The sequence below is a fragment of the Paenibacillus vortex V453 genome (assembly GCF_000193415.1).
Classification (GTDB): Bacteria; Bacillota; Bacilli; order Paenibacillales; family Paenibacillaceae; genus Paenibacillus_AQ; species Paenibacillus_AQ glucanolyticus.
This window is the reverse complement of sequence record NZ_ADHJ01000055.1, coordinates 57,672-115,342: the sequence shown is the minus strand read 5'-3', so window position 1 is coordinate 115,342 and position 57,671 is coordinate 57,672. Positions and strand designations below refer to the sequence as shown.

Sequence of the window (57,671 nt, the reverse complement as noted above, 5' to 3'; positions counted from 1 at the left end):
TGGGGCGCTTTGTTCAAAGAGATACAGTTGTTGAATGGAGCTCGAATAAGGTCTCTGATGGAGATGGGAAGCACTGTTGAACATGGAGCTATGTTGATGCAGCAGGCAGAGCTGCTGATTCAGTGTATGGAAGGACGAGCCTTGCTTGCAGGCGAGGTCGAGGCTCTGTTGGCGGAGGTCGCCGGGGAGGACACCGGCGACTGGCGCTCCGCGGCCCAGCTCGGCGTCCTGCTGGGCCGCCTGCGCTTGGAAGCGGGACTGGCACAGCCCGCCCCGCGCCATTCGCCCGGCTGGCTCCGCCGCCGGGCCGTGGCCCCCCGCTGCCGGCGATGCGGCAGCGAGGCCCGTAGCCGCACGGCATGCGCCGCGTGCGGCTCGGCGGCTTGCGCCTATTGCGAGGCCTGCCTCGCCATGGGGCGCAGCCGCGCTTGTGCCCTGCTGCTGCATGGCGCAGCAGGGTCGGCCGTGCGGGGCACGGCCGGGGGTTCCCCCACCGCGGCCTTGGGCCGGTGGGGGCTTAGCGCAGCGCAGAGCGCCGCCGCTGGCGCTGCGCTGCGGTTTTTGGCGGAGCCGCCCGCAGGGGGCTCCGCGGGGCTCGCCCGGTTTCTCATCTGGGCGGTGACCGGGGCCGGAAAAACCGAAATGATCTTTCCGCTTTTGCAGTCTATTCTGGATGCAGGTGGCCGCGTGTTGGTCGCTGCCCCAAGAAGGGATGTGGTGCTGGAACTTGCGCCCCGTTTATCCAAGGCTTTTCCGGAGGAGACGGTAGTTACGCTATATGGAGGAAGTCCGGATCGGTGGAAGCGAGGGAGCATCACGCTGGCAACGACGCATCAGCTTCTGCGTTTTAGGGGAGCTTTTGACCTGGTGGTTATCGATGAAATCGATGCATTCCCTTATCATAATGATCCGATGCTGGATTATGCGGCCAAGGGGGCTTGTAAAGCAGGAGGGAAATATATCTACCTGTCAGCCACCCCGCCAGCGCCGTTGCAGCGGGAGGCGGCAGCAGGCCGTTTGCCTCATGCTAAAGTACCCGCGCGTTTTCATGGTCATCCGCTGCCTGTTCCACATAAGCTTAAAATTCCCACAGTGAACCGATGCTTGCAAGAAAAGAAGCTTCCCCCGGGTTTGGTCCGTAATTTAAGTGCATCTCTTTCTCGCGGCGCTCAGGTGTTCCTGTTTGCATCCCGCATTAAGCATATCGAGCCTTTTCTGGAGCTGCTCCGCAAGGCGATTCCCAATGCACCGATTGAAGGGACATCATCCATCGATCCGAATCGGACAAGCAAAGTGATGTCCTTCCGCAACCGCGAGATTCGCTTGCTGGTGACAACGACGATACTCGAGCGCGGAGTAACGGTTCCCAAGAGTGATGTGTTTATTTTGGATGCAGACAGCGAGCTTTTTGATGAGGCCGCTTTGATTCAAATGGCTGGTCGCGCGGGTCGATCCAAGGATGATCCGGCAGGGCGGGTGGTATTTGCAGCACCCCAGTGGACTCGATGCCAAAGCTCGGCCGTTCGGCAAATCAAGGCAATGAACCGAATCGCCGGTAAAGGCGGGTATTTACGATCATTCGAGCAATTGTCGAGTGAGTAAGGGAGTAAGAACAGGGGGAATTTTACCCATGGAGTTTTAGGAACTCTAAGCGTATAGGCTGGCGCTGTTTTTGTCGGGATATGGTGACGATGACTGTTGGATGTCTTAAACTGTGAGGGCTGTAGTTGGAATACACTTCATGATCTTCAGTTCAGGATTGCTATAGTGATTGTAGAAAGATTGTGCTCTCTGGAGTAACCATCGGATGTTATGCAGTACGGTTGACTAATCTATTGAAAATTCTTGTATCTGTAAATAAATCCAACTTACCATCCCAAAAAGGAGAGGGGCTGTCGTATTTGATGTCAGACGTCTTCGCCAAACTGCTTGGTCATATGCATCGTTTGCTCAAGCCGATGAACGAAACCTGTCTCGCTTGTGGTAAAAGCGCTTCTCTTGCTCGAGAGCTTCCAGGGATATGCTATGGCTGTTCCAGGCAAATCCCTTGGATCGTTAACCCCCGGTGCCTGCAATGCGGACGGGGGATTGGTTGTCCAGACTGCAATAGGTTTGGAATGAGCATGAGCAAAAGAAGTTTTATTTTGAACCGAAGTGCGGTGACCTACGATGCGCAGATGAGGGAGTGGTTAGCACAATATAAATATCGTGGGAACGAGCGTTACGCTCCGCTTCTAGCAGAAATGCTGCTGCGCGCATATGCCTTGCTTCATAGGGAAACGAATATTCATTTACATAAAAGGGGGTTAAAGAACCCTCGAGCCGAACCATGGAATGTGCATGCCGTCACCTCGGTTCCGGTAAGTGATGAAAGGCTTCGAGAGAGGGGATTCAACCAAGCCGAAGTACTTGCCCATGGGCTTGCGTTTCGAATAAAGCTTCCTTATTTCCGGCTGCTGGAGCGGAAGCGCCACACGGATAAGCAGAGTTTCAAGAGCCGGATGGATCGGCTCAAGGATATGGAAGGGGTGTTCGGTGCAGTGCAGCACGTACCCGATGTGCTAGGGGTCATAAACAGGCAGGCCGCCAATCGCATCCCTTCTCCAGCTGGAACCTCGCATTCCCGTATGAAAGGTCCCTTTCGTATACTTTTGGTAGACGATATCTACACAACAGGAAGTACGATTAATGCTTGCGCAGAGGTTTTACGGAGTTATGAAGCAAACCTGGAGATGCCGATAGAGATCTACAGTTTAACCTGGGCCCGCTCGTAAATACCGGAAATCAGAAAAATGTGTGGATTCTCTTTTTGAACGATAGACGTAAGGCCTAAGATAAGGTAATCTAGGGGTATCAAAGGTTCTATGTGGCATGGAGGTTGTTGAGCATGAATCTGGGGAATTGCCCTCGGTGCGGCAAGTTATATACCGTTAATATTCGGGAAATGTGTCAGGATTGCATGAAGGTTATTGAAAAAGAATACGAGAAATGCGCAACCTTCCTTCGTGAGCAAAGAGGTGCTACCATTCACGAGGTCTCTGAGGCTACGGAAGTATCCATGAGGCAGATTACGAAGTTTATCAAGGAAGGCCGGATCTCGATTGCGAACGCGCCCAACATGGCTTACCCTTGCGAAGTATGCGGGACGTTGATTCGCGAGAGCAACATGTGCGAGTCCTGCCGGACGCGATTAACGAGAGAACTTAGGCAGGCGGCTGCAGGAGACCAGGAACATCAGCCTGGGTCCGGAAAAGATAGAGAGACTTACCGCGCAGTAGATAAACTGCGCAAATACTAACTTTTGAACTATTAACAATGTTTCATATCCGACCGATAAACTTAGTAAAGCTTATCGGTCTTTTATTTTAAGTGAGGTGATTTGACGTGAAGATTAACGAATCGGGACGTGTGAACGGCATCAATTCGTATCAACGGAATATTGAATCTCGGGAGATGCAGCATATCGATAAGAAGAAGCGCCGCAAGGATGAAGTATCTATCTCACCGGAGGCGATGGAACTGAGTGCACAGAGTAAAGTACAGGATCCGGAGCGCGCGGAGAAAATTCAGCGTTTGAAGGAATCCGTAGCTAATGGTACTTATGAGGTGCCCGTCGACCGTTTGGCGGACAAATTGCTCCCGTATTTTCAATCCTACAATAAATCAGGTGAATCCAAGTGAGTGCTAGAACCATTATCGAATATATGAAGCGTCAGGATGAGCTGCATGAGCAGCTCATAGAGGCAGGGAAAGATAAAAGGCAAGCCATTTTGGATAATGATGTGGAACGTCTTACAGCGGTCATGACCAAGGAGAACCGCCTGCTGAAGCAGGTGGCGGAAACGGAAGCACTGCGTCAAGGCGCCGCAGATGATTTTTTACGTGAGAAGGGCATCCGCTCCCAGCTTCAGCTGACGGTTACCGAAATGACTCGTCTTGTATTTAATCCGGATGAAAAAACAGAGCTGCAGGATGTGCAGGAGCAATTAATGGACAGGCTCATGGAACTCAAGGAACTGAATGCCATCAACCGCGAGTTGATCGAACAGTCCCTGGCGTTCATTGACTACAGTTTGAACTTGTTAGTCAGCCGTCCTGAGGATGATTTGCTATATCAACATCCGAAGCATCAAAATCCGGCCGGCAAAGGCCGAAGCATGTTTGATACCAGGGCATAAGCAGAAAGGAAAATGTACGATGAGATCTACATTTCATTTGCTCGAAATCGGAAAGAGGGGCTTGATTGCCCAGCAAGCTGCGATTAACACAGCTGGTCATAACGTTACGAATGCTAATACGCCGGGTTACTCTCGTCAGACCACGCGCTTGGTTGCGGCCAATCCTATCGCTTTTCCAGGAATGCAGCGTTCCCAAGCGGCCGGTCAGCTCGGGATGGGTGTCGAGGCAGATAGTATCAGACGGGTGCGGGATTTCCTGCTGGATATCGAGTACCGCAACCAGAATACCAATCTGTCGACGTGGAGCGTACAGCAAGAGACGCTTTCGAATATTGAGGGGATTTTTAATGAGCCTTCCGACAGCAGCTTGAGCGCAAGCATTGCGGAGTTCTGGACCGCCTGGCAGACATTGAGCAAAAACCCGAGTGATACCGATTTGTCGGCCCGTATGGCAGTTCAGCAGAAAGCTATCGCATTGACCGAGACGTTTAACCATATATATTCCCAGCTGGACACGCTCAGCAATAATCTGACTTCTCGTATTGACACTAAGGTTGCTGAAGCCAACAATTATATCGACCAAGTTGCAGAATTAACCCAGAGTATTAAACGGATTGAGGGTCTTGGCGATAACGCGAACGATATGCGCGACAAGCGGGACCTGCTGATTGATCAGCTCTCCTTGCTTGGGAACGTGAATGTAACCGAGACCGGGGATGTCTATCAAGTGACGTTTGGTAATCAGGTAGTGGTGGACGATATGACCTCCACGCCGATTACGAATGCCATAGCGGGGACATTAACCGGTGGAGAAATTGCTGGATATGTAACCTCCCGAGATGTGCACGTTCAAGGGTATATCACCCAGTTGAATATTATGGCCAACACATTGGCTACCGGAAAAGTAGAAGTTACCCTGCCGGCTGGAACGATTCTCCCTCCAGGCGTGAACATTCCGAATGCGGTAATGGATGCGAATAATCCTCGTAAACTTGCGGTGGATACCAAGCATACTGTAGACGGACTTAACGGATTACATAAACTCGGTTACACCTTGAACGAACCTGCTACCACAGGAAGTGACTTCTTTGTATCTGCCAATGGAGGTCCAATTACAGCAGGGAATATGAGGCTCAGTCAGAATATCCAATCCGATTTGAAAAACATCGGCGCGTCTTTACGGACCGAAATGAAAACAAATCCGGATGGAACAACATCCGAGGTGGTCCTGAAAGGTAACGGCGGCATGGCGCTTCTGATTGCCGGCTTGTCTGAACGTACATTTAGTTTTAATCCAAACAACAGCAACGGTGCAGTAACGGATATTACGAATTTTGAAGGATATCTCCAGTCTGTTATCTCCAAATTAGGTACGGATAGCAGCAACGCCATTAAGATGGTGGAGAACGGTACACTGCTGGTGGAACATGCAGATACACTCCGTCTATCCATTAGCAGTGTGTCACTAGATGAGGAAATGTCCGATCTCATCCGCTTCCAGCATGCATACAGCGCATCTTCACGTGTAGTTACTACCATCGACGAGATGCTGGACAAATTAATTAACGGTACCGGCATCGTCGGCAGAGTAGGAGGAGTAAATTGTGCGCATAACCCAATCTATGATGACCAGCTCCATGATGAGTGGTCTCCAAGGCAACTATCGCAGACTGGATAAATACCAGGAACAAATGATGACCCAGCGCCGTATTAACCGTCCTTCCGACGATCCGGTCGGTGTAGCCGCTGCTCTCCAATACCGTGGCCAGATCACGGCAACAACGCAGTTTGAGCAAAATGCGGAGGATGCAGACTCGTGGCTTAAATATGGGGATACCGTCATGACGGAAGTCACACAGATCATCCAAAAGCTTTCAGAACTTGCGGTGCAGGGTGGAACAGACACGGTTCCCGCAGATGCTCGGGAGAATATTGCTGCAGAAGTAGAACAGTTATATCAACAGCTTGTTTCCCTTGGCAATTCGCAATTCAAGGGGAAATATATTTTCAACGGTGAGAGAACCGATGAGAAGCCATTTCCTGATGATCCAACACAAACTGCTTATGCCCTGGATAATGGTGAAGTGAGGTATCAAGTTGGTGCTGGAATCACGGTGTCTGTGAATACACCTGGAGAGCAAGTGTTTGGTGCATTTGGAGATGCGTCTGGGATATTTGTAGTTGTTGATAATTTTAAGAAGGCATTGTTGGCTAATGACACGACTGCTATACAGAATTCCATTACAAATCTCCAGAAGAATCTGGAGACAACCATTACTGCTCAAGCTGAAATGGGTGGAAAACAAAATCGACTTGAGTTCACGCTAAGTCGGTTGGGTGATTTAAATATTAATTATATGGACCTGCAATCGAAAATAGAGGATGCGGATATATCTAAGGTTATTATTGATTTAAAAACTTCGGAGAGTGTATATCAGGCATCATTGGATACGATGGCTCGCATCATTCGACCTAGTTTACTTGATTTTTTGAGATAGGGGTGGTTAGATGAATATCCCTCGAATTCAGATTCAACAGGGTTATTCCCAGGTTGGTCTGCAAACCTCAAAAGGACAGCAAAGCATTGAGCAGTCTCGCCCCGTGCTTAATATGTCACAAAAACAGGCGTCTTTAGAAATGAAACAATCCAATGGTAAGTTGGAGATTGATTCGCGTAAAGCTTGGTCTGCGCTTGGAAAGGCTAGATTTGAAGAGGTGACTGATAGGATTGCTCAAGTGTCGCTTCAGATCTCTATGGAGAATATTGCAGAGATGGCTCAAAACGGAGATCGGATGATGGCTTTTCATAAGGGGGGCAATGTATTTGCAGATATAGCTCGGCAAAATGCATTTAAAGAACGCCCTATAGAAATCGCGGGAGAACCTAACTATGACAACGTGGATGTGACGTATAATCCGGGTCAGGTACAAGTAGAGTATATCCCAGGTAATGTTAATATTAATCCTGAGGTTCATAAACCTGTAATTGATTATTATCCTGGTAAGGTGAATCCATATCTTATCAGACAAAACTTTATATTTATGTCGGCTACAGGCAGACAACTGGATGCAGTGGTCTAGTGTAGCAGCTACAATAGCTATAATGAGAATTCATTATAGCTATTATTGTTAGACGAGGAGGAATATTAATGTTTATACTCACCAAAAGATTTGGTCGAATTGAAATAGAAGAGAAGCAGGTCATATCATTTACAGGACCTATATTGGGGTTTACAGAATCAAAGTATGTAGTTTTGCATCAGAAGGATGATGAGAATCCCTTTGATTTTTTACAATCGACTGAAAATGAGAATTTGACTTTTATTGTAATAAATCCATTTCATTTTTTTGAGGATTATGAAGTTAATATTGATTCTCAATGGTTAGAGTCTTTGGACATCCAGAATGATAAGGATGTTGATATATTGGTTATTGTTACAGTTCGCAATGCTGAGGATATAACCTGTAATTTGAAGGCTCCAATTTTGTTGAACAATAAAAATCAACTTGCAGCACAGATTATCTTGGATCATAGTGAATATTCTACTCGACATCCATTGTTTGAAAAAGCGAAAGGGGAAGGTAGCAATGCTGATCCTATCGAGGAATAAAGGCCAGAAAATAATGCTAAACGATAACATTATACTTTCAGTTATCGAAATAAACGGCGATCAAGTAAGAATTGGGATTGAAGCGCCCCCAAACGTAACTATATACCGTGAAGAAATCTATGACGCGATACAGCGTCAAAATAAAGATGCGGTTGAATTTACTGAGGATATACATAATATCCTCCAGAAGGTCACGACACAAAAGAATAAATAATTTTTATTGAAATTAATAATTTGCTATAAACATAATCAGTTGAACGCCGATATATATAATATGGTTCGGTAGACATAGTAGTGACGGCCGCATGCTATGTTCCGATCACAATAGGGTGAAGCAAGGATGCAATCACCAACACATTCCAAGGAGGAATTTTCACATGCGTATTAACCACAATATCAGTTCTTACAACACACAGCGTCAACTGACTTTTAACAACACACAACAAGGCAAATCTTTAGAGAAGTTGTCTTCAGGTTACAGAATCAACCGTGCCGCTGATGATGCTGCAGGTCTTGCAATCTCTGAGAAAATGCGTAACCAAATCCGTGGTTTGGAACAAGCTAACAAGAATGCTCTGGATGGTATCTCTCTGATCCAAGTAGCAGAAGGTGCATTGAATGAAACTCATGCTATGCTGCAACGTATGGCTGAATTGTATGTTCAAGGTGGTAACGAGACCCTGACTACTTCTGATGCAGATAAGATTGACTCTGAAATTGCCCAATTGTCTGCTCAAATCGACAGCATTGCTACCCAAACTCAATTCAACGGTAAAAAACTAATTGCTGCTGACGTAACTGGTAACCTTACTTTCCAAGTAGGAGCGAACGCGGGGGAAACAATTACTGTTGCTTTGCAAAAAGCTGATGCTGCAACACTTGGTGTTGACTTTACTTCATTAGGTTCTTTGGCTACTACTCCTACCAATGCCACGGCTAACGCAGCATTGACTAAAGTTCAGGATGCCATTAACGATGTATCCAAAATCCGTTCTGATCTGGGTGCTGTTCAAAATCGTCTCGAGCATACAGTCAACAACCTGGGTACAACTGCAGAGAACTTGCAGGCTGCAGAATCCCGCATTCGTGACGTAGATATGGCTAAAGAAATGAGCACATTTACGAAGAATAATATCTTGCAACAAGCAGCTACAGCTATGTTGGCGCAAGCTAATCAACAACCTCAAGGTGTACTGCAATTGCTTCGCTAATCTCTTAATTAGGATGGGCCGGCCGGTTTTCCGGCTGGCTTTTTAATATTTTACTGGAGGGAATAGATATGAGAATATCAGGGGATTCAACCCAGCCTTCCTTTTCTTCTTATAGACGCTCGGAGAATAAAATTCCAAATCAGGTGGCAGAGCATCAACAATTGGATACTGTTAGTGTAGATGCTGGCCTATTTCAGGACAAGGAATTAAATCAGCTTGTGGAAAAGTACAACCAAACGCTGCAAGAGAATGGGACTGCGTTGAAGTTTAGTATACATGACAAAACTCGCTCAATTGTTGTTAAGGTCGTTGATATCAAGACAGAAGAAGTACTAAGGGAAATCCCTCCTGAGAAAATTATTGATTTGGTTTATAACCTGTGTGAGAATTTGGGGATTTTTATTGATAAAAAAGCATGAAAGGGGTTGAATTTAAAAGATGAGCAACATTTCCAGTCTTTACAACCCGATAAGGTATACAGGTTTAAGCTCTGGTATGGATATCGATAACATTGTCAAAAATCTAATGCAGGTTGAGCGTCTGCCTCTTCAAAAGTTAACACGTCAAAAAATCAGTTTAATCTGGCAACGCGAGGATTATCGTACTATGAATACGGCTTTAACCTCATTTCGAAAAGCGGCTGAAGGTTTGCGTTTTGGTAGTTCTTTCGAGACGAAGCAAGTCGTATCAAGTAATCCAAATGCTGTGGACGTTACTGGATCTAGCGGCGCCTCCGAGGGGTTTAATACAATTAAGGTGTTGAATCTAGCAACTTCTGCATCACTTACTGGCAAAGCATTAGCTGCAGACACTAAGACTGACGCGGTAGTGAATACAGGTGGAGATATCACCATTAAGGGACCAAAGGGTACTTCCACAACAATATCGATAACATCTGGAAGCTCATCCATAGATTCTATCATTAAAGACATTAATGCTCAAACAACGGTAACTGGTGTAAAAGCTAACTATGATACCAATACTAAGAGACTTTTTCTGACCACCGATGTTACAGGCGTTAAGTCGGAGATTACTGTCACTGATAATAGCAATGCCTTTAAATCGATATTTAATATGGATTCATTAACAAGTAATGGTATTAATGCGAAATTTGAATTTAACGATGCTGTAGGTGTTAATGCGCTTGAGAGTGAAACGAACAATTTCACATTAAACGGACTCACCATAAATTTAAAAGCTCCGACAACAGAACCTGTTTCTGTTACGGTATCGAAATCTAACACAGTTGTGTTCGATAAGATCAAAGAGTTCGTTAATCAATACAATACCATCGTAGATCAGTTTCAATCAGTGACCAGCACAAAGAAAGACCGTTCCTATCAGCCACTTCTGGATGAAGAAAAATCACAAATGACAGATAAGCAAATCGAACAATGGGAGGCAAAAGCTCGTCAAGGATCACTTTATAATGATTCGACATTAAAGGGAGCGCTGGATGAATTCCGTGTTGCATTCCGGGAACCGTTAGAAGGGTCTACTTATAAGTTCCTTAGTGAGATAGGAATAAAGGTAATGTCCGACCCCAGGCATAATGGTAAATTAGAAATTGATGAAGAAAAGTTAAAGAAGGCATTAACAACGAATCCAGATGCAGTTAAAGATTTATTTACTAAGCCTTCCAGTACTGTTGGTGATACGGCTGAAAATAAAAAACAACGATTATCAGAGCTTGGTTTTGCAGAAAGATTATACGAATCAATTAATAATCAAATAAACAAGATTAACAAAAGAATTGGGATGGGATCCGTAGAGTCAATTGATGATAGTATTCTAGGTAAGGATTTGAAAAGAATTAACGAGCGTGTGTCAGATTTGCAACGTCGATTAACAGACGTTGAGAACCGCCATTATAAGAAATTTACTATGATGGAACAAGCCTTGCAAAAATTAAATAATCAAGGTTCATGGCTATCTTCGCAGCTTTCATCATTGTAACAAAGAATAATAGTAAAGAATGGAATGATAGAACTTATGCAAACTAACATACAAGATAAGTATTTAAAGGTTCAGGTTGAGACAGCTTCACCAGGAGAACTCACTCATCTATTGTATCAAGAGCTGGTTCGTACTTTAATGAGAGCTCGACAAATGGTTATCCAAAAGGATTATCAAATAAGTAATGAGCTTCTCCATAAGGGTAGAAGCATTTTATTTGAACTCATGTCTACTCTGGATATGAAATACGATATTTCAAAAGACTTGTATGCGTTGTATGAGTTCTACGCCAAGTGTATAGCTGAAGTTATTATTAATCATGAAATCGATATGCTAGATGAAGTGATTGATTTTGCAAAGGGTATGTATGAAACATGGAAACAAGCGCTCCAGATTGTAAAAGGCGGGAGTGCAGAATGAGTGAGAATGTGCTGGAATTACTTCAGAGATTGAAAGAGCTCTATATGGATGTAATGAAGGGGGATTCTCTCGAAATTTATTCAACCCGCCAGAATGAAATGGATGCGTTATTTACTCTTATTCAAGACCATCAAATGGATGATAATGCGAAACCTCTTTTACAGGAATTGGAGCTGATTAATAGATTGTTGGTTCAGCAAATCACCTCTGAAAGAGAGATTTTAGCTCAGGAGCGAAGATCATTTGAAAGACAAAAAGCTGGTGTCGAACAATATTCCAGCTTCGCCGTAAAGCAGCATGAGTCTTATTTTATCGATAAGAGAAGTTGAAGAAAATTAAATATAGGAGGAACGCAAGTGAAGAAACAGGCAAGCAAATTAACTTCTTTGTTCTTAGTGCTTTTTATACTGATGGGTATATATCCGTTAGGAGCTCAAGCTGCTGAAAATTATGTATCCGTAACCAAATCGGTTAGTCCTACAACGATAACTACTGAAGAAGAAACATTAGTGACCCTAAATATTAAAGGTACACCCCCAGTAAATGTTATCAGGCCGAATGATGTGATTTTAATTATTGATAGATCGGGTAGTATGAATGACGAGAATAAAATGCAGAGTGCAATTAATTCTGCCAAAGGGTTCATAGATCTTATGGACTTAAGCAAACATAAAGTAGGTATAGTGGACTATAGCTCTGCTAACAATATTAGCTCATTTCCCCTTAGTACTGACAAAGAGGCCGTTAAGAACTATGTGAATGGTTTAAGAGCAAACGGAGGGACAGCAACAGGAGATGCTATTAAAAAGGCAAGGGAGTTGTTGGTTAATCACCGTCCGGATGCTCAGCCGGTTATTGTTTTGCTAACGGATGGCGATGCAACAGAGCCTAATGGAAATGCATATAACTATGCGCTTACGAATTCTAATGAGGCCAAACAAGAAGGCATAGTTTTTTATACGATTGCTCTTCTTAATACCAATGCCAACCCAGATACTAGTGGCCCTAACTTACTTCTGAAACAAATGGCCACCACCTCACATCATCACCATTTTGTACTTGGATCTGTAGGGTTAGGAGATATTTATGCAGCTATTGTCCAAGAAATTGGTTTAGCTAGTGCTTATGATGTTGTGGTTAATGATATCGTTTCTCCTCAATTTGAGATTGTTCCAGGGTCATATGATACCAATATTCCGAAGCCAATAGTGAATGGGAATACATTGAGATGGGACTTTTTAGAACTTAAAACGGACACGTTGACATTTACTTATAAAATTCGTCATAAATCAGACCAACCAGTAGGTACATTTAGAGTTTCGACTCCAGATTCTTCTATAATATATAAAGACTATACTGGAACAGAAAGAAAGATTAATGTACCAACTGAGAATGTTACCGTTACATACCCGAAACCAACTTTAAATAAGATTGAACCAGAGTCCGGACATGTTAACGGCGGTGAATCTGTCGTGATTACTGGAACAAATTTTAGACCGAATCCAATTGTGAAGTTTGGAGTGGCTAATGCTTTAAATATCCAATATATTAGTCCGACAGAAATTCGTGTTGAGGCACCGGCGGGTAATCAAGGCACAGTTGATCTTACCGTAATGAACGAAGATAGACAACAGGTACAAGCAAAGTATCTGTACTATGCTGATCCTATTGTAACAGCCATAACCCCTTCTAGTGGAGCGATGGGTGGAGGAGAGAAAGTAACAATTTCTGGTCAGTATTTCCTGAATGGTCTAAAAGTAAAAATCGGGGAAAATGAAGCCAAATCCGTGATATATAAAAGTAGCACGAGTTTGACAGTTACTGTGCCAAAATCTTCGTTAGCAGGATCAGTGGATGTCAAAATTGAAAATCCTGATGGTAGAAGTGTCACAGTTCAAAATGGTTATACTTATATTGCTCCTTTAAAGCCAACAATAGAAAGTCTATCACCAAATCAAGGCCAGCTTGTAGGTGGTGAAAATGTTGTTCTAAAAGGAACGAATATTGAGGCTGGTGCAAAACTTTATTTTAATGATGTATTGGTTAATTTGTCAATTGTAGATAACACTGAGGCTAGATTTCGTGCACCAGCCTGGTCTGTAGCAGAGAAAATCAATGTGCGATTAGTTAACCTAAGTGGAGAAGAGGCATTGCTTCCGGAAGGGTATACCTACTTGAAGCCACCTGCACCTCCAGCACCAACAATTGAAAAAGTGACTCCAAATAGTGGTCAACTGAAAGGCAACGAACTGGTAACCTTGACAGGTACTAATATTAAGACAGGTGCTAAATTGTTTTTTAATGATGTTGAGGTAGGAGCTACAGTTGTTTCAGAAACTGAAATGCGTTTCCGTACTCCAGCATGGGCTGTTGTTGAAGCAGTAGATATTAAAGTTATTAACCCTGATCTTCAAGAGGCATCATTGGTCAAAGGATATAACTATCTGTCACCTCCAGGACCAGAATTGACCAGCCTAACACCTAATGAAGGTTTAATCGAGGGTGGCTTGAATGTATCGATTAAAGGGTCCAATTTTGTTAATGGAGCAAGAGTATACTTCAATACTAAAGAGATCTCGACTACATTTGTTTCAGATACTGAGCTCAAGATTAAGACTCCAGCATGGAGCACTGATGAGATAGTGAGTGTGAGTATCGTGAATCCAGATGGGCAAGAGGTTTTACTGAGTGATGGATTTACTTATATTAAACCAGTTTTACCAGAGGGACCGGCTATAACAGCAATCACACCTAATCAAGGGGAAATCAAAGGAAGTGACTTAATTACTGTAACAGGTACAAATTTTGTCGCTGGCTCAAAAGTTTTTCTGAATGATATCGAAATCTCGACATCTTATACCTCTAGTACAGAACTAAGATTTCGTACACCAGCCTGGCCGATTGCTGAAACAGTAGATGTTAAGGTTGTGAGTCCTAATAAACAGGAGGCAATAGTTGTTAAGGGTTTCACTTATACAGAGCCAGCTAAAGCTCCAGCACCTACATTGACAAGCGTTAGCCCAAGTAAAGCCCTCACTACTGGAGGAGATTTAATTTCAGTAACCGGTAGTAATTTTGTCAATGGTGCTAAAATCTATCTAAATGATACTCTATTATCGGCTTCGTTTGTTTCGAATACAACATTGAGATTCAGAACTCCGGCATGGAACCTTGCTGAGATTGTAGATGTTAAGGTAGTGAATCCCGATGGAGGAGAAGCTATTTTAGTAGATGGATTTACTTTCGAAAAGCCTGTAATTAATCCTCCAAAAATAACGAGTGTGGATCCGAATACAAGCCTGCTGACTGGTGGTACATTGGTGTACATCAACGGAAGTGATTATAAGGCAGGTGTGAAACTGTATTTGAATAGTACAGAGGTGCCAGTTTCCTTACTGTCTGATAAAATGTTGCGTTTCCGTGCCCCTGTGTGGTCTGTTGCCGAAACAGTTGATTTGAAGGTTGTAAATCCAGATCTTCAGGAAGCTGTGGCAACACAAGCATTTTCATTCACGGAACCTCCGAAGCCGGCAGCACCTACTATAGCTAGTATTAGTCCAAATACCGGTCCATTAGATGGAAACAACTATGTATATATCAAGGGTGAACATTATCAGGCAGGTGTAAAAGTGACCTTTGGAAGTGTAGAAGCTAAAAATGTTACATTGCTTGATGCTGCTCAAATCCGTGTATTGGCTCCAGCTGTAAGTAATATCGGTTCTGTTGATGTTAAAGTAACAAATCCAGATGGACAGTTTGCGATTGTTTCGAGTGGTTACACTTATCAGGAAACACCGATTACGATAAGCAGCATTTCGCCAAATAAGGGACCATTAGCTGGAGGTCAACTAGTTTATATTTATGGCTCGAATTTTAAAACAGGGATGACGATGCAAGTGGATGGTAAGTCTCAAACATTTGAACTGTTAGGTGCTGGTTCGATTCGTTTCAGATCACCAGCAGGTACAAGTGCTGGCGATGTTCCAATTGTATTGACAAGTGCTGGCGGTGTAACAGTTTCTACTACTTACACTTATGAGGCCCCACCACAACTCCCAGCTCCTACAATAACGTCAATTAGTCCTGACCGTGGGCCGTTGTCAGGAGGAGCTCTTGTATATGTGTATGGAAGTAATTTCCGTGCAGGTATCACTGCAACCTGGGGGGGAACGAATTTGGCCGTTTCGTATCTTAGTACTGGATCCATTCGATTTAGAGTGCCGGCAGGGACCGTTCCTGGACCTGTCGAACTCAAGCTAACCAACACAGATCAACAGTCAGTATCTATTAATTACACTTATGAATAATCCATTAAGCTATATTTGTTAAATGAATATCTTCTGTTTTTGGTTTGACATTTGTTTGGTAGTAATGTCACTAAGTACTCAAATTTCATATTAAAGCAACTCTAAAATATCAGGGTGCCTTTTAGGCGCCCTGATTATCTTTAAAATAAAGGAGGTATCCTAATGAAGCTTCCTGTATCATTATGCATGATTGTAAATAATGAACAGAAATTTATTAAAGATTGTCTAGACTCCGTAAAGGAATTTGTTTCAGAAATAGTGATTGGAGATACTGGATCCACTGACATGACGGAAAGTATAGCTAGGGAACATGGCGCCACAGTATTCAGAATGGATTGGAAGAATGATTTTGGAGATGCGAGGAATTCTGTATTGGAGAGGGCGTCTATGCCCTACATCTTTGTTATGGATGCTGATGAGCGTTTAAATCAATCTAGTTCTGATCAACTCATGAAATTCTTTGAATACGAAACTATTAATCCTGGTAGAGTTGTTATAAAAAATATAGTACATGATAATGATATAACATTTGGACAAGCTACACGAATATTCCCCAACCTACCAGATTACCGTTATAATGGACGAATACACGAACAACTTCAATATCAAGGGAATACACCCAAAAGTTCTCAAACCAATATCATCATCGATCATTTAGGTTATAAAGACGAAATAATGATTGAAAGACAGAAAATTCAGCGAAATTTAACTATATTGACTGAAATGGAAAAATCATCACCACATGATCTCTATGTAATTTATCAGATTGGAAAAACTCAATTTGTTGCAAAAAACTATCCCGAAGCAGTTAGATATTTGGAGAAAGTATTAAAATCAATACCATTAAATTCTTTGACAAGCTCTACTTATGCTTCAAGTGCGTGGCTCACTTTATGTTATTCCTTGTATTATATGAAAAGTTTTAGTCTTCTGAATAAATATATTGAAGAAGGCATTGAAATTTTCAGTGATTATACCGATTTATACTTTATATATGGTTTATCGTTAACTTCCATGAACCATCCTGACGCTATTAAAATGGTGCCGTCAGTATTTAATTATTGTTTGCAACTGGGAGAAGCTGATTCGACTAAATATGAAACTACAATGGGAGTTGGCAGCTATAAAGCTCATTATAACCTTGGAGTCTATTGGGAAATCATTGGTGAGATTGATAAAGCTTATTCTCATTATTTATTTGCCGTCCAACAAGGGTATCAAATTGCGGGTGCCAGGCTGAAATTGTTGTCAAGATAGGAGAGAAGATATGAGTAAACCATCCATAAGCCTGTGTATGATAGTGAAGAATGAGGAGAGATTTCTTGCACGCTGTTTAAAGAGTGTACAGGGTTTAGTAGAAGAAATTATTATTGTAGATACTGGATCAACAGACAATACAAAAGAGATCGCTGAGTGTTTCGGCGCTAAAATATACACATTCGAATGGGTAAATGACTTTTCAAAGGCACGCAATGAGGCAATAAAGTATGCACAGAGTGATTATGTTTTAGTTCTAGATGCAGATGAATATTTAGAAAGTGCGGACCAGATACTATTACTTCTAGAGTCTCTTGAAAAAGATATTTATTTTTTAAGTATAAAAAGTTTCTTGAGAGGCGGTATTAGTACAATACATCCCGTAATACGTTTGTTTAGAAACGTACCAGAATTAAAATTTTTCGGAAGAATACATGAGCAAATCATAATTCCGGCAGACTCTCTTTTTACACAAGATCACTTAGAAGTAATGATCAATCACGATGGTTATATGAAAGATGTTATAACTGAGAAAAATAAAGAGCAACGGAATTTGAAAATATTGTTAGAGGATTTGGAAGAGCAAGAAACGGGATTTGGATTATTTAACTTAGGTATTCAGTACAAAATGATGGGGCAATATGAACAGGCTATTAAAACGTTTGAAAAGGCCTTTCCTCTAAGTATGGAATATAGCTATATCTGCAAGTTAATTACTAGTCTAATACAGTGTTACATGGAGTTAGAACAATTCGATAAAGCTCTAGTAATATGTCATGAATCGATTGAAGCTTATCCCAATTATACTGACCTATATTATTTGCAAGGACAAATTTATGAGTCTCTTCATTATATTAATGATGCAAGTGAGAGTTTTAACCATTGTCTTAAGATTGGAGTATGTAAGGAACCATGAGTTAATGACTTTTCATGGAGTGGGGAGTTATATGGCTTTAACTTCCTTGGCAGGAATCTCCTTAAGAAAAGGAGACATGACCCAAGCCATTCAGAAGGTAACGGATTCATTAGGAATTAATAAGCATTATATGCCGTCAATCAAGTTATTGTTGGATATTACAAAGAATACATCATTCAAGGATGCTTTCGAATTTATTTCTAAAACATGGGAGATATCTTCGCTAGATGATTTAAAAGAGATGATTGGTGTTCTATATAAATTACGTCATCCACTACTTTATGGATTTTGTGAGTTATACAATCACAATGTTGACAAATCTATATTAGCTGCAGGTTATTTATATAGCAAACGGTATAATGAAGCAGCAAGTATATGGTATGAAATTGAGCACATTGTGGATGTAGATGAATTAGAAGACGTGATGCTTTGTTCGATCCTGACGAAAGACAAAGTATTAATTCAAAAATATAAACATAAATTTTCTTTACGGGAGAAAGACTATAAACTTATTATTCGATGCCTTGAACGAGAAGAACTAAATAATAATCATTGGGCTAAAGATTTAGAACAGCTATTAGTAAGATTTTTTGAAAAACTAATACAGTTACATGAATTCGATACGATAGATTATTTTGTTAGTCAGATGACTTCGTATAATCTACAATTCAGTTTTGCTAAGATTTTGGCGAATTATGGTTTTAATGACATTGCTATTAATATAATGGACTTGCAGTTGCCGAATGTTGACAGGGACGCATTAGTATGGATAGCAGATCAGTTAGCTGCGGTGGGGAATTACAACGAGAGTATGCGTTTTTATGAATTTGCAAACGAACAAGAATCTACATTTAATGTACTTGAGAGCATGTACCAAATATGCATAAAAAATAATGACAGCTATAAGCTGTTTAATTTAATTCAAGCGATGAAAAATTCCACACCAAAATCAAAATGGGCAAACAAACTAGAACATTATAATTTTTTGAGTAGATGAGGAAGCATATGGGATGGAGGATTATCGATTGAAAACGAGCATAGTAATACTAACATATAACCAACTTAACTATACAATTCAATGTATAGAGAGTATTCGTCAATATACCAATTCAGGTACTTATGAAATTATTATTGTAGATAATAACTCCACAGATGAAACTAGACAATGGCTATCGCAACAGTCAGACATCATAACCATTCTTAATGATAGTAATTTAGGATTTCCTAAGGGTTGTAACCAAGGCATTGAAGTAGCTACTGGAGATTATATACTTCTATTAAACAATGATACAGTGGTCACAGAAAATTGGTTAAACAATATGCTGTATTGCATAAACAGTGATGAGCGATTCGGAGCGGTTAGTTGTATTACTAACAACTGTTCGTATGCACAAACAATTCCTGTATCTTATAACAATCTACATGAGATGCATGCATTTGCTGCGGGCCATAATGTCCCAGATCAAAGTAAGTGGGAACAACGCCTTAAACTAATCGGATTTTGTTACCTTATCAAAAGATCTGTCGTAGATGAAATTGGTTTATTAGATGAACGCTTCACACCTGGCAACTATGAAGATGACGACTATTCACTTAGAATCCGCAAAGCAGGCTATAAACTTGTGTTATGTAAGGATACCTTCATTCATCATTACGGGAGTGTATCTTTTCGAGAAGATTCTTCTTATAGCAAATTAATGAAAGTTAATGCCAAGAAGTTTGAAGAAAAGTGGGGGTTTAATCCTATTTATTCTCAGAATATACGATTTGAAATCATAAACATGATGAATAGCGATCCTGAAGCCCCATTAAATGTTTTAGAAGTAGGATGTGCTTGCGGGGGTACACTTATGAATATCAAGCATCGATATCCAAATAGCAATCTATACGGTATAGAGATAGATGAGGCTGCTTCATCGGTTGCATCTATGATAGCTGATGTTCGGAATTATGATGCTGAACGAGGATTAATGGAATATGATGATAACTTCTTTGACTATATCATTCTTGCGGATGTACTTGAACATCTTTATGATCCATAGGAAAGTATTGAGGAATCTGAAAAGATTTTTGAAAACAGATGGCAAGTTATTGGTTAGCATTCCGAACCTTATGCATTACACTGTAATTAATGGTCTTCTAGAAGGGTCCTTTACTTATACAGAAGCAGGTATACTTGATCGAACACACGTAAGATTCTTTACGCTTCATGAACTGAAGAAGATGATATTACAGTCTGGGTACTATAAACTCGATATTGCTGCTAAGACTTTGTCTAATCAAAGCAAAGGCATAACCGATAGATTGTCCGGGATAGTGAGCCCGGCAGTTATGGAGCAGTTTAATGTCTATCAATACTTAGTAAGTGCGAAAAAGCATGATCTAGACGAGACTTTTGAGTATATTATGGATCACACCGAGGAGACTCAAATCATTGTCAACAGGGTTAGTGCTTATACTGCAGATGAGGTAATCCAGTCCGTATTACTATCGGTAAATGAGAACCAAGCGGAGTTATTAAACACCATTGGAGTATCCCACTTTTCTGTAGGTTCATATGAAAAAGCACTGCCATTTTTTGAAAATGCATTTTATTTAGACAATAATAACGAAGAGGTACTTTACAATATTTCTTATTTTTTATGTTTCATAGGCGAATCATCAAATGCGAGCCAATTTATAGATCGTCTGAGGGAAGTTAACGAAAAATCGTATAATCAGCTTCTGGAGGTAATAAAGGATTTTGCTCAATAAAAATCTGTATTCATTACCTGTTTCACCCCCACCCTCCCCGGGTAAATAAACCTAAACCTAATTTTGTCCGCCTTTTTTACGCCTGCCAACTCAGTCGTGGAGCCAAGTCGACATTTTTCTGTTTTTTCTGCAGCAGAAAACCTTTTTCTTGGTAATTGACACTGGATTGGACGGGTGCTATAGTCGGAAATGTGGACAATTAGTGTCACACTTTATTTGACAATGAAGGGAATGTTAGTGCATGCAAGGTAAAGTTAAATGGTTCAACGCAGAGAAAGGTTATGGCTTCATCGAGACTGAGGACGGCGGCGACGTATTTGTACACTTCTCCGCGATTCAATCCGAAGGCTTCAAGACTCTTGAAGAAGGACAATCCGTAGAATTCGAGATTGTTGAAGGCGCTCGTGGCCCGCAAGCTGCTAACGTAATCAAAATCTAATCATCCCGGCATAGCCGACCTACATAAACGGTATTGATGGTTAACAATTGGAGATTCGCTAGCCCAAGACTCCGGAACTTCCGGGGTCTTTTTTTTGTATCCGACCTCCGAAAAATATTGTGCTAAAATTCACAATTCTGTCTTTTTACATGGGCTTTACAAAATGCTATAATGAAGGTGCAAAGGAGGAGTGCCCAATGCAATTCACTATCCGAGGTCAACAAATTGATGTGACCGATGCTTTGAAAGACTATGTTGACAAGAAACTCAGCAGGCTAGATAAGTATTTTGATGCACCCCCCACCTCCGAAGGATACGTTACACTCAGTGTCATTCGAGGATTGCACACGGTGGAAGTGACCATTCCGCTCACAGGCGTGGTACTGCGTGCGGAAGACCGAAGCGACGATATGTACGCTTCCATTGATGCCGTTGTGGACAAGTTGGAACGTCAGATTCGCAAGCACAAAACCAAGCTGAACCGCAAGATCAAGCAAGAAGGCGGACTGAAGACGCTCATTGCGGAGAACGGGGCAGCGGCAACCAGTCAAATGGATGCAGAGCAAGTGGAGTACGACGAGGACAACTACGAAGTAGTCCGTACGAAACGTTTTACCATGAAGCCCATGGACGTGGAAGAAGCGATCCTGCAGATGAACATGGTAGGCCATAATTTTTTCGTATTTTCCAACATTGACACACAAGAAGTAAATGTCGTCTACAAGCGTGATGACGGCAAGTACGGATTGATCGAGCGGGACTAAGTCTCAAGCGGCATTCCTCAAGGAATGCAGAGGCACCAGGTTCGGTTCGAATTTTAAAATGAAATCGAAATTGTAAGATGAGCCTTCATCCGTGTTAGCGGGTGGGGCTCTTTATTTGGATATATGGACGTCTATTCTGCGCCTCTTTAGATGTAGAGTTTTGCTACTAAAATGAATATAATCCCATTGTCAACGACTGGGTAAATGCTCCACGCAACTTTTCAGGACGTCTTCGCGTCTCATAGAGTAGGGCTTCACGTAACAGACATCTCTTGTGAAAGCACATATTGTTGCGGCATCCCTTACAAACTGTTACAATTTATGCAAACCCTCATTTTACGGGACAGGCTTTTTAGCCTGCATGAAATGGGACCATCATAAGGAATCAATGAATCGATTTCATCATTTAACCCTTTGGCATTTAATGAAGTTGATTCTATCACTTGTTTTGCACGAAAGGGGTTAACCATGCTAGGACTTGTCAAAAAGATTTTCGGCGACACCAACGAGCGTGATGTCAAACGTCTCATGAAGACGGTCGATGTAATCAACAAAATGGAACCGGATTTTGAGAAGCTCTCCGATGAGCAGCTGCAAGCGAAAACCGAGGAGTTCCGTGCGCGGATCGAGAAAGGTGAGACGCTGGAGGAACTGCTTCCCGAAGCGTTTGCGACAGTCCGTGAGGCTTCCAGACGAACACTCGGCAAGCGTCACTACGACGTACAGCTGGTCGGAGGAATGGCCCTCCACGAAGGCAGAATTGCAGAGATGAAGACCGGTGAAGGTAAGACCCTTGTGGGTACGCTGCCGGTTTACTTAAATGCCCTGCTTGGCAAAGGGGTTCACGTTGTAACCGTCAATGATTATTTGGCACAGCGTGACAGCCAGGAAATGGCGCAAATATATAACTTCCTGGGTCTAACCGTTGGGGTTAACCTGAGCGGTATGGAACACCCGGATAAACAGCATGCTTATGCATGCGATATTACGTACGGAACGAATAACGAGTTCGGCTTTGACTATCTGCGTGACAACATGGTCCTCTACAAAGAGCAGATGGTTCAGCGTCCACTCTATTTCTGTATCATTGATGAAGTGGACTCCATCCTGGTTGACGAAGCGCGTACGCCGCTTATCATCTCGGGACAAGCTCAGAAATCGACCGAGCTGTATTTTGCAGCGGATCGCTTCGTGAAGCGCCTGACGGCAGAAGAGGATTATACCGTAGATATTAAGGTCAAATCCGTAGCTCTGACAGAAAAGGGTGTTGCCCAGGCGGAGCGTTCCTTCGGTATCGAAAACCTGTATGACCAGAACCATGTAACACTGAACCACCACATTGTACAAGCGCTGAAAGCGAACGTGATTATGCGCCGCGACGTGGATTACGTTGTCACCGACGACGAAGTGGTTATCGTGGACGAATTCACGGGCCGCTTGATGGCAGGACGCCGCTATAGCGACGGTCTTCACCAGGCGATTGAAGCGAAGGAAGGCATCGAGGTTCAGAACGAGAGCATGACATTGGCGACGATTACTTTCCAGAACTACTTCCGTATGTATCGCAAGCTGGCAGGTATGACCGGTACAGCGAAGACAGAGGAAGAAGAGTTCAAGAAGATTTATGGTCTTGAAGTGCTCCAGATTCCTACAAACAAACCGAATCAGCGTAACGACATGCCGGATGTTGTCTATAAGAGCGAAGAAGGCAAGTTCAAGGCAGTTGTTACGGAGATCGTGGAACGTCATAAAAAGAATCAACCGATCCTGGTGGGTACGGTTTCGATTGAGAACTCCGAGCGTTTATCGGAAATGCTGAAACGCAAAGGCATTCAGCATAAAGTTCTGAATGCGAAGTACCATGCAGAGGAAGCGGAAATCATCTCACGCGCCGGTCAGCCGGGATCTGTAACGATCGCGACGAATATGGCGGGACGCGGTACGGATATTTTGCTGGGTGAAGGCGTGCAGAATATTGGCGGACTTCACATTATCGGTACGGAGCGTCACGAATCGCGCCGGATCGATAACCAGCTGCGTGGTCGTGCCGGTCGTCAAGGTGACCCAGGATCCACTCAGTTCTATTTGTCCCTGGGCGATGAACTGATGAAACGTTTTGGTACAGACAACGTTCTGAACATGATGGAGCGTCTTGGCTTTGAAGAAGATCAGCCGATCGAGAGCAAGATGATTACCCGTGCGGTTGAATCCGCGCAGAAGCGGGTTGAGGGCAATAACTTCGACATGCGTAAAGTCGTTCTTCAATATGATGACGTGATGAACCAGCAGCGTGAGATCATCTACAAACAACGCCGCGAGATTCTGGAGTCCCAAGACATTAAACAAATCGTTGTTGAGATGATGAAGCCAGTCATTGAACGGGTTGTTCAGGCTCACTGCAGCGATGATATTCCGGAGAACTGGGAACTGCAAGAAGTGGCAGACTTCGTTAACAGCAAGCTGCTGGACGAGGGTGCAATTACCCGCGAAGATCTGTGGGGCAAAGAATCGGAAGAAATCACGGAATTTATCTTTGAGCGCGTGATGAAGAAGTATGCAGAGCGTGAAGAGGCGATTGGTGAAGAGATGGTACGCGAGTTCGAGAAAGTTATCGTGCTGCGTGCGGTAGACAGCAAGTGGATGGATCACATCGATGCGATGGACCAACTGCGTCAAGGTATTCATCTCCGTGCATACGGCGGTACCGATCCGCTTCGCGAATACCAGTTCGAAGGCTTTGAGATGTTTAATGCCATGATCGCTACGATTCAAGAGGAAGTGGCAACGTACATCATGAAGGCGCAGATCGCAACGAACCAGGAGCGCCAGGCTGTCGTGGAGGAGAACAAGGTATCCACGAACAGCAGCAGCGAGCCAGCCGAGAAGCGTCCAGTGCAAGTAGCTGAACAGATCGGCCGGAACGATGCATGTCCTTGCGGCAGCGGCAAGAAGTATAAGCACTGCCACGGACAGAACGCTTAAGCTACATTTTCATAAAACGGCCTTGTGTATAGGCGCTGATTTTTCAACTCCCTTAAGAGCAGCAGATGAACCGGTCATTGTGGTCTTATCCACAGCGATCCGAAACCTCTGCTGCGCTTAAGGGAGTTTATCTGAATAAATAACGAATGATCTAGTAAAGTCGCATAAATTTCTCTTGAATATGGAACGTTTTCCATGCAGGAGAGGGTATACTGAAGTTATTACGATTACGTATAGATAAGAAAGGACGAGGGACTCATGATCGAACCAAGTGTGAAGCAGGACCTGCGTGAAATCAGCAAGAAACTAACCAATCTTAGGGGGTCTCTTTGACTTAGATCTCAAACAGGAAATGATTGAGAATTTTGAGGAGAAGATGGCTGCCCCGGATTTTTGGGACGATAATGAAAAAGCCCAAGCGCTCATTGCTGAGATGAATGCTGTGAAATCATCCGTGGATCAGTATCAAAAACTTCAGCAGGATTACGATGATGCTGTTGTTATGACTGAACTGGCGGATGAAGAGGGCGACGACTCTCTTGCAGGAGAAATTGGCGAGACAATTAAGGACTTGGTTAAGCGCGTGGAGGAATTTGAGCTTCAGCTGCTGTTGAACCAGCCTTACGATAAAATGAATGCCATCCTTGAGCTGCATCCCGGAGCGGGCGGAACCGAGTCGCAAGACTGGGGCCAAATGCTGCACCGAATGTATACCCGCTGGGCGGAGAAGCGCGGCTTCAAGGTGGAAACACTGGATTACTTGCCAGGCGACGAAGCGGGAATCAAGAGTGTAACGCTGCTGATCAAGGGCTACAATGCTTACGGATATTTGAAAGCGGAAAAAGGAGTTCATCGTCTGGTTCGCATATCACCATTCGACTCTTCCGGTCGCCGTCATACCTCCTTTGTATCCTGCGATGTGGTACCGGAAATCAATGATGAAATCGAGCTGGATATCCGCACCGAGGATCTAAAGATTGATACCTACCGTGCCAGTGGCGCAGGGGGTCAGCATATCAATACGACGGACTCGGCCGTACGGATCACTCACTTGCCAACCGGCGTGGTGGTGACGTGTCAGAATGAACGCTCTCAGATCAAGAACCGTGAGCGTGCGATGACAATGCTTCGTTCCAAGCTCTACGAGCGCAAAATCGAGGAGCAGAAGAAGGAATTGGCGGAAATTCGCGGCGAGCAGTCGGAAATCGCTTGGGGCAGCCAGATTCGTTCGTATGTATTCCATCCGTACAGTATGGCTAAGGACCACCGTACACAGGTGGAGACCGGTAATATTGGAGCCGTCATGGACGGAGATCTGGATGCTTTTATCGATGGCTATTTGCGCAGTCAGATCAAGCAGGAAGTCGAGTAGGACGTTGAGGAGAGATTTGAAGAACTATGGCGCAATCCGCTGGCAATCCATCGATTAACAAAAGAAAAAGAGAACCCCTGATTCCGATCAACGGTCCCCTTCGGCAGACGGTGGACGCAATTTTTATTATCATCGGCTCCTTTATCATGGCGCTGTCATTCAATTTATTTTTTCTCCCGAATCACATTGCCTCCGGCGGCGTGTCGGGTTTGTCCGTTCTTGCGCAATCATGGCTCGGCATTGAACCGGCCTTTACGCAGTGGGCACTGAACATCCCATTGTTTGTACTCGGCTTTTGGCTGCTTGGACGCGATTACGGCATTCGTTCCCTGCTGGGCAGCGTGATTCTGCCGTTGTTTGTTTTCCTGACCAAGGACTGGCCAATCCCAACCTCCAATCCACTTCTGGCCTCCATTTATGGAGGAATCGGGGTCGGTATCGGGATGGGGCTGGTCTATCGCGGCCGGGGGTCGACGGGCGGGCTGACCATCGTGGCACAGCTCTTGCAAAAATACAGCGGTCTGACGTTCTCCCTCTGTGTCGTACTGCTGGATGCGATTGTGATCTCATCGGCAGCACTGGTGCTGTCACTGGAGCAGGCGTTATACGCACTGATTGGACTGTATGTTACAGGCAAAGTGATTGATGCCATTGAGCTTGGCTTCAGCTTTACCAAGGTGGCCTACATTATATCCGATCATAACGAGCCGATAACGAAGGCTATTCTGGAGGATTTGGACCGGGGATTAACCAAGCTAACCGCTGAGGGAGGCTATACGGGTGAACATCGAACCGTCCTGATGGTGGTAGTCGGGCAGAGCGAGATTCCCCGTCTAAAGACAGTGGTCCAGTCGGTAGATCCGAATGCTTTTGTAATTATCAGCAATGCGCATGAGGTATTGGGTGAAGGATTCCGCAATATTAAGGCGTAAGCCAATAGAATACAGCGGCCGAGACATTCTCGGCGATAGGAAGAGACGGTGTATATCACTGTCTCTTTTTCTATTTTCAGACGAATCCGATTTCAGTGAAGCTGGAAGTTCGATCATCGCAAAAAATCTTCCCTAACGCAGTCTGCCCTCTGTGAAGATACAATGACAGATAGTTTTCTTATGGGGCCAACATCCACCCCCAGTAGCGGCAGGCTTGAATTCTCCTTTATTTTTCTAGTAAAGAGCATATAATGGAAACTAAACTTGTAGGGGGTAGGGGATGATGGAGATTGAACAGATCTATGGTAATTTGCCAGTGCTGGAGACAGAACGTCTGCGTCTTCGCAGAGTATCGATGCAGGATGCAAACGAGATGTATGTCTATGCCTCCGATGATGAGGTTACAAAACACGTAACTTGGGAAACCCACCGCTCCGTTAATGACAGTAAGCGATTCATTCAATTTATACTGGCCCAATATGCGAAGCATGATATCGCCCCGTGGGGGATTGAGCTGAAGGAAAGCGGACGTATGGTGGGGACGGTGGATTTTGTATGGTGGAAGCCCGGGCATCAGAGTGCCGAGATCGGTTATGTACTGGCACGCGATTGTTGGGGACAAGGACTTATGACAGAGGCGGCCACTGCATTGCTGAAGCTGGGCTTTGGCCAGATGGAGCTTGTACGCATCCAGGCCCGCTGCATTACAGAGAACATCGGCTCCCAGCGTGTGATGGAGAAGATCGGCATGTCCTATGAGGGCACGTTAAGAAAAGGGATCAAGATCAAGGGGCAGCATTGGGACCTTAAATTATTCTCCATACTAAAAGAAGATTATGAATCGGCTAATTAAAGGTTGAAGGATCATGGAGCATGCATGAAAATTGGACCAAATTTGAATAATCCATTGTATTTATATGAATACGGTCGTATAATAATACATATTTATGAGACGGATAGGTCAATGGGAAACTTGTTAGTAAGAGAGCCACAATTCAATGCGGGACACGGAAACATTCCGAACAAGGTAAAGGGCCGCCTGACAGCAGCAGCTTCATGAAGAAGAAGCATTTCAGGAGCATTCGCAGCGGCTCGACTTGTTTCTATACACCTAAGATATACAGATTTCGGGGAACAACGGGAATCGACCGGAAGCATGAACCGTATCCGTAAGATGTAGAGATGAAGGGACTGGCTGAATGGGACCTTGCCTAAGGTCCTATAGCTGTTCCTGGGGGAGAGGATGAGGATATGACGGACACAAACACATTAAGAGTTGCCATTGTTGGATCTACCGGTTACGGGGGAGTGGAACTGATCCGCTTGCTGCAATCACACCCGCGAGTTGAGATTACGTCGGTGATTTCTTCATCGAGTGCGGGGGCACCCATATCGGATGGTTTTCCGCATTTGACGAATATCGTCACCCGGAATTTGGATGGTGTAAATCCAGCGGAAATCGCAGAGGTGGCTGACCTGGTGTTTGCCGCGACACCTTCTGGCGTTAGCGCCAAGCTGGTGCCGGAGCTGCTGGAAGTTGGCCTTAAGGTTATTGACCTTTCAGGCGATTTTCGCTTGAAAGACGGAGGGATATATGAGCAGTGGTATAAGCACCCGGCACCGAGCGCGGAGCTTTTGGAAAAAGCGGTATACGGCCTATGCGAAGTGTTTGGCGAGGAGGTCCGCGATGTGGATTTCATCTCCAATCCGGGCTGTTATCCGACAGCGACCCTGCTCGGACTGATCCCGGCCATCAGCGCGGGATGGATCGATGCCTCTTCGCTGATTATCGACGCCAAATCCGGCGTGTCCGGCTCCGGAAGGGGAACGAGTTTGACGTCCCATTATGCCGAGATCAACGAGAACTTCAAAGCTTACAAGGTGAATAAGCACCAGCATATTCCTGAGGTTGAGCAGGTGTTGACTCAGGTGGCGGGTGAACCGATCACGGTTACCTTTACGACCCATCTCGTACCGATGACACGTGGCATTATGAGCACTATGTATGCAACGCTGAACGGTCCTTATACGGAAGAGGATTTCATTGAGCTGTACCGCCAGTATTTCAAAGACCGCCGGTTCGTGAGAATCCGTGAGCAAGGGGTATGGCCTGCAACAAAAGAAGTGAGCGGCTCGAACTATTGCGACATCGGATTTGCGGTGGATGCACGAACAAACAGAGTGACCATTATATCGGTTATTGATAATGTGGTGAAGGGTGCGGCCGGTCAGGCGATCCAGAACCTGAACTTGATGATGGGATGGGAGGAGAGCCTCGGACTTACGTTTACGCCGATTTATCCGTAAGCGGCTGGGGATACAGACATGGGAGAGAATACGTTTGCGATAATTGAAGGGGGTAGCATTGTAACGCCGCAAGGCTTCAAGGCGGCCGGCCTCCACTGTGGACTTAAGAAAACAGACCGTAACGATCTGGGTGTCATCGTATGTGATGTGCCTGCCGTGGCGGCTGCGGTATATACAACGAATCTTTTTCAGGCGGCACCGCTGAAGGTAACGCGTGAGAGTCTGCAGGATGGCAAGCTTCGCGCTATTGTTGTCAACAGCGGGAACGCCAATGCCTGCACGGGTAAGCAGGGTGAAGAGGATGCATATACGATGCGTTCCAACACGGCTTCGCAATTCAATCTGGATGCAGACGATGTGGCCGTAGCCTCGACAGGAGTCATCGGCGAACTGCTGAAGATGGATCGTGTATCTTCAGGCATTGCCAGCTTGCCGGCACATCTCAGTGGCGAGAGTGAAGGAGCGGAAAGCTTCAGCCAGGCGATTTTGACAACGGATCTCGTGAAAAAAGAAGCCTGCGTCACCGTCCAAGTCAACGGTACAAAGGTTACCATCGCGGGAACAGCGAAGGGATCGGGGATGATTCACCCGAACATGGCAACCATGCTCGGGTTTATGACGACAGATGCGGTCATTGATCAGGAAGCGCTGCAGCTGCTGCTGCGCCAAACGACCAACCTGACCTTTAATATGATAACCGTGGATGGGGATACGAGCACGAACGATATGCTGATTGCGATGGCCAGCGGCCTGGCGGAGCACGAGGCATTGACACCGGAGCATCCCGATTGGGATGCGTTCGCAGCGGGCTTCCACCATGTGTGCCAGCAGCTGGCGAAGGCCATCGCGCGTGATGGAGAGGGAGCGTCCCGCTTGATCGAGGTTCGCGTGAACGGTGCCGAGTGTGACGATGATGCCCAAGCGATTGCCAAGACGATCATTGGCTCCAGCCTGGTGAAATCCGCGGTGTTCGGGGCAGATGCCAACTGGGGGCGCATTATTGCGGCTGTAGGTCGTGCGGGTCGTCCGGTCAACCCGGAGACGGTTGATATTGCCATAGGTCCAATTTCGGTGCTGGAGCAGTCCAGACCGGTTGCTTTTGACGAGGATGCCGCACTGGTTTACCTTCAGGGCGATTCCGTGGACATTGATGTGAAGCTGCATATCGGGAATGGATCAGCCACGGCGTGGGGCTGTGACTTGACCTATGACTATGTCCGCATTAATGCGGCTTACCGTACGTAGATAAATCACCTATAGATCGGGAGGAGACGGATATGAAGAGCACGATCGATCAAGAGGATACGTTGCCGGTCCAAACATCGGGGGCAGATACCTTTGTCATGAAATGCGGCGGCAGCACGCTCGCTGCACTTCCGGACAGCTTCTTCGAGGATTTGAAGGAGCTGCAGCAGAAGGGAGTCCATCCTGTAATTGTTCATGGAGGCGGTCCTGCCATCTCCGGCAATCTGGAGAAACTCGGTATCGAGACCGAGTTCGTGAATGGACTGCGCAAGACGACGGAGGATGTGCTGGACGTTGTGGAGATGGTGCTCGCAGGCACTATCAATAAAGGGATTGTAAGACGGATACAAAGCGTGGGCGGCTCTGCTATCGGCTTGTCCGGCTCGGATGGAGGACTGATCGAGGCCAAACCGGTTACGAACCATGCGGAGGTTGGCTGGGTTGGCGATGTAACGAAGGTGAAGTCATCCATACTGAGCGGTGTACTGAAGATGGGATACATGCCTGTGGTTGCGCCGATTGGTGTGGATTCATCCGGTCAGCGCTACAATATCAATGCAGATACGGCTGCTGGCGCCGTTGCCTCCCATCTGGGGGTCAAGCGGATGATTGTTGTCACCGACGTGCCCGGGATCATGAAGGGGACGGGCGGCGAGAAGCGGGTGCTTCCGACCGTGACGGTGCAAGAGATTGAAGACATGATCGGCACGGGCGAGATCTACGGGGGGATGATTCCCAAGGTCAGAGCGGCCATCAGCTGCATCCATGGCAAAGTGAGCGAGGTTGTCATCGTGAACGGAAGCGAACCGAACGTGCTGAGCCGTGTCCTTGGTGGAGAAGTGCTGGGAACGCGTATTGTGCGGATGTCATAATAAATGAACAGATTGAGTTTTTACGAATAGAACGACCTCAACGGAGGAGGCGGAATTGTTCTGGAGAAGCAACGGGGTCGCCTTTGCCCCAGGATTTTAACAGTTGTAGCCATTTTAATAGAAAATCTGGGGGCAACAGCGATCGGAAGAACAATCCGCATGCGTAGTGATGAAAGGGCAGTCAGAGTTCATGATGATGAACCTGTTTTGTCCAAATGCAAAGGAGTGTGTGAAGGTCATGGGAAAAGAAACAGCGGTTAGCGGTATCGTAGCAGCGAATGAAAGCTCATTGTTCCAGACGTACGCCAGATATCCAATTGCCTTGGTAAAAGGAGAAGGCAGCTGGCTATGGGATGATCAAGGCAACAAATATCTTGATTTCATGGCAGGGCTGGCAGTAACGAATCTCGGTCATGCTCCTGTGAAAGTGAAAGAGAAGCTGAAGGCCCAACTGGATGAATTGTGGCATGTCTCGAACCTGTTTCACATTCCCGGCCAGGAAAAAGCGGCAGCGCTGCTGACAGCAAACACTTGTGCTGATGCCGTTTTCTTCTGCAACAGTGGAGCGGAAGCTAACGAAGCAGCCATCAAGCTCGCGCGCCGCTACCATCAGAAGGTGAAGGGTACGGGGCGCTACGAGGTGATTACGTTTACCCAGTCCTTCCATGGACGGACGCTGGCTACATTGACAGCTACCGGCCAGGATAAGGTGAAGGAAGGCTTCCTTCCGCTGCCGGGTGGTTTCAAGAGCGTCCCGCTGCATGACCTTCCGGCACTTGAAGCTGCCATTAACAACAATACCGCAGCCATCATGATCGAGATGGTGCAGGCGGAAGGCGGCGTGCATCCGGTGGAGCCGGAATTCCTGCAAGCCGTGACCGAGCTGTGCAAGAAGCACGGTCTGCTGCTGATTGTTGACGAGGTTCAGACGGGCATGGGCCGTACCGGCAAGCTGTTTGCGCATGAGCATTACGGCATTGAGCCGGATATTTTTACCGTAGCCAAAGGGCTTGGCTCCGGCTTCCCGGTCGGCGCGATGCTGGGCAAAGGCTATCTGCGCGAAGCCTTCACGGCAGGCAGCCATGCCACGACGTTTGGCGGCACACCCATTGCGAGCTCCGTCATCCAGGCTACCATCGAGACGATGATTGAGGATCATGTGCCGCAGCGCGCGGCGGACGCCGGAGAATATTTGATGGCGAAGCTGAACGAGAGCCTGGGCGGTCATCCCTTTGTGAAGGCCATTCGGGGCAAAGGCCTGCTGATCGGGATCGAATGCGCGGAGCCGGTTGGCGAGCTGGTACTGAAAGGACAGAGCCGCGGACTGCTGTTCGTGACAGCGGGACCGGAAGTGATTCGACTGCTGCCGAATCTGTACGTGACAAGACAAGAAATCGATCAGGCGGTATCCATTATTACAGAACTGATTCATGAGCATTCAGCGGTTCAGCAAGCATAACGAGAGCCGTTATCCTATATGTAGCTTTGACAATAACAGTATACGGCAAGGAGGATTTAAGTTTATGACCGCAAGCGGACAAGTGAAGGAATTAAGCCTGAAAGGGCGGGATATGATAGAGCTGGATGAATACTCCACGGAAGAAATTCAGTTCTTGCTGGATTCGGCTATCGAGATTAAGCGCAAGCAGAAGAACGGTGAAGTCTATCAGCCGCTGAAAGGCAAGACGATCGGCTTGATATTCGAGAAGTCGTCCACGCGGACACGGATTTCGTTCGAGACGGGAATGTTCCAACTGGGCGGACATGCACTCTTTTTAAGCAAAAATGATATTCAGCTTGGACGCGGGGAGCCGATCAGCGATATGGCCCAGGTAATGTCCCGCTATCTGGACGGCCTGATGATCCGTACCTTCGGACACGACAATGTGGTGAACCTGGCGAAATATGCCTCCATTCCGGTTATTAATGGTCTGAGTGATATGGCGCATCCATGTCAGGTGCTGGCGGACCTGCAGACGGTGCTGGAGCACAAGGGCAAGCTGAAAGGCCTCAAAATGGCCTTCATCGGCGATGGCAACAACATGGCGCATTCCCTTCTGATTGGCGGAGCCAAGATGGGCATGCATGTGGCCTTGGCCAGTCCGAAGGGCTACGAGGCGGATGCCGGCATTGTGAAGCTGAGCGAGGATATCGCAGCACAAACCGGCGGCAGCATTACGATTACGCAGGATCCAATCGAAGCCGCGAAGGATGCGAATGTGATCTATACGGATGTATGGGCCAGCATGGGCTTTGAAGAGGAGCAGGCACAGCGGGAAGTTGCGTTTGCAGACTATCAGGTGAACGAGGAACTTGTAAAGGCGGCGAAGCCGGATTATTTGTTCCTGCATTGCCTTCCGGCCCATCGTGGCGAAGAGGTCAGCGAAGGGGTGATCGACGGCGTCAACTCCGTCATATTCGATCAGGCCGAGAATCGTCTTCATGCCCAGAAGGCTTTGATGGTTGCTTTGATGGCATAACGCCGTTTATAGCAGAGGGTGCATTCTCTATGAAAATGTCTGCGGACGTTTTCTTTAGTATAATGAACGATAGGGTTGTTAGTAACAAAGAGAGGGAGTTTAACCATGGCAAAACAAAAAATCGTACTGGCGTATTCCGGTGGCCTGGATACGTCCGTAATTCTGAAGTGGCTGAAAGAAACTTATGATGCGGAGATCATTGCTTTCACGGCTGACATCGGCCAGAAGGAAGAGCTGGACGGACTTGAGGAAAAAGCGCTGGCAACCGGCGCATCCAAAGTATACATCGACGATCTGCGCGATGAATTCGCGAATGATTTCATCTACCCGATGTTCCAAGCCGGTGCTATGTATGAAGGGCAGTACCTGCTCGGTACCAGCATCGCACGCCCACTGATTGCGAAGCGCATGGTGGATATCGCACGCGCCGAAGGGGCAACAGCGATTGCGCACGGAGCTACCGGTAAAGGGAACGACCAGGTCCGTTTCGAGCTGGGCGTAGCTGGCTTGGCACCGGACATTGAAGTGATTGCGCCTTGGCGTATCGAGGAGTTCCGCAGCTCCTTCCCGGGACGCGCGGAGATGATTGCTTACGCGGAAGCGCATGGCATTCCGGTAACGGCATCGGCAGCCAAATCCTACTCCATGGACCGCAACCTTCTCCACATCAGTTATGAGAGCGGCGTGCTGGAGGACCCTTGGTTCGATGCAAGTGCAGAGGACAGCAAGGATATGTACCTGCTCAGCGTATCTCCCGAAGATGCACCGGATGAGGCAGAGTATCTGGAGCTTACTTTTGAACAAGGGAATGTCGTTGCCCTAAACGGAGAGTCTCTGAGTCCGCTGCAGGTGATGGAGAAGCTGAATGAGCTGGGCGGCAAGCACGGCATCGGTCGCGTGGATATGGTGGAGAACCGTTTCGTGGGTATGAAGAGCCGCGGTGTCTACGAGACTCCGGGGGGAACCATCCTGTTTACCGCTCATCGCAAAATGGAATCCATCACGATGGACCGTGAAGTGATGAACCTGCGTGACAGCCTCATTACCCGTTACAGCACTTTGGTCTACAACGGTTTCTGGTTTGCGCCTGAGCGTCTCGCACTGCAAGCGCTGGTAACCGAAAGCCAGAAGAACGTATCCGGTACGGTGCGCGTGAAGCTGTACAAAGGCAACATCATCGGAGCAGGCGTGAAGAGTCCGGTCAGCTTGTACAATCCGGATATCGCAACGATGGAAGCCGATCCAACGCAAGCGTATGATCAAGGCGATGCAACCGGCTTTATTCGCTTGAACGCGCTGCGTTTGAAAGTGGCAACTGGTGTGAACCAGAATCAATAAGACTCGCAAGCTAGGGCCCGTATAGACAGAATGCTTGCACTAAGCACGCGGGCTGAGACATGCGACTTTGAAGCATATAGCATGGTTTGTTCATGGATTTGGCAATAGACCAAGTACAGATGTATGGATTGAGAAGTAATGAACAGGCTGAAGGCCGTTTTCATGCTTGGGAGCTCCGATGTTTCTCGTGACTACCGGGAAACAGGGAGCTTTCTAGCGGGAAGCGGCCCTCTGCCTTAAACAGAGAGGGGCAAGTGTTGTGAGCAAGTTATGGGGCGGACGCTTTACGAAGCAGACCAACGCATTGGTGGAGGAGTATACGGCATCCATCGGTTTTGACAAACAGCTGGCTGAGGAGGACATTCAGGGAAGCCTTGCGCATGTGTCCATGCTGGGCAAATGCGGCATCGTGCCGGCAGAGGATGTGGAGACGATCAAGGCAGGCTTGAACAAGGTGCTGGAGCGCATTCGTGAAGGCAGCATTGCGTTCTCTGTATCGGATGAGGATATTCATATGAATATCGAGAAAAATCTGATCGACGAAGTCGGACCTGTCGGCGGCAAACTGCACACAGGCCGCAGCCGCAACGATCAGGTGGCTACAGACATGCATCTGTACCTGCGTAACCGTGTTGTGGCGTTGACTGGTATGCTGCATGAGCTGCAGACCGCCTTGATCGGACAAGCGAAGGATAACCTGGATACGATCATTCCAGGGTATACGCATCTGCAGCGTGCACAGCCGATTTTGTTCGCTCATCATTTGATGGCTTACGTGTCCATGTTCCAGCGGGATATCGACCGCTTGATCGACAGCTACAAGCGCATTAACGTGCTTCCGCTTGGAGCGGGTGCGCTTGCCGGCACAACGTTCCCGATTGACCGTCATTTCGTGGCGGAGCAGCTTGGATTTGACGGCGTTTACGAGAACAGTCTGGATGCGGTCAGCGACCGTGATTTTATTCTGGAATTCCTCTCGGATGCATCCATCATCATGATGCACTTGTCTCGCTTAAGCGAGGAGCTGGTGCTCTGGAGCAGCACGGAGTTCAATTTCATCGAGCTTGACGATGCGTTCTGCACAGGCAGCAGCATTATGCCGCAGAAGAAGAATCCGGATGTGCCTGAGCTTGTCCGCGGCAAAACCGGTCGGGTATACGGCAACCTGATGGGCCTGCTTACCGTCCTCAAGTCGCTTCCGCTTGCTTACAATAAGGATATGCAGGAAGACAAAGAGGGCATGTTTGACACGGTGGCCACGCTGGAAGGTGCACTGCAGCTGTTTGCTCCGATGATCGCAACGATGAAGGTCAACAAGGGCCGCATGCGGGAGGCGGTGAATACCGACTTCTCCAACGCAACGGATATTGCGGACTTCCTGGTCGGCAAGGGACTTCCATTCCGTCAGGCGCATGAAGTGATCGGCAAGACGGTATTGTACTGCATTCAGAACAGCAAGTACTTGCTGGACCTGACGCTGGAAGAATTCAAGCAGTTCTCGGAGCTGTTCGATGACTCCATCTACGATGTGCTTCAGCCCGAGACGGTGGTTAATGCGCGTAATGTGTACGGTGGTACGGCAACCAGTCAGGTGAAGGCTGCGATCGAGCGTTCCGTACAGACACAACAAGCGACGGAAGAGTGGCTGAACGTTCGTCAAGGAAACGTAGAGTAAGTAGAGTAACGTACACAGAGGGCATGGTTAAAATAAAAAAAGATGGATCAGCACAAACCATGTGCCGATCCATCTTTTTTTGTATCATAAGCATGAGAAGCAGGCAGCAGGTACAGGCTTTCGAATCCCGATTCGAAGCAGGCATAGCTCCATGGATACTTCGCTCAACCAATCAGCGCCTCGGTATTCTCATGTCATAGTTTCTGTTTCTCAGGCCTTCAGTGGAAGCCACTTCAGCACGTCCTGAATGTGGGTATCCCAATAGCCCCAATCATGGCCGCCCGGTCCCTCCTGATATGTGAAATCAAGGGACGTTCCTTCACAAGCTTTGCGGAAGGCCTGATTGTCCTGATACAGGAAGTCTTCCGTTCCGCAGCATTGATACAGGAGGGGTTTTGGCCCTTCCATGCGGTCCACTTCCTGAAGCAGCCACAGCAGGTCGTTGTCGGTGCCGGTAATGTCCCGTTCTCCGTAGACTAATTGGTGCTCAAACAAGGCTTCATTTCTTTCGATATGACCTGCCATGTCGAGTGCTCCAGACAAACTGGCCGCCGCGGCAAAAGATTCCGGACAGCGCAGCGCCAGCTTGAATGCACCGTACCCGCCCATGGATAAGCCTGCAACGAAGTTATCTTCTCTGGCATGCGACAGCGGGAAGAAAGAACGGGCTATGGCCGGAAGTTCTTTGCTGATGAAGGTCCAGTACTTACCTCCGTATTCCATGTCCGTATAGAAGCTGCGGTGTACTTGCGGCATAACAACAGCAATGCCCATCTCGGCGACATAGCGTTCGATGGAGGTTCTGCGCAGCCAAATGGAATCATCGTCAGATAAACCATGCAGCAGGAACAGCGTTGGATGAAGCCCGCTTTTGGCATGGTTGGTCATCCCGATCTGTGATGTGGTTTGCTGAGGAAGAATGACGGTCATGGACGTGCTGAGACCGAGAACCTCCGAAAAAAAGCGACAAGTCATAAGAGCCATGATATGTATCCCCTTTCATTTTTACATATGAGAGATCAACGACGTGCATATCAGAATCATATCATAATTATTTGCCCATTCTCCAAGAAATTCGTATGAAAATGCCTCGGTCTCAAGACCGAGACTAAGTTCCGTCATCGGGCTGTTTTATGAATAGCAACACTATGGTATCTTAGAGGGAGATTATGACTTTAAACGGTGCAAAGTAATGAAAAATACTTGAGAAATAAATAACGTTGCAGGCAGTAGCTGATATATATACGGTCATTACTTTTAAATCCAGAGGAGGATTAACATGATACCACATAACGAAAACTTGTCTGACCTGAAAATATCGGGAACGGGAACTTCAAGCGGCGGTCAGTATAACAAGGTGAGAATTGATGGTGCAGGGCAGGTGAACGGAAATCTGGATTGCGAGGAATTAATAGGTAACGGAACGATGAGTGTGAATGGAGCTGTAGCCGCACGTACAATTCGCGTTAACGGTTCGGGAAGCATCAAGGGAGCTGTAGACGCCGAAGAACTGAATGTTGCCGGCAGCTTGAGTCTGAAGGAAGGGTTGCGCTGCCGTTCTATTGTTATTGGCGGACATTGCAGCATTCACGGAGATTCGGAATCCGAGAGGCTTGAAGTGAACGGAAATTTGCGAAGCCGTGGGGATGTTCGGAGTGAGTCGGCCACGCTTAAGGGAGGCTTTAAGATTGATGGCCGTCTGCATGTAGGAACAGCGGATATTCGAGTGTTTGGTCGCTGTTCCGCTCAAGAAATCGTGGGAGACCGGATTACCATCCGCAAGAAGGGGAAGCGCCTCTGGGAAATGCTGTCCCTGCCATTAAAGGGAGCGCGGGTAGAGGCACGGATTATTGAAGGGGATATCTTGGATTTAGAATATATCGAGGCCGATATTGTCCGCGGTAACCGGGTGATTCTCGGCAAAGGATGCGAGGTAAGGCAAGTGGAATACAGAGACGAATTGACGCAGCATCCGGAGGCAGAAGTCAAAGCATCCCGGCGGTTTTAAGTTAGTTTAACCATGCCATAAGCATTCAGGTTAAGGCCGATTAGGTGGGAATCAAGGAGGCGGCGAAGAGTGGTTAATGATACGGCTGTGGAAAGACCCGGTATTTCTATTATGGGTGACGGAACCGTTGGCGGCGGTGTCGTGGGAAGGCTGCGAATTAACGGCGAAGGTGTCATTAACGGAGATACTGATTGCCATCTGCTGCGCTGTAATGGAAGCGCCATTGTCAATGGAAGCCTGCTCGGAAGGCTGGCACGGGTTAACGGTCATCTAAAGGTCTCTGACCATGTAGAAATGGAGCGTATCCGCATTAACGGGAGTCTTGATGCTGGGAGAAACGCAAGGATCAGCCACATTGGTATGAATGGAGATCTGAGTACAGGGATGGATCTGTTCTTCGTCAAGGGGGTCGTGAATGGCACGGTTACCGTTCAAGGCAATGTGGAAGCAGAACAGATGACGGTTCGGGGAACGCTAAGCGTGAATGGGCACGTACAGGCCAGGGAATTGAACTTAACGTTAATCAAGCAAATTTCAAGTGTCCCTGAAATTCGAAGCCGCATGATCACGGTAGCGCCGACGAAGCTGGCGAAGTTGTTTCATTCATCCCGCAGGGGGCATCTGAATGCCGAGCGGATCGTAGGCGAGGAGATTCGCTTGGAGAATACGAGAGCGTCTGTTGTCAGGGGCAGCCGAGTGCATATTGGTAAAGGCTGCACCATAGACCGGGTGGAATATACCGAGACTTTCAGTGCAGATGCCAAGGCCGTTGTCAAAGATTTTTATAAAATAGATTCCATATGATTTTTAAGGCTAAAAGCCCCGTATTCGCGTGAGTTCGCGTATACGGGCTTTTTTTCAGTTATGTCAATGTTTAAGGTGTACTGATTCCGTCTTCAACCACTTCCTCTTTTGGCGATTCTTTTGCTTCCGGCATCTGGACTTCGTTTTTTGGATTGATCGCAACGATGCTGTTTTGCGCGCGGTAAGTGTCTTTGGATATCTTCACGTTCTCCACGACCTTGCCGTTCACTTTCTTGGTTCGGTAGGTTTCGACCACATAGCCAGGTTTCCCGTTCTGGACTACCTGCTTGAGTCCTGGCGGCAGTGTGGTATTATGGATGACCTTCTCTGGGGAAGGCAGGGTTTCGATGGTGGTGGATACCAGTCCATACTCCGTATTCTCCGGGAAGGTACCGAACATCTTCAGGGTTAATTTTCCGTCTGACACGCTGGAAAGGATCAGCAGATGTTTGCCTGTGTTGTTCCGGAACCTGAAGTTAATGGCGCCCTCGGCAAAGGTGGCGTCCTGCCCCTTGGGCAGGTAGCTGACCGGAAGGGAATGATTGCGCCGTTCGGTTATATCCAGGCCCAGGAGCAGAGCAGCATGATAGACCGTGCTGGATACCTGGCAGATCCCGCCGCCTATGCCCGGGACAAGCTTGCCGTTAACGATAACGGGAGCTTCTTCAAATCCGTACTCCTTCTTCGCGGTATCTATAACATGAGCATAATTGAATTCATCGCCCGGCTTCAAAATCATCCCGTCCACGGCTTTGGCAGCCGCGGTTACGTTATGAACCCGTCCGGGTCCGCTGGAGCCAAGATCAGTGGAGAATTCGATGATTTTACGCTCCACCCCTTCATCCTGCAGCGATTTTACTGTAACCGGGGGCTTCTGACGGATCAAGGGCAGCTGTACCGTGATTTCTTCATCGCCTCTCGGCTCTGTAAACTGGCGTTCATCCGGAAGCGCAGCGCTGAACCCTTCATAGAAAGCCGCCCACTCGATGCGGTAGGCCGTCTTCTCCGGGGTATAGCGGACAACGTCATCACCGGAAATGCTTCGGACCGCATTGACCGGTTCGCCAAAGCGCTCCTTTTGCCAGTCTTCATTCAGCCGCTTCTTCAACGTATCGCGGTTCCAGTCGGTTGATATATGCCACTCCAATTGAAAATGGCGTCTGTACAGTACCTGATCCCACAGTGATCCTTCAGACATCTTGGCTATGGCATCCTGAAAATCGGCTGCGCTGAACTGAACACCGGCATCTTGCAGACTAAAACTTTCCGTGTGACCCTTCAAGGCCTCCGCCGCCAGCTTCACCTTCATCGTACTCATCGCTTGCAGCCGTTGATCCAGCTCGGCGAGCACCTCATCGGCGGGTTTGCCGCCTACCTGCCAGCCGGAGAGAACGACCCCCTTCGGGAGTTCCTTCTGATTCACATACATCGTCAACAGACCGAATCCGACGGAGAGGAGAAGAGCAAAACTGATGACAATGATGAGACCGAGATGAATTTTTTTCATTGGAAACCACCTTCTTAACTTCGTATTGGCCGCAGTTCGTGCACTTGTTCATGTATATGTCACGGTGGGCTTAAACTTTCGGGTACTCAAAAGGTAACAAATTTGTTACAATAGACGATGTCGTGAGGATTTTTCATGGATTTTAAAGGAATTCGATGGATACTGTCGAAAGTATAATGGCTAATTATGGATTGGGAAGTGATGAAGTGATTGAAATGCAGGACGTATGGAAGACCTATCCAAGCGGCGCCCATGCGCTTCAAGGAGTTTCCGTAAAGATCAATCGTAATGAATTCGTCTATGTTGTCGGACCTTCGGGTGCAGGCAAATCGACATTTATGAAACTTATCTATAGAGAAGAAGTGCCCACCAAGGGGCAAATTTCGGTTAACGGATTTAATATCGGGAAGCTGAAGCAGCGAAAAATCCCCTATGTTCGCCGAAATATTGGGGTTATTTTTCAGGATTATCGCCTGCTGCCCAAGCTGACTGCTTACGAAAATGTAGCTTTTGCCATGGAAGTTATCGAGGCGCCGCAGCGTCTCATCAAGAGACGGGTGATGGAGGTGCTGGAGCTTGTGGGCTTGAAAGCCAAGGCTGGCCGCGAGCCTTCCCAGCTCTCGGGCGGTGAGCAGCAGCGAATCGCGATTGCAAGAGCCATCGTGAATAACCCGTCCGTCATTATTGCGGACGAGCCTACCGGCAACCTGGACCCGGAAACCTCCTGGGGGATCATGCAGCTGCTGGATGAGATTAATTTCAGGGGAACCACCATTGTGATGGCAACCCACAACCGGGATATCGTCAACACCATGCGCAAACGCGTCCTTGCGATTGAGCATGGACAGATCGTCCGTGACCAGCAGAGAGGAGATTACGGGTATGAATTTTAGAACCTTCTTGCGGCACTTGCGGGAAGGGGCGAAGAGCGTTTTCCGGAACGGATGGATGTCGGTCGCATCGATTACTTCCATCGTGGTGTCTTTGTTTATACTGGGTGTTTTCATGCTGTTAGTCATGAATGTTAACGCATTAGCCGATAAAGCAGATAGCAATGTGCAGATCAATACTTACTTAAATCTCAACGTGGATGAAAAGCTGCGTGAAACCATCAAGGGTGAAATCGAGGCTATGCCGGAGGTTAGTGCCGTAAAGTTTGTGTCCAAGGAAGATGGAATGAAGGAGCTTGAGGAAAGCCTGGGCTCGGAATGGGTGGAAGGCTTCAGCGAGAAGGACCAGAATCCGCTGCCGGATGCATTTGAGGTTTCCGTCATTCAGCCAACAACGGTCGGCTTTGTAGCCGACAAGATTACAGCGCTGAACCAGAAGTATACGGAGGAGCCGATCCTGCGCGTCAAGTACGGCGAAGGAACGGTAGAGACCCTGTTTAAGATTACGAAGACGGTTCGGAATATCGGGTTTATTTTCGTAGCAGGACTCGGTCTGATGTCCATGTTCCTGATCTCGAACACTATTCGCGTTACGATTCTAGCACGCCGCCGGGAGATTGGGATTATGAAGCTTGTTGGCGCCACGAACAACTTTATCCGCTGGCCATTTTTCGTAGAAGGTGCCATGATCGGCCTGCTTGGGTCGATTGTAACGGTTGTTCTGCTGTTTGTAGGTTACGATCGTTTGTACGCTGCATCGCAAACCGATATCACGCTGGCACAGAGCCTAATCCCGCTGGGGGATTTGTGGCCGCTGATCGGCTCCATCATTGTTGGGCTGGGTATCGTGATTGGCGTCTGGGGAAGTACCATGTCGATTCGTAAATTTTTGAAAGTATAAAACAAGGTAAAGGATGGGGAGCGAAACTTGAAGAAAATCGCCGCAGGAGTAGCAGCCTTATTACTGGCCACTGTTATGATCCAACCGAATGTCGGACAAGCTGAGAAGAAGACCACTGCCGACGTAGATAAAGAGTTGAGAATGCTTCAGGAGCAGGTCAAGCAAGCACGGCAACAGAAGAACAAGGCTGCGGATGATAAACAAGAAGCCCAGCATTATAAGAATAAAACGAACCAGAACCTGAAATACGTCATGGAGCAAATCAGTATCGTCAGTAATGAATTAACCAAAATTTCCGTGAAGATCGACCAAACGGAAGATTCCTTGAAAAAAACAACAAAGGAGCTTGAAGCGGCGGAGGAGCGCATCGCATCCCGTGAAAAGCTGTTGGAATCCCGGATTCGTCTCATTTATATGGATGGTCAGGTATCCTATCTGGATGTGCTGCTCTCCTCGACCAGCTTCAGTGATTTCATTGAGCGCGCGGATTCGTTGAAATCCATCGTGGATCAGGACCAGGATCTGCTCGTACAGCATAAGCAGGACAAGCTGCTGGTCATTGATAAGAAGAAGGAACTTGAAGGCCAATATGCTACAGCCAAAGATCTGTATGGTCAGATGGAAGACCGCAAGAGCATTCTGAACGAGAAGGAACAGGAGAAGCGCGTTCTTCTGGCCCAGTACGATCAGGATATCGAGGATGCTGACATCTTGACTGAGGAGCAGGATAAAATGCTGGTTGCCCTGGCGAGCAAGCGTTCCGACCTGCAGAAGGAAAAGAACAAGCTGGCTGCTGAGGAAGCAGCCCGTAAAGCGGCGGCTGCCAAAGCGGCCGCAGCGAAGAGAGCGAAAGCGACAACCCTCGGCGGAAGCAAGGGCGGCGGTGGATACACAGGAAACGGTGGCCCATTCGCGATTCCGGTCTCCGGTGCCAGACTTTCTTCGGGTTATGGACCGCGCGTGCACCCGGTAACGGGTGAAGTCGGCAAGATGCATACAGGTCAGGATTTTGCTGTTCCGCAAGGGACCGAGATCCGTGCAGCCGAGAGCGGCACGGTGATCTTGGCCGAGTGGTGGAGCGGTTACGGAAACTGTGTTATTGTTGATCATGGGGGCGGTGTGTGGACTTTATATGGACATATCCGCAATGGCGGCATTAAGGTCAGCGAAGGCGACAAGGTGTCCAGAGGGCAGAAGATTGCCGAGGTGGGTTCCACTGGCCAGAGCACAGGACCGCATCTTCACTTTGAAGTTCGGGTCAACGGATCACCGGTTAATCCTTCGCCGTATCTGTAACTGATTCTTATGACCGATACTATATAACCTTCAGACCGCTGTATAAATATTCCCGGCAAGCCAATCATATACTAGGTGGACGGGATTCCCCGTGTGTTTAGCAGTTGAAACGTACAAAGGCGGTGAAGTACTTGCTGAAAAAACGAACGGCTGTCTTTCTGGTCATAGCTGCCCTGTTGTGCGGCGGACTGTTAACGATGGCTTTGACTCAGCTACCTGCTCCCAGTCAGACCGGAGACGGCGAGGGGTTGCTGGCCAGTATAGCGAACAAGAATGGACTGGAGCAGTCTGAAGCGAAGAAATTGGGGACAGCGATTGACCTCATCGAAAGCAATTATTACAAGGATATCGACCGGTCGAAGCTGATTGACGGCGCCATCAACGGTATGATGGAAGCCCTGGAGGATCCGTATTCCAACTATATGGGAAAAGAGACGGCAGCCCAGTTTGAAGAGAGCATTGAAGGCTCCTTCACGGGAATCGGTGCCGAGGTCTCCTCTGTAGACGGCAATGTGATCGTCGTATCACCGATCAAGGGATCTCCTGCCGATAAAGCAGGGATTCGGGCGAAAGATGCCATTCTTTCCGTTAATGGCGAGTCCTTGCAGGGGCTTGAGCTGAATGCGGCCGTAAACAAGATTCGCGGACCTAAGGGCTCCAAGGCCGTTCTTCAGATTAAGCGTGCAGGATCCGAACAGCCGATCGAGTATGTGATCGTTCGCGATGATGTCGATCTGGAAACCGTATCTGCCCGGATGGAGAAGGGCGGTATCGGCGTCATTGAGATTTCCCAATTCTCTCTGAATACAGGCAAACGCTTTGAAGAAGAACTCAAGAAGCTGGAAGGTCAGGGCATGAAGGGACTGCTGATTGATGTTCGGAACAATCCGGGCGGCGTATTGTCCGTGGTGATCGATATTGCAGAGCAGTTCGTGCCTAAAGGCGAACTGATTGTTCAGGTAGAGGATAAGGATAAGAAGCGGGAGAAGCATCCTTCGAACGGTGAAGCCAAATCCTATCCGATCACGGTGCTGATGAACAAGGGAAGCGCGAGCGCGTCCGAAATCCTGGCAGGCGCGCTGCAGCAATCTGCAGGAGCTACCCTGATGGGCGAGCATTCCTTCGGTAAAGGGACCGTTCAAACCAGCTTTGACAAGCAGCTTGGCGATGGAAGTTTACTGAAAGTGACAATTGCCAAGTGGTTGACGCCTAACGGAACCTGGATCCATGAGAAGGGGATTGAACCGGATATTAAGGTGTCGCAGCCGGAGTACTTCACGGTTGCACCAATCGATAAGAAGAAAACCTATGCGTACGATGCAAACAGCACCGATGTCAAGAACGCACAGATCATGCTGGAAGCGGTTGGTTATAAGACAGGGCGTTCGGATGGTTACTTCGATCGGAATACGGAGAAGGCGGTCAAGAGCTTCCAGAGCAAGAATAAGCTGAAAGCGGATGGTATTATTAATACCGCGACAGCCGAGGCATTGGAGGCCGCATTGATCGAGAAGATTCAGGATCCGAAAGAGGATAATCAAATGAATCGCGGAATTGCCGAGGTTCGGAAGGAAATCGCCACAAAGGCGTCGAACAAGTAAGAAGGCTGAATTTTAGCCTTCTTTTTTCTTTTAAGGTGCATGTTCAGTTGAAGTGTTTCTTGAATTTTGAACTACGTTTTAGAGCTGAAAGGAGCGTGGCAAGCTGTTGGAGACATTGAAACAACTGCTTATGTATGGGATAGAGGCAGGCATACAACTGCTGACGCAGCCCTTTTATTATATTTCGATTTTGTTTGTGATGCTGTTTTACCGAAGGCAGGTGCTGGTGGAGCGTAAGCTGTTCCATGTGAAGCTGCATTCTTGGGGAATTCAGACCTGGCGGACGTTTCTCGGTGGGGTGCTGGCAGGCATCGCCGTTTCCATCGTTGTGGCCTTCCTGGGTATATCGTTAAGTTTGGAAGCCATCCTATGCATTTGGGTGACTTCGCTGATTCTGATGCTGTTTCATATTCGGTATTTATGCTTTGCTTATTCCATCGGGCTGCTTGGCATCCTCCAGTTCGTCCTAGGCTGGTTTCCGAACTGGCAGCCAGACGGCTGGATCAGCCATGTAACGACGACAATCCTTAGTCTGGATATCCCGGCATTGCTGGCTTTATCCGCCGTATTGCACTTTGCAGAAGCCATGCTGGTCAGGCTCCAAGGCTCGGGCTTTGCAACCCCTCTGTTTCTGGAAGGAAAGCGCGGCAGACTTGTGGGCGGCTATCATATGCAGAGCTTCTGGCCGCTGCCCCTGTTCTTGCTTGTCCCCGCGGTTGGCGGAGGCAGTGTGCTGCCGTGGACCCCATTCTTCGGGGGCGATGCCTGGAGCGGCGGCTTTACGATGATGGCGCTCCCGGTCGTGATTGGCTTCGGGGAAATGACGCAGAGCATGCTGCCGCAGGAGAAGGCGGGAATTACGGCGAAACGGCTTGTATTCTATGCGGCGACCGTGCTGGCATTGAGCCTGCTGGCCGAGTGGTGGACGCCGCTTATGATCGTGGCTGCATTATCAGCGCTGCTGCTCCATGAAGGTTTGGTGTGGTACAGCCGTTATGAAGAGCAGCAGCGAAGCCCGATCTTTGTGCATCCGATTCGTGGACTGCGAGTACTCGCAGTCCTTCCGGATAGCCCGGCAAGCGAGCTTGGCATTCTTGCGGGAGAGACGATTCTGAAGGTGAATGGCAAACTGATTCACAGCAAGGAGCAGCTGCATGGAGCGCTGCGGCAGAATTCGGCCTTCTGTAAGCTGGAGGTTCAGAACCATCAAGGCGAGAGCAAGTTCCTGCAGCGTGCGATTTACGCGGGCGATCATCATCAGTTGGGAGCCATCGTTGCTCCGGATCCGAGGGATGGCATAGCGGTAGGTTTGAAGCCGGTAAGCTTGCTGACCCTGCTAGCGAATAAACTTCATCTTCGCAGCAAGCGAGGATCATCTGAGGGCAAGACGCCCGGTGGCTCCGAAGATGCAGGATTCCATTCGTGAATGAACAATTAACAGGCCCTTGTCCTATGGACAAGGGCCTGTTTTATTTGACTTTATAAGCTAACGCAGAATGCGAAAAGGTCTAGGCCTGCACTTTTTTTAGATAAAAAATAGCGATTTGCGTCCGGTCCCGAAGATTCAGCTTGCCTAATATTTCGGTTACGTAGTTCTTGATGGTACCTTCGCTTAAGTAGAGCTGGCCGGCAATTTCCTTGTTGGACAGGCCTTCTGCAATAAGGCCGACAATATTCTTCTCGGCCGGGGTAAGACCTAATGATCCAAGAACATCAGACTGGGAGACCGATTGGGGTGCAGGACGGAGCATGCCGGTCAGCTTGCGGGCAATATCCGGATGGATCAGCATGTTACCGTCGTATACCGTTTTGATACCCTGGATGATCCGGTCCGGCGGAATGTTTTTGAGCAGATATCCGCTGGCCCCGTTCCGCAGCGCTTCCACAATGTAATCATCATTATCGAATGTCGTCAGCATGAGTACCCGAATGCCCGGGTGCTGTTCGCGAATTCGCCGCGTGCCTTCAACGCCGTCGCATACCGGCATGCGGATGTCCATGAGGATCACGTCTGCCGTAAGCCCACCCTCCAATAAAGCCAGAGCTTCTTCGCCGTGTGCCGCGACACCGGAGATTTCAATATCCGGGTCCATCCCTACCAGCAACTTCAGACTTTCTCGAATAAACGGGTCATCATCTACAATCAGAACTGATATCATGGATGTCCACGACCTTTACTAAAATATAGATATCGAATTACACAATCTCACTCTTTCGATAGACAGGTAGCCGGGTGATGACGGTAAAAGGTGCCGTTCCCCGTATCTCTAACGTCCCACCAACAACTTGAGTTCGTTCAAGCATGCCGCTTAGACCGATGCCTTGACGTTCAGGGACAGCCGCATGGGCGACCGTCTCTTTGACCTCCCCGTTATTGGAAACCTCCATTCGAATTTCCTGTTCCCCGTAGTGAAGCAAGATTTCAACCCGTCCGGCTTCGCCATGGCGGATGGCGTTGGTTATGGCTTCTCGGGCATTTTTATACAGAACCACCTGCTGACTAGGATAGAGCGGATAGGGCATGCCGTGCAGGATAAGTTCGGTTTCGATTCCGGTCTCCCTCCCCGTTTCCTCAAGCAGCCGACTCAAGGAATAATCGTCAGCAATACGTCTGCCGGGGCTCATTTGTTTTACAGCCGTGCGCATTTGCTCCATGCTCTGTCCTAACTGGTCACGGATCTGATGCAGCATATCCATACCTCGGGCCGGATCATGAGGTACGACTTGGAGGGCGGCTTCCATCATCATTTTGACGCGAATCAGCCGGTGGCCGATGTCGTCATGGAGCTGGCGCGAGATGCGGTGGCGTTCCTCCACCTGTGCCGCGTTCTCTACCTGATGCGCGAATTGCAGCAATTGTCTACCTGCCTCATCCTGCTGGAAATGAAGTCTCTTGAGCTCGTCGTATAACTGAATATGGTCAACTTGTTTCTGATTCATCCGATGGATATGACTGAACGTTACGGCCAGAAACAGAAAGAGGAGATTGGCCGTTGTAATCAGCAGTGGATCATAATCGGTAATGGCGATGTTCAGCAGCACGAGATGGGCGGTTGCCATCCAGAATTTGCTTGACCGCTCCTGAAACAAGGGCAGATAGACACATAATGCAGACACGGACAGGAAGACCATCATGAAGCCGTATTGATGGCATAACCACAGGGACAGCGCCATCTCCAGCAGCACCGCTGCTCTTAGATAGGCTGGGGATCGTACAAAGCGGCTTAACACTGTAAGGGCCAGAAAGAGCAGAAAGTACACCATGTATTCTCCATAATAGTCGAGCTGCTGCAGAAAGATATCAGCCGCAGCGGGAAGGAGAATCAGGCCGTAGCGCAGATAGGTGAGTGGGGAGGTCACAATGCGATCAGCACCCTTTTCCATAATAAAATCAAACCGTACACACGATTGGCTTCATTATATCACAAGGATGTTTTACATAAGGAGATGACTTTCGTCACCCGTATAAGGTGACTTCCTCTACCTTCAAGAGCTGAGGGTCTTAGATAAAATGAACTTAACGGATAGATACGAAAGAAATGGAGTTGGTGATGATGGCGGTCTTTCTGCAGATGAAAGATGTCGTGAAACGATACGGTAGCAAGCTGTCGGTGGACCATATGAACCTGGAAGTGAATGAAGGCGAGATCTTCGGGCTTCTCGGACCGAACGGGGCCGGCAAGAGCACATCCATCAACATGATCTGCGGGCTTCTCACGAAGGACCAGGGCAGCATTAAAGTTGACGGTATCTCGATTGAAGAGCAGCCGCTGGAAGTGAAGCGGAGAATCGGATTGGTGCCGCAGGATCTGGCCCTATATGAAGAGATGTCCGCTTGGGACAATGTCACTTTTTTTGCGAAATTGTATGGACTGCGCGGCAATCTGCTGAAGGAACGGGTGGAGGAGGCACTGGAGTTTGTCGGGCTGCAGGACCAGGCTAAAGAACGGCCGTCAACCTTCTCCGGCGGGATGAAGAGAAGACTGAACATTGCCTGCTCGATCACGCACCGTCCGAAACTTATTATCATGGATGAGCCAACGGTGGGAATTGATCCGCAGTCGCGCAATCATATCTTGGAATCAGTGAAGACACTGAACCGTATGGGCTCTACCGTTATCTATACAAGTCATTACATGGAGGAAGTTGCCGCGATCAGTGACCGGGTGGCGATTATGGATCAAGGTCATGTCATCGCTTGCGGAACGCAGCAGGAGCTTCGGGCGCGTGTCGCCCATGAGGAGAAAATCCTCCTTACCGCAGACGGGATAACGCAGGACTTGATCGAGCAACTGACGATTCATCCGCGTGTAAGGCGCGTTACGCAGAATGACAGCGAGATTCAGGTCTATGTGCCTTCGGCCCAGAATGAGCTGCAGGATATCCTGTTCATCTGCAGTAAACATGATACCATTCTCCGAACCTTGCAGTGTGAGGAGCCGGACCTCGAAACGTTGTTTCTCAGTTTGACCGGGCGGACGCTCCGGGATTAATCACATGCGCACGTCTGGGAATCTATGAAGGAGGAATACCGGAGATGAATATGATGATTATCGCCTGGTTTGAGCTGAGGCGGATGGTTACCAGCCGCTCGGTGCTAATTAACCAATTTTTGCTGCCGCTGATCCTTATTTTTATATTAGGCAACGCACTTTCGGGCTGGTTCGGTAATGATCAGGAATTTAAACAACAACCGGTCAGGGTAGGAGTTGTCTTGAGTCCTACGGATGGGGGCCAACTGCCAAAAAGCATTCAGGCTCTGATGAATACACCGGCACTACAAGACATTCTGGTACAAGAGATCGTTGCGAGCCGTGAAGAGGCGGAAGGAAAGCTGCGCAGGGGCGAGGTGGATTATGCGGTAGTGACCCCAGCTTCTTTTGATGAACGAATGGGCCAGGGAGACGAAGTAAAACTTGAATTGCTGCCGGGAAGGGACCGTAATCTCAATCTGGTGGCTGACACCATCTTTAAAACCTTTATTGCAGATGCCAATCACAAACAGGCGGAGGCCGTTGTTCTGGGCCGAGATAAGGTTCTTGCGGCACAAGCCGCAGCGCCTGTTGAGGCCACACCCGGACCGAACATTACGATCGGGCAGCTGAGTGAGAAAGAATCCACGTATTCGGCGGCGCAATACTACGCAGCGGCCATGCTGATTATGTTTCTGCTATATTCGGGCCTGATGGCAAGCAGCAGTCTGCTGGGAGAGCGGGAAAGCAAGACTCTTTATCGTCTGCAAAGCGCACCGGTGACCCCCGGAACCATATTTGCAGGGAAAATTATCGGCTGCACTTTGATTACACTTGCACAGGCAGCGGCCATCGTGCTAGGGTCCATGTGGCTGTATGGCGTGAAATGGGGCCCTCACCCCTTTCTGCTCACGATGGTCTGTGTATTAATTGCATTATCGTCCATGACCATTGCCACGTTCATAACGCTAATTTCTTCGACAGCTGCAGGGGCCAGAGGGTTGATGCAGGCTATCATTATCGCCATGACGTTTGTCAGTGGAGGCTTCATGCCGCTGCCTATGGAGTTCTTCCAGAAGATCGGAGCCTTCACCGTTAATCATTGGGCTATGCAGAGCATGCTCCGGATGATGCTGGATAGCGAAGTGCATTTGATTATTACCTGTGTCGGCATGCTGGCGGCTATTACCGCAGCTTTGTCGACGCTGCAGCCATGTTTATGTATAGGAAGGTGGGATACCATGCATAGCTTGACCATTGCCTGGCATATGGTAAGGCGGACGCTTGGGCGAAAAAGGGGCTGGATCGTTTATCTGCTGGTCCCTTGCGTGGTCGTTACTTTGACGGTGTTTCTCATGGGGCAGACGACAGCCGCAAGCATTCTGGTCTCCTACGTGAATGAGGACGAGGGGCCCGCGGGTCAATACCTGATAAGCGAACTGGAGCGTAGTGGACAATATGTACTGAAGCAATCTGTGACCGAAAGTACGCTCAAGGAAGAGCTGATAGAGAATAAAAGCACGGTAGGTGTTTATATACCGGAGGGCTTCAGCGATGCATTGTTGGAAGGACAATGGTCAACGGTGAAGGTGTACGAAATATCAACCTCGGAAGCTTCGGTTATGATTCGAATGACGGCGGATTCAGCGGCAACGCGCCTGAGCGGCACTGCGGCCTTGATCCGGGAGACCTCAGGTCCAAGTGTGAATCCCATGATGGCATTGGAAGAGGTGATCGGGCAGTCTGTACAGAACCGGGTGGATACGCAGGTTACCGATTTAAATTTATATGCCAGACCGGGGCTCTCCAACGTTACGGGATTTACCCTGATGTTTATGATGACCCTGATCTCCAGCGTGGTATCCATGATTATGGATGACCGCAGGCAGAGAACATTATCGCGCATGTATACGGCACCTGTACGAGCTTATCAAATTGCTCTGGGCAATTTCCTGGGCAGCTTGGTAGTCGGCTCGCTGCAGGTGGTGATTGTGCTTGTTCTCAGCCGGTATGTACTCCGTTATGATTACGGTATCCCGTTATTGCTGCACTTCCTCATTCTGATGGCTTTCATGCTGGTCTCATTAGGGGTTGCCAGCACGGTAGCCGGGTTAATCCGGAACGGGCAAAATGCGGCGATGATCAATTCCATGATCGTCACACCGACCTGTATGCTGGGCGGATGCTTCTGGCCGCTTGCCATCATGCCGGACTTCATGCAGAAAATCGCCAATTTCATTCCTCAAAAATGGGCGATCGAGGCGGTGGAGACGGCAGCTACGGGGGGGACGCTGTCTGATATCGGTTTGCCGCTTGCGGTTCTTGGGCTGATGGCTGTCATTCTGCTGGCTGTAGGGTCTGTTGTCTTGCGGCCAAGCGAGAGCGGGGCAGGGCATGGCGCCTAGGCGCAAGGCTTTAAATCCTTGTTAACTGCAGAGATATCGTCGTTGCCGGCATAATTATTGGGTTTCGTGATTTTCATATAAAAAAGAGCGCCTGGCCAGATCTGAATGTACATGGATTCAGTCTGCCGGGCGCTTGTTACATGGAATATAAAGTGTGCTGCGACAACACGGTACCCAAGTCATCTTGAGTGTGTTGGACCTGTTTGAATATGTGAAGAATCAGCTGAATCCACCCTTCACTATGTAGAACGAGACTACTGCTTCAGCTGTCTCAACACCGTGATTTCAACCCGGCGGTTTTTCTGTTTGCCTTCGGGTGTGGCGTTGTCCGCTGCCGGACGGGTATCGGCATAACCAGCGTACTGGAATCCTGCCGGGTCCAGCTTGCTGTCCTCCAGGAAGAATCTCAGCACCGACATGGCACGGGCGCCGGATAGCTCCCAGTTATCCTTGTAGCTGGAGTGGCGACCAATCGGCACGTTGTCCGTATGCCCTTCGATGCTTACCGTTGTATTCAAATCGCCGAACAGGCTTGCCAGCTTGCCGAGCACCGGGGCAGCCCCGGATTTAAGCTCGGCCTTCCCGACATCGAACAGGAAGCGGTCGCTTAACGTAATGGCAATCCCCTGGGGCTCGTCCGAAATGAAGATGTCCTCCTCCAGCTGGTTGTCTTTCACGTACTGCTGAATGAGTCCCATAAAGTTCGCAAGTTCCTCTTCCTGGGCTCGGAAGGCCAGCTCACGCTCGGTTAAAGGTGCTTCCCCGTTATCTTCCTCCTTATCCTCAGTGACGGCTGTTTGTGGCGGCGGATTCTTATGGTTCTCCGTATCGGCTGTGCCCGTAATGCCCGAACCCATCTCCAGGATGCTGTCACCGCTCTGGAAGGTGGCCTGCAGGGACTGGGTGACCAGTTTGTATTTTTCCGTATCCAGCCGACTCATGGCATACATTACAACAAAAAAGATCAGAAGCAGCGTAATCAGATCCGCATAGGTGATCATCCAGCGGTCGCGCTGATCGCTTCCATCCTGCTTACGGTTGCGCCGCCGTCTATTCGGCTGTCTCATGCGCGATCCCCCTTGAGGACGGAGTATCCGTGGTGCCGGCGGAAGCGAAGGAGGCTAGCTTTTTGCGGACCAACAGCGGGTGCTCGCCGTTCTGAACAGCCATAATTCCTTCGAGCAGCAGCTCCATGTTTGCAATTTCTTCTTCGGAGCGTGCTTTAATCTTCGATGCAATGGGCAAAAAGATAATATTGGCACTCGCAACACCGTATAAAGTTGCGGTGAATGCAACAGCGATGGAAGGGCCGAGATTGGTTGGGTCTTGCAGACTGCCCAATACATGGATCAATCCCATGACGGTACCGATGATGCCCATGGTAGGGGCATATCCCCCGGCGGATTCGAAAATTTTGGCATAGCCTTCATGCTTCTGCTCGGCGGCATTGATATCGAGCTCCAGGATTTGCCGCACCATTTCAGGGTCGTTGCCGTCCACAACCATCTGCATGCCTTCCCGAAGGAACGGATCCTCGTGGTCGGCCGAGATGCGCTCCAGCGCCAGGACGCCATCTCTTCTGGCCGTTACCGACATATCGACGATGTCGTCAATCAGCTTCTCTGACGAACGCTCGCTGCGGCCGAAGGCCAGCTTGAGCGCAGCAGGGATGGTGCGGAGCCGGGTGGCAGGGAAACTGACGATGACGGCGGCTATGGTGCCGCCGAATACGATAAGGGCTGCCGCACCTTGCAGCAGACCGCTCAGATGACCGCCTTCCCATAAGAATCCCCCGATCAACGCGGCGAGACCGGCGAGAATGCCAAAAATAATCGTAATATCCATAACGCTGTACCATCTCCTTTAAGGAAGTTAAATTCATGAAGTCATAAGTTTGATATAAAGCTTGTTCAATGCGGGCCATGAAGTCTGCCAGACTCTATAAGTTGAAATCCCGACAACGGGAACTGGAACTTATTGAAATTTTCATTAAACTGTTTGCATCAAAAAAAGGGAAGGGGTATAATGAGACGGGAACAAATATTCTTATTCCCTAAGTAGACACCACTAATTTCCCATAATATATCATCGGGAAGTTTCGACATATCTTTTAGCATGAATTTAATTTTAGAGTATGAGGGTGATGAAGGGCAATGAGCGATTTAGTTGTCAGTACCAAATCCTTTGAGATCGAGTCTGAATTCCAGCCGCAGGGCGACCAGCCCACGGCTATTGATGCGTTGGTCGAAGGATTGCACCAAGGGAAGAAGCATCAGACACTGCTGGGTGCAACAGGAACGGGTAAGACGTTTACGATCGCGCAAACAATCGCCAAGGTAAACCGTCCGACACTCGTCATTGCACATAACAAGACGCTGGCTGCTCAACTGGCCAGTGAGTTCAAGGAATTCTTCCCGAACAACTCGGTGGATTATTTCGTGAGTTATTACGATTACTATCAGCCGGAAGCCTATATCCCTTCCTCTGATACGTATATCGAGAAGGACTCCAGTATTAATGAAGAAATTGATAAGCTTCGCCACTCTGCAACAAGCTCGCTGTTCGAACGGCGCGATGTCATCATTGTGGCGAGTGTATCTTGCATATACGGTTTGGGTTCGCCGCATGAGTACGGTGAACTGCTGCTTTCGCTGCGGGTGGGTATGGAGAAACCTCGAAATCAGATTTTGTCCCGACTTGTTGACATCCAATATCAGCGGAACGATATCAACTTCGTTCGCGGCACATTCCGCGTTCGGGGGGACGTCATCGAGATTTTCCCTGCTTCGAAGGGGGAGCATGCCGTTCGCGTTGAGTTGTTCGGCGACGAGATTGAACGGATCACAGAGATTGACGTGTTGACGGGCGAGCTGGTTGGAGAACGAGACCATGTCGCCATATTCCCGGCATCTCACTTCGTTACCCGTGAAGAAACGATGCGGGTAGCGCTTGTCAATATCGAACGGGAGCTGGAAGAGCGTCTCGAACTTCTTCGTTCGGAAGGCAAGCTGCTGGAAGCGCAGCGACTGGAACAGCGCACCCGTTATGATATTGAGATGATGAAGGAAGTCGGCTTCTGCTCCGGCATCGAGAACTATTCCGGTCCGCTGACCTTCAGAGAGGCGGGGGCAACCCCCTATACACTCCTGGATTACTTCCCGGACGATATGCTGTTTGTCATTGATGAATCGCATGTGACCCTGCCGCAGATCCGCGCGATGTACAACGGTGACCGTGCGCGCAAAACCGTGCTGGTCGACCATGGTTTCCGATTGCCGTCCGCGCTGGATAACCGGCCGCTGAAGTTCGAGGAATTCGAGGAGAAGGTGAACCAGATCATCTACGTATCGGCTACGCCGGGTCCGTATGAGATGGAGCACTGCGAGACGATGGTTGAGCAGATCATCCGTCCGACAGGACTGCTTGATCCGATCATCGATGTGCGTCCTACAGAAGGCCAGATTGATGATCTGATCAGCGAGATCCATGACCGGGTGGAGCGCGATGAGCGTGTGCTCGTGACCACCCTGACGAAGAAAATGTCGGAGGATCTGACCGATTATTTGAAGGAGATCGGGATCAAGGTTCGTTATATGCACTCCGACATCAAAACGCTGGAACGGATGCAGATCCTTCGCGATCTGCGGCTTGGTACATTCCACGTGCTGGTGGGTATTAACCTTCTACGGGAAGGTCTTGACCTGCCAGAGGTTTCCCTGGTTGCGATTCTGGATGCGGACAAGGAAGGCTTCCTCCGTTCTGACCGTTCCCTTATCCAGACGATTGGCCGGGCTGCGCGGAACTCGGAAGGTAAAGTTATCATGTACGGCAACAAGATCACCGATTCCATGGATCGGGCGATCAAGGAAACCGAACGTCGCCGCAGCATTCAGGTCGCTTATAATGAGGAGCACGGCATTACGCCGCAGACGATCCGCAAGAAGATCCGCGATGTCATCGAAGCAACGAAGGTTGCAGAGGGCAAGACCGATTATCTGGTGGGCGAAGGACAGAAGATGTCGAAGAAAGAACGTCAGAATCTGATTCAGCGTCTGCAGTCCGAGATGAAGGAAGCCGCAAAGAATTTGCAATTCGAGCGTGCGGCAGAGCTTCGTGATGCCCTTCTGGAGCTGCAGGCTGAATAATATGGGTTGAAGAATGTCAAGGGGGACGGCCAAGCGGTCGTTCTCTTTGTGAAATAAATACAGCTATACATGCATGCCATATGGAGTAGGAGATGATATCGTTTGGCAAGTGAAAATATTGTGATCAAAGGCGCCCGCGCACACAATCTGAAAAATATCGACGTCACGATACCTCGTGACAAGTTCGTTGTTCTTACAGGTCTTAGCGGCTCGGGCAAATCCTCGCTCGCATTTGATACCATTTATGCCGAGGGTCAGCGTCGTTACGTGGAATCCTTGTCCGCTTATGCCCGCCAGTTCCTCGGACAAATGGAAAAACCGGATGTCGATTCCATCGACGGCTTATCGCCTGCGATATCGATTGACCAGAAAACGACGAGCCGCAACCCGCGTTCCACGGTAGGTACCGTAACGGAAATCTACGATTATCTGCGACTCCTGTTCGCTCGCATTGGACATCCTCATTGCCCGGAGCATGGCGTGGAGATCACTTCCCAGACGGTCGAACAGATGGTAGACCGTATCATGCAGTATCCGGAGAAGACGAGACTGCAGATTCTGGCACCGGTCATTTCTGGACGCAAAGGCGAGCATAAGAATCTGTTTGCCGATATTGCGAAGCAGGG

The 57,671-nt window shown here is 47.9% G+C and carries 51 protein-coding genes (2 of these 51 cut by a window edge); 45 read left to right on the top strand and 6 right to left on the bottom strand.

Annotated features, from left to right (window positions below):
* The 34 genes from PVOR_RS28595 to argH form a co-directional block, all read left to right on the top strand.
* Positions 1 to 1,602, top strand: the 3' portion of a protein-coding gene (locus tag PVOR_RS28595; protein WP_006213061.1) for a helicase-related protein. Its footprint begins 300 nt before the window's first position; 1,602 of the gene's 1,902 nt are visible here — the last part of the coding sequence; the start codon falls outside the window, past its left edge; it ends in the stop codon at positions 1,600 to 1,602.
* Positions 1,603 to 2,123: 521 nt separating this feature from the next.
* Positions 2,124 to 2,774, top strand: a complete 651-nt coding sequence (locus PVOR_RS28590; RefSeq protein ID WP_231887952.1) for a ComF family protein — start codon at positions 2,124 to 2,126, stop codon at positions 2,772 to 2,774.
* Positions 2,775 to 2,887: 113 nt separating this feature from the next.
* Positions 2,888 to 3,298, top strand: coding sequence for a TIGR03826 family flagellar region protein (locus tag PVOR_RS28585; RefSeq protein ID WP_006213059.1), 411 nt, complete (start codon positions 2,888 to 2,890; stop codon positions 3,296 to 3,298).
* Between the two features lie 86 nt (positions 3,299 to 3,384).
* On the top strand, positions 3,385 to 3,681 hold the full coding sequence (flgM, locus tag PVOR_RS28580; protein ID WP_006213058.1) for a flagellar biosynthesis anti-sigma factor FlgM: 297 nt from the start codon (positions 3,385 to 3,387) through the stop codon (positions 3,679 to 3,681).
* Positions 3,678 to 4,178 (top strand): flagellar protein FlgN, encoded by a 501-nt coding sequence (locus PVOR_RS28575; RefSeq protein WP_006213057.1) that lies wholly within the window; start codon positions 3,678 to 3,680, stop codon positions 4,176 to 4,178. Before flgM ends, PVOR_RS28575 begins: the two co-directional genes overlap by 4 nt.
* A 19-nt stretch (positions 4,179 to 4,197) precedes the next feature.
* A complete protein-coding gene (gene flgK / locus PVOR_RS28570; RefSeq protein ID WP_006213056.1) occupies positions 4,198 to 5,856 on the top strand; it encodes a flagellar hook-associated protein FlgK in 1,659 nt (552 codons plus the stop codon).
* Complete coding sequence (gene flgL / locus PVOR_RS28565) at positions 5,783 to 6,676, top strand: flagellar hook-associated protein FlgL (RefSeq protein WP_036639909.1); 894 nt, start codon at positions 5,783 to 5,785, stop codon at positions 6,674 to 6,676. The genes flgK and flgL overlap by 74 nt, the downstream gene beginning before the upstream one ends.
* A 10-nt stretch (positions 6,677 to 6,686) precedes the next feature.
* A complete protein-coding gene (locus tag PVOR_RS28560; RefSeq protein WP_006213054.1) occupies positions 6,687 to 7,259 on the top strand; it encodes a DUF6470 family protein in 573 nt (190 codons plus the stop codon).
* A 68-nt stretch (positions 7,260 to 7,327) separates the two neighbouring features.
* The gene (gene fliW, locus PVOR_RS28555) at positions 7,328 to 7,789 is read left to right on the top strand and encodes a flagellar assembly protein FliW (RefSeq protein ID WP_006213053.1); all 462 of its coding nucleotides are present in this window, start codon (positions 7,328 to 7,330) and stop codon (positions 7,787 to 7,789) included.
* Positions 7,767 to 8,003, top strand: a complete 237-nt coding sequence (gene csrA / locus PVOR_RS28550; protein WP_006213052.1) for a carbon storage regulator CsrA — start codon at positions 7,767 to 7,769, stop codon at positions 8,001 to 8,003. Before fliW ends, csrA begins: the two co-directional genes overlap by 23 nt.
* 163 nt (positions 8,004 to 8,166) lie before the next feature.
* Positions 8,167 to 9,000: a flagellin N-terminal helical domain-containing protein gene (locus tag PVOR_RS28545; RefSeq protein WP_006213051.1), complete on the top strand. Its 834-nt coding sequence runs from the start codon at positions 8,167 to 8,169 to the stop codon at positions 8,998 to 9,000.
* Positions 9,001 to 9,068: 68 nt separating this feature from the next.
* A complete protein-coding gene (locus tag PVOR_RS28540; RefSeq protein WP_006213050.1) occupies positions 9,069 to 9,419 on the top strand; it encodes a flagellar protein FlaG in 351 nt (116 codons plus the stop codon).
* A gap of 19 nt (positions 9,420 to 9,438) precedes the next feature.
* Positions 9,439 to 10,956, top strand: a complete 1,518-nt coding sequence (gene fliD / locus PVOR_RS28535; RefSeq protein WP_006213049.1) for a flagellar filament capping protein FliD — start codon at positions 9,439 to 9,441, stop codon at positions 10,954 to 10,956.
* Positions 10,957 to 10,980: 24 nt separating this feature from the next.
* Complete coding sequence (fliS, locus tag PVOR_RS28530; RefSeq protein WP_234973120.1) at positions 10,981 to 11,376, top strand: flagellar export chaperone FliS; 396 nt, start codon at positions 10,981 to 10,983, stop codon at positions 11,374 to 11,376.
* The gene (locus PVOR_RS28525; protein WP_006213047.1) at positions 11,373 to 11,705 is read left to right on the top strand and encodes a hypothetical protein; all 333 of its coding nucleotides are present in this window, start codon (positions 11,373 to 11,375) and stop codon (positions 11,703 to 11,705) included. The genes fliS and PVOR_RS28525 overlap by 4 nt, the downstream gene beginning before the upstream one ends.
* 27 nt (positions 11,706 to 11,732) lie before the next feature.
* Positions 11,733 to 15,683 carry an IPT/TIG domain-containing protein gene (locus PVOR_RS29415; RefSeq protein WP_006213046.1) on the top strand — a complete coding sequence of 1,317 codons (3,951 nt, stop codon included), beginning with the start codon at positions 11,733 to 11,735 and terminating at the stop codon, positions 15,681 to 15,683.
* Positions 15,684 to 15,845: 162 nt separating this feature from the next.
* Positions 15,846 to 16,940 (top strand): glycosyltransferase family 2 protein, encoded by a 1,095-nt coding sequence (locus PVOR_RS28515; RefSeq protein ID WP_006213045.1) that lies wholly within the window; start codon positions 15,846 to 15,848, stop codon positions 16,938 to 16,940.
* Positions 16,941 to 16,950: 10 nt separating this feature from the next.
* Positions 16,951 to 17,856 (top strand): glycosyltransferase family 2 protein, encoded by a 906-nt coding sequence (locus PVOR_RS28510; RefSeq protein WP_006213044.1) that lies wholly within the window; start codon positions 16,951 to 16,953, stop codon positions 17,854 to 17,856.
* Between the two features lie 31 nt (positions 17,857 to 17,887).
* Positions 17,888 to 18,853 carry a hypothetical protein gene (locus PVOR_RS28505; RefSeq protein ID WP_006213043.1) on the top strand — a complete coding sequence of 322 codons (966 nt, stop codon included), beginning with the start codon at positions 17,888 to 17,890 and terminating at the stop codon, positions 18,851 to 18,853.
* Between the two features lie 28 nt (positions 18,854 to 18,881).
* Entirely contained in the window at positions 18,882 to 19,898 is a 1,017-nt protein-coding gene (locus PVOR_RS31185; protein ID WP_200860852.1) for a glycosyltransferase, read from the top strand.
* Positions 19,899 to 19,926: 28 nt separating this feature from the next.
* Positions 19,927 to 20,610, top strand: a complete 684-nt coding sequence (locus PVOR_RS31180; protein ID WP_200860851.1) for a hypothetical protein — start codon at positions 19,927 to 19,929, stop codon at positions 20,608 to 20,610.
* A 241-nt stretch (positions 20,611 to 20,851) separates the two neighbouring features.
* Positions 20,852 to 21,049 carry a cold shock domain-containing protein gene (locus PVOR_RS28495; protein ID WP_006213042.1) on the top strand — a complete coding sequence of 66 codons (198 nt, stop codon included), beginning with the start codon at positions 20,852 to 20,854 and terminating at the stop codon, positions 21,047 to 21,049.
* Between the two features lie 197 nt (positions 21,050 to 21,246).
* Positions 21,247 to 21,813, top strand: a complete 567-nt coding sequence (gene hpf, locus PVOR_RS28490; RefSeq protein WP_006213041.1) for a ribosome hibernation-promoting factor, HPF/YfiA family — start codon at positions 21,247 to 21,249, stop codon at positions 21,811 to 21,813.
* Between the two features lie 468 nt (positions 21,814 to 22,281).
* Complete coding sequence (gene secA / locus PVOR_RS28485) at positions 22,282 to 24,795, top strand: preprotein translocase subunit SecA (protein WP_006213040.1); 2,514 nt, start codon at positions 22,282 to 22,284, stop codon at positions 24,793 to 24,795.
* A gap of 258 nt (positions 24,796 to 25,053) precedes the next feature.
* Positions 25,054 to 26,167 (top strand): peptide chain release factor 2 gene (gene prfB, locus PVOR_RS28480; RefSeq protein WP_100086551.1). Its coding sequence is split into 2 segments (ribosomal slippage): positions 25,054 to 25,125 and positions 25,127 to 26,167, totalling 1,113 coding nucleotides; the frame shifts between segments, so codons are not numbered across the junction.
* A gap of 26 nt (positions 26,168 to 26,193) precedes the next feature.
* On the top strand, positions 26,194 to 27,099 hold the full coding sequence (locus tag PVOR_RS28475) for a YitT family protein (RefSeq protein WP_006213038.1): 906 nt from the start codon (positions 26,194 to 26,196) through the stop codon (positions 27,097 to 27,099).
* 283 nt (positions 27,100 to 27,382) lie between these two features.
* The gene (locus tag PVOR_RS28470) at positions 27,383 to 27,952 is read left to right on the top strand and encodes a GNAT family N-acetyltransferase (protein WP_006213037.1); all 570 of its coding nucleotides are present in this window, start codon (positions 27,383 to 27,385) and stop codon (positions 27,950 to 27,952) included.
* A gap of 398 nt (positions 27,953 to 28,350) precedes the next feature.
* Complete coding sequence (argC, locus tag PVOR_RS28465) at positions 28,351 to 29,406, top strand: N-acetyl-gamma-glutamyl-phosphate reductase (RefSeq protein WP_006213036.1); 1,056 nt, start codon at positions 28,351 to 28,353, stop codon at positions 29,404 to 29,406.
* Between the two features lie 18 nt (positions 29,407 to 29,424).
* On the top strand, positions 29,425 to 30,651 hold the full coding sequence (argJ, locus tag PVOR_RS28460; RefSeq protein ID WP_006213035.1) for a bifunctional glutamate N-acetyltransferase/amino-acid acetyltransferase ArgJ: 1,227 nt from the start codon (positions 29,425 to 29,427) through the stop codon (positions 30,649 to 30,651).
* 32 nt (positions 30,652 to 30,683) lie between these two features.
* A complete protein-coding gene (argB, locus tag PVOR_RS28455; RefSeq protein WP_006213034.1) occupies positions 30,684 to 31,523 on the top strand; it encodes an acetylglutamate kinase in 840 nt (279 codons plus the stop codon).
* Between the two features lie 238 nt (positions 31,524 to 31,761).
* Positions 31,762 to 32,982, top strand: a complete 1,221-nt coding sequence (locus PVOR_RS28450; RefSeq protein ID WP_006213033.1) for an acetylornithine transaminase — start codon at positions 31,762 to 31,764, stop codon at positions 32,980 to 32,982.
* 64 nt (positions 32,983 to 33,046) lie between these two features.
* Positions 33,047 to 34,003, top strand: coding sequence for an ornithine carbamoyltransferase (gene argF, locus PVOR_RS28445; protein WP_006213032.1), 957 nt, complete (start codon positions 33,047 to 33,049; stop codon positions 34,001 to 34,003).
* A 105-nt stretch (positions 34,004 to 34,108) separates the two neighbouring features.
* Entirely contained in the window at positions 34,109 to 35,341 is a 1,233-nt protein-coding gene (locus PVOR_RS28440; protein ID WP_006213031.1) for an argininosuccinate synthase, read from the top strand.
* Positions 35,342 to 35,600: 259 nt separating this feature from the next.
* A complete protein-coding gene (gene argH, locus PVOR_RS28435; RefSeq protein ID WP_006213030.1) occupies positions 35,601 to 37,016 on the top strand; it encodes an argininosuccinate lyase in 1,416 nt (471 codons plus the stop codon).
* 210 nt (positions 37,017 to 37,226) lie between these two features.
* Here the strand turns inward: argH and PVOR_RS28430 are convergent, their stop codons facing one another.
* Positions 37,227 to 38,000 carry an alpha/beta hydrolase gene (locus PVOR_RS28430; protein ID WP_006213029.1) on the bottom strand — a complete coding sequence of 258 codons (774 nt, stop codon included), beginning with the start codon at positions 37,998 to 38,000 and terminating at the stop codon, positions 37,227 to 37,229.
* 295 nt (positions 38,001 to 38,295) lie between these two features.
* Here PVOR_RS28430 and PVOR_RS28425 point away from each other — a divergent pair, with 295 nt between their 5' ends.
* A complete protein-coding gene (locus tag PVOR_RS28425) occupies positions 38,296 to 39,024 on the top strand; it encodes a polymer-forming cytoskeletal protein (protein WP_006213028.1) in 729 nt (242 codons plus the stop codon).
* 69 nt (positions 39,025 to 39,093) lie between these two features.
* Positions 39,094 to 39,828 carry a hypothetical protein gene (locus PVOR_RS28420; protein ID WP_006213027.1) on the top strand — a complete coding sequence of 245 codons (735 nt, stop codon included), beginning with the start codon at positions 39,094 to 39,096 and terminating at the stop codon, positions 39,826 to 39,828.
* Between the two features lie 70 nt (positions 39,829 to 39,898).
* Here the strand turns inward: PVOR_RS28420 and PVOR_RS28415 are convergent, their stop codons facing one another.
* Entirely contained in the window at positions 39,899 to 41,335 is a 1,437-nt protein-coding gene (locus PVOR_RS28415) for a VanW family protein (protein ID WP_006213026.1), read from the bottom strand.
* Between the two features lie 206 nt (positions 41,336 to 41,541).
* Here PVOR_RS28415 and ftsE point away from each other — a divergent pair, with 206 nt between their 5' ends.
* From ftsE to PVOR_RS28390, 5 genes are all read left to right on the top strand, one after another.
* Positions 41,542 to 42,228 (top strand): cell division ATP-binding protein FtsE, encoded by a 687-nt coding sequence (gene ftsE, locus PVOR_RS28410; protein WP_006213025.1) that lies wholly within the window; start codon positions 41,542 to 41,544, stop codon positions 42,226 to 42,228.
* Complete coding sequence (gene ftsX, locus PVOR_RS28405; RefSeq protein WP_006213024.1) at positions 42,218 to 43,126, top strand: permease-like cell division protein FtsX; 909 nt, start codon at positions 42,218 to 42,220, stop codon at positions 43,124 to 43,126. Before ftsE ends, ftsX begins: the two co-directional genes overlap by 11 nt.
* Positions 43,127 to 43,153: 27 nt before the next feature.
* Positions 43,154 to 44,422, top strand: a complete 1,269-nt coding sequence (locus PVOR_RS28400; RefSeq protein ID WP_006213022.1) for a murein hydrolase activator EnvC family protein — start codon at positions 43,154 to 43,156, stop codon at positions 44,420 to 44,422.
* A gap of 131 nt (positions 44,423 to 44,553) precedes the next feature.
* Positions 44,554 to 46,023 carry a S41 family peptidase gene (locus PVOR_RS28395; RefSeq protein ID WP_006213021.1) on the top strand — a complete coding sequence of 490 codons (1,470 nt, stop codon included), beginning with the start codon at positions 44,554 to 44,556 and terminating at the stop codon, positions 46,021 to 46,023.
* A gap of 106 nt (positions 46,024 to 46,129) precedes the next feature.
* On the top strand, positions 46,130 to 47,449 hold the full coding sequence (locus tag PVOR_RS28390; RefSeq protein WP_006213020.1) for a PDZ domain-containing protein: 1,320 nt from the start codon (positions 46,130 to 46,132) through the stop codon (positions 47,447 to 47,449).
* An 82-nt stretch (positions 47,450 to 47,531) separates the two neighbouring features.
* Here the strand turns inward: PVOR_RS28390 and PVOR_RS28385 are convergent, their stop codons facing one another.
* Together PVOR_RS28385 and PVOR_RS28380 are read right to left on the bottom strand one after the other, a co-directional pair.
* Positions 47,532 to 48,182, bottom strand: a complete 651-nt coding sequence (locus PVOR_RS28385; protein ID WP_006213019.1) for a response regulator — start codon at positions 48,180 to 48,182, stop codon at positions 47,532 to 47,534.
* A 37-nt stretch (positions 48,183 to 48,219) separates the two neighbouring features.
* Positions 48,220 to 49,407 carry a sensor histidine kinase gene (locus PVOR_RS28380; RefSeq protein ID WP_006213018.1) on the bottom strand — a complete coding sequence of 396 codons (1,188 nt, stop codon included), beginning with the start codon at positions 49,405 to 49,407 and terminating at the stop codon, positions 48,220 to 48,222.
* A gap of 170 nt (positions 49,408 to 49,577) precedes the next feature.
* On the opposite strand from PVOR_RS28380, the gene PVOR_RS28375 reads away from it, so the two are divergent.
* Both PVOR_RS28375 and PVOR_RS32425 read left to right on the top strand, forming a co-directional pair.
* Positions 49,578 to 50,516, top strand: coding sequence for an ABC transporter ATP-binding protein (locus tag PVOR_RS28375; protein ID WP_006213017.1), 939 nt, complete (start codon positions 49,578 to 49,580; stop codon positions 50,514 to 50,516).
* Positions 50,517 to 50,560: 44 nt separating this feature from the next.
* Complete coding sequence (locus PVOR_RS32425) at positions 50,561 to 52,900, top strand: ABC transporter permease (protein ID WP_006213016.1); 2,340 nt, start codon at positions 50,561 to 50,563, stop codon at positions 52,898 to 52,900.
* Between the two features lie 254 nt (positions 52,901 to 53,154).
* Here PVOR_RS32425 and PVOR_RS28360 read toward each other — a convergent pair whose 3' ends face one another.
* Together PVOR_RS28360 and PVOR_RS28355 are read right to left on the bottom strand one after the other, a co-directional pair.
* Positions 53,155 to 53,967 (bottom strand): OmpA/MotB family protein, encoded by an 813-nt coding sequence (locus PVOR_RS28360; protein WP_006213014.1) that lies wholly within the window; start codon positions 53,965 to 53,967, stop codon positions 53,155 to 53,157.
* Positions 53,951 to 54,745: a flagellar motor protein gene (locus PVOR_RS28355; RefSeq protein ID WP_006213013.1), complete on the bottom strand. Its 795-nt coding sequence runs from the start codon at positions 54,743 to 54,745 to the stop codon at positions 53,951 to 53,953. Before PVOR_RS28355 ends, PVOR_RS28360 begins: the two co-directional genes overlap by 17 nt.
* Positions 54,746 to 55,053: 308 nt before the next feature.
* Between PVOR_RS28355 and uvrB the strand changes: the two genes are divergently transcribed.
* The gene (uvrB, locus tag PVOR_RS28350; protein ID WP_006213012.1) at positions 55,054 to 57,045 is read left to right on the top strand and encodes an excinuclease ABC subunit UvrB; all 1,992 of its coding nucleotides are present in this window, start codon (positions 55,054 to 55,056) and stop codon (positions 57,043 to 57,045) included.
* Between the two features lie 102 nt (positions 57,046 to 57,147).
* Positions 57,148 to 57,671, top strand: the 5' end (the start) of a protein-coding gene (gene uvrA / locus PVOR_RS28345; RefSeq protein ID WP_006213011.1) for an excinuclease ABC subunit UvrA. Its footprint extends 2,347 nt past the window's final position; 524 of the gene's 2,871 nt are visible here — the first part of the coding sequence; the start codon lies at positions 57,148 to 57,150; its stop codon lies off the right edge, out of view.

What these genes read in the sequence shown, in the direction of transcription:
- PVOR_RS28590 (WP_231887952.1), top strand. Translation starts at nt 2,124, where the DNA reads ATGAGCAAAAGAAGTTTTATTTTGAACCGAAGTGCGGTGACCTACGAT.
- PVOR_RS28585 (WP_006213059.1), top strand. Translation starts at nt 2,888, where the DNA reads ATGAATCTGGGGAATTGCCCTCGGTGCGGCAAGTTATATACCGTTAAT.
- flgK (WP_006213056.1), top strand. Translation starts at nt 4,198, where the DNA reads ATGAGATCTACATTTCATTTGCTCGAAATCGGAAAGAGGGGCTTGATT.
- PVOR_RS28560 (WP_006213054.1), top strand. Translation starts at nt 6,687, where the DNA reads ATGAATATCCCTCGAATTCAGATTCAACAGGGTTATTCCCAGGTTGGT.
- fliW (WP_006213053.1), top strand. Translation starts at nt 7,328, where the DNA reads ATGTTTATACTCACCAAAAGATTTGGTCGAATTGAAATAGAAGAGAAG.
- csrA (WP_006213052.1), top strand. Translation starts at nt 7,767, where the DNA reads ATGCTGATCCTATCGAGGAATAAAGGCCAGAAAATAATGCTAAACGAT.
- PVOR_RS28545 (WP_006213051.1), top strand. Translation starts at nt 8,167, where the DNA reads ATGCGTATTAACCACAATATCAGTTCTTACAACACACAGCGTCAACTG.
- PVOR_RS28540 (WP_006213050.1), top strand. Translation starts at nt 9,069, where the DNA reads ATGAGAATATCAGGGGATTCAACCCAGCCTTCCTTTTCTTCTTATAGA.
- fliD (WP_006213049.1), top strand. Translation starts at nt 9,439, where the DNA reads ATGAGCAACATTTCCAGTCTTTACAACCCGATAAGGTATACAGGTTTA.
- fliS (WP_234973120.1), top strand. Translation starts at nt 10,981, where the DNA reads ATGATAGAACTTATGCAAACTAACATACAAGATAAGTATTTAAAGGTT.
- PVOR_RS28525 (WP_006213047.1), top strand. Translation starts at nt 11,373, where the DNA reads ATGAGTGAGAATGTGCTGGAATTACTTCAGAGATTGAAAGAGCTCTAT.
- PVOR_RS28515 (WP_006213045.1), top strand. Translation starts at nt 15,846, where the DNA reads ATGAAGCTTCCTGTATCATTATGCATGATTGTAAATAATGAACAGAAA.
- PVOR_RS28510 (WP_006213044.1), top strand. Translation starts at nt 16,951, where the DNA reads ATGAGTAAACCATCCATAAGCCTGTGTATGATAGTGAAGAATGAGGAG.
- PVOR_RS28505 (WP_006213043.1), top strand. Translation starts at nt 17,888, where the DNA reads ATGGCTTTAACTTCCTTGGCAGGAATCTCCTTAAGAAAAGGAGACATG.
- PVOR_RS28495 (WP_006213042.1), top strand. Translation starts at nt 20,852, where the DNA reads ATGCAAGGTAAAGTTAAATGGTTCAACGCAGAGAAAGGTTATGGCTTC.
- hpf (WP_006213041.1), top strand. Translation starts at nt 21,247, where the DNA reads ATGCAATTCACTATCCGAGGTCAACAAATTGATGTGACCGATGCTTTG.
- secA (WP_006213040.1), top strand. Translation starts at nt 22,282, where the DNA reads ATGCTAGGACTTGTCAAAAAGATTTTCGGCGACACCAACGAGCGTGAT.
- PVOR_RS28475 (WP_006213038.1), top strand. Translation starts at nt 26,194, where the DNA reads ATGGCGCAATCCGCTGGCAATCCATCGATTAACAAAAGAAAAAGAGAA.
- PVOR_RS28470 (WP_006213037.1), top strand. Translation starts at nt 27,383, where the DNA reads ATGGAGATTGAACAGATCTATGGTAATTTGCCAGTGCTGGAGACAGAA.
- argC (WP_006213036.1), top strand. Translation starts at nt 28,351, where the DNA reads ATGACGGACACAAACACATTAAGAGTTGCCATTGTTGGATCTACCGGT.
- argJ (WP_006213035.1), top strand. Translation starts at nt 29,425, where the DNA reads ATGGGAGAGAATACGTTTGCGATAATTGAAGGGGGTAGCATTGTAACG.
- argB (WP_006213034.1), top strand. Translation starts at nt 30,684, where the DNA reads ATGAAGAGCACGATCGATCAAGAGGATACGTTGCCGGTCCAAACATCG.
- PVOR_RS28450 (WP_006213033.1), top strand. Translation starts at nt 31,762, where the DNA reads ATGGGAAAAGAAACAGCGGTTAGCGGTATCGTAGCAGCGAATGAAAGC.
- argF (WP_006213032.1), top strand. Translation starts at nt 33,047, where the DNA reads ATGACCGCAAGCGGACAAGTGAAGGAATTAAGCCTGAAAGGGCGGGAT.
- PVOR_RS28440 (WP_006213031.1), top strand. Translation starts at nt 34,109, where the DNA reads ATGGCAAAACAAAAAATCGTACTGGCGTATTCCGGTGGCCTGGATACG.
- PVOR_RS28430 (WP_006213029.1), bottom strand. Translation starts at nt 38,000, where the DNA reads ATGGCTCTTATGACTTGTCGCTTTTTTTCGGAGGTTCTCGGTCTCAGC.
- PVOR_RS28425 (WP_006213028.1), top strand. Translation starts at nt 38,296, where the DNA reads ATGATACCACATAACGAAAACTTGTCTGACCTGAAAATATCGGGAACG.
- PVOR_RS28415 (WP_006213026.1), bottom strand. Translation starts at nt 41,335, where the DNA reads ATGAAAAAAATTCATCTCGGTCTCATCATTGTCATCAGTTTTGCTCTT.
- ftsX (WP_006213024.1), top strand. Translation starts at nt 42,218, where the DNA reads ATGAATTTTAGAACCTTCTTGCGGCACTTGCGGGAAGGGGCGAAGAGC.
- PVOR_RS28385 (WP_006213019.1), bottom strand. Translation starts at nt 48,182, where the DNA reads ATGATATCAGTTCTGATTGTAGATGATGACCCGTTTATTCGAGAAAGT.
- PVOR_RS28380 (WP_006213018.1), bottom strand. Translation starts at nt 49,407, where the DNA reads ATGGAAAAGGGTGCTGATCGCATTGTGACCTCCCCACTCACCTATCTG.
- PVOR_RS28375 (WP_006213017.1), top strand. Translation starts at nt 49,578, where the DNA reads ATGGCGGTCTTTCTGCAGATGAAAGATGTCGTGAAACGATACGGTAGC.
- PVOR_RS32425 (WP_006213016.1), top strand. Translation starts at nt 50,561, where the DNA reads ATGAATATGATGATTATCGCCTGGTTTGAGCTGAGGCGGATGGTTACC.
- PVOR_RS28360 (WP_006213014.1), bottom strand. Translation starts at nt 53,967, where the DNA reads ATGAGACAGCCGAATAGACGGCGGCGCAACCGTAAGCAGGATGGAAGC.
- PVOR_RS28355 (WP_006213013.1), bottom strand. Translation starts at nt 54,745, where the DNA reads ATGGATATTACGATTATTTTTGGCATTCTCGCCGGTCTCGCCGCGTTG.
- uvrB (WP_006213012.1), top strand. Translation starts at nt 55,054, where the DNA reads ATGAGCGATTTAGTTGTCAGTACCAAATCCTTTGAGATCGAGTCTGAA.